Below are 57,671 nucleotides of genomic sequence, written 5' to 3' on the forward strand. Positions count from 1 at the left end.
TGGAAACGCAACCGTGGTTACGACGCCGGACAAGGGGTCGTGCAATGTGATGTGCCGGTAATCAGCGTGGGCAACTTGACCACCGGCGGAACCGGAAAGACACCGGTCGTTTGTTTCTTGGCAAAATGGTTTCGCAGCCAAGGCATCCGCGTAGGCATCGTCAGCCGCGGATATGGTCGCGGCGATGCCGATGCCAACGACGAGGCCCTTGAGCTGTATGCTCGGCTGCCGGATGTGCCTCACGTGCAAGATCCCGATCGTGTGGCCGCAGCAACGATCGCGGTCGACGAATTGGAAGTCCAACTGATTTTGATGGACGATGGGTTCCAGCACCGTCGCTTGCATCGCGATTTGGATTTGGTGGTGGTTGATGCGACGGAGCCGTTTGGGTTTGGGCATTTGTTGCCACGCGGTCTATTGCGAGAACCGATTTCGAGCCTCGCGCGTGCCGACCTCGTCATCCTCAGCCGCTGTGATGCCGTCGCTGAGGATCGGCTGCGGTCGATTGAGCAGCAAATCGAGCGGGCTAACGCAGGGCTAGCGGTCGTGCGAAGTGCACACGTCCCGACCGCGTTGTTGGAGTACCCCAGCCTAGAAGTTCCGATCGAGGCGTTAGAAGGGTGCAACATCGCCGTCGTCTCTGCGATCGGAAATCCCGATGCCTTTCGAGAAACGTTGGTGCGATGTGGAGCAACGATCGTCGACTCGCGTGATTTGCCTGATCACGATCCTTATGCTCCTGAGACCGTCGAGTCGTTGCGGACTTGGATTCGATCGTTGGGCGATTCGATTGCAATGGTCGTTTGCACTCACAAGGATCTAGTGAAGCTTTGCACCGATTCGCTTGGGGGCATTCGCTTAGCCGCATTGCTTGTCGAGCTCCGTTTGCAGCACCGCGATCAAGCTGATCTTGGCATAACGGAGGAGGACCCGAGGAGGAACCCGTTGACGGGGCTGCTTGAGAACATCGCGCAGCGGGTTCAACAAGACAGCGAAGGGGTCGAAGAGAAGGGATCTTGAACGTCTCTTCCGTGCGAAGAGACGTTCAGTTTGATCCGCAAAATCGAAGGAATCAATGCCTTCGCTTATTCAGTGGCAGGTGCTGCTTCTTCAGCTGCAGGGGTTTCAACAACCGCTGCTGGAGTTTCAGCAGCTGCAGTGGTGTTCGAATCAGCGGCATCTACTTCAACGGTTTCGTCGACGACGACTTCAGGTGGGGCAGGCGGCTTGCAGCCAACGGAGACAACCATCAATGCAGCAGCCAAAAAGGTGGGGACGATCATTCGGAGAGTGGGCACTGAAAAAATCCTCAGTCTAAGAAAGGGGGGAAAGCGTTCGCACGAAAAATACGGGATTCGCCATGCAATGGCTTTCGTGAGAACGCAAAGGCCGTCATCGACCTTTGTTCTTCTATAGTGGACTCAGTTTTCTTCAAATTTGAAGGGGATGAGCGCAATAATCCTCCAATTCCTCACTAAAAATCAGGGACTCGGGTCAGTTTTAACGGTGAGGCTGAATTCATTTACGGTGAAAATCCGATTCCCCAAGGGAGCCCTGCTCGGGTTCGTCCCCCCGTTTGAACCCTTGTTTTTGGTCGAAGCGATTCTTATGAATACTCGTCACCTGATTCCCCTTTCGCTCGCTATCGCCGCCATTTGGGGCGTGCTTTCCCAGCCGTCCTGGGCCCAGGAGGCTGAAACCCACGCGGAAGCCCAGGCCGAAGGTGAACACTCGTCACTCTTTGCGTCCACGGCGTCGCCCTCGGATTCCACCAGTCTCTCGCTGAGGCACGAGCGAACCCGGACGGCTGCGGAGATTCGGCAGGCTCGAGCACAGTATCGTTCCCAGCAGCGGATTGCTCGTATGGAGTACAATTTGTGGATCGGTCACGATCCGCTGCGACCAAATTGGAGTGCCACTCCAATGACCTCCAGCCGCTATGCGCCGCGACGCACTTATTACGTCCCTGTCTACGTTCATCACTAAGACGCCTCCGTTTTCTCCGAAAAACATCACCCGGCGCGTCCGCGACGGACCGCGTGAAGTCAGCATCGAGCGTCGTCCCCCCGCTAACGCTTCGATGCAGCAACGGCAGTGCGACGAAGTGCCACACATGCAGCGCATCTAAGTGATCGAATTTCTTTTCAGAATTCTCTTCAGTTTGCGCGAGGGATCGTCCGATGAGTGTATTGGGAGCGGAGTGACGATGTGCGGCACCGCCTGCGCCGAGATCTGTCGTGAAACTCGCTCCATCATTTTCTCTCCTGTTGATGCTCGTCACAGGACTGGGTTCGCTAGGCTGTTCGCTTGTACCGGATACTCGCCAGCGTGAATCGCTGCACAACCCGTTTCCACAGATGAAACGCGTCGCCGTGCTGCCGTTCTTTAACCAGAGCAATGAACCGACGCTCGACACGGGGTTGGTATCGGAAAGCTATTACGCGGCGTTGCAAGCGGTCCCTGGTTTTGAAGTCATGCCCATCGGCGTCACCCGAGCTCAGTGGCTGCAATATTCGGCAACTTACGGCGAGCCAACGACGGGGGCGGATTTCCAGCGGCTGGCCAAAAAGATGGGCGTAGAAGCGATTGTCGTCGGATCGGTCACCGATTTTCAGTCCTACTATCCGCCGCGGATGGCGATGACGGTTCACTGGTACGCGGCCAACGAAGGCTTCCATCCGGTCCCCGCTGGCTACGGATTGCCATGGGGAACCGACAAAGAAAAACAGATTCCGCGACGGATCGTTCGCGAAGCGGAATTTGAACTTGCCCGCAGCCAGCTGGAAACGCAATCGCCACTTGCCTCGGATGAGCCCGCTGCGGTTGCCGGGAACAAGCTGCACCGTGTCTCTGGGGAGCTGCCCATGGACGTGAACCAACTTCGTCCGCCAACAACGACGGAGCTCGGTTTGCCGCCGGACACGTACGCCGATGTCGGACCGCCAGGATTGGGCGAGGATCAATATGTAGAGAGTCAAAGCGGAGGACCGTCGTTGGCCGACGAGGTCGGATTGGGAGTGTTCCGCGACGCATCGCCGGAGGCCCCGCTACCGCAGAATTGGCCGGACCCGACGGACTTGATTCCCGATCCCCCCTCCCCTGTGCGGCCGACGACCTTGGTCAATCATGATCCCGTGCTCTCCCACACACGGATCTACCGAGGAGATGACTCTTATTTCACAAATCGACTCGCTGACTACGTTGAAACGGGCGATGATGCGCGTTCGGGAGGATGGCAGGGTTATTTAAAACGTAGCGATGATTTCATTCGTTTCTGTTGTCACGTCCACATATCCGAAATGCTCGAATCCCGGGGTGGAAGTGACACAAGGGACCTCATCTTGCGGTGGCCGCTCAGCCGATACTGAAGTCCAGGTAAGCCGGGTAAACCCGGCTGTTTGGCAACAGCGTTGTGACTAGCAAATGGACACTTGCATCAAATGGATCAGGAAATCAATGTTTTAGCGCTGGTCAAGGGCGAAGAGCGGTTCATCTTCTTGTTCGATGATGTCAACCGTGATGAGACGCTGCGTCAATTAGCGCGTTTCGCTGCCGACCCGGACCTCGAGTTTTCATGGTATGACGCGGCGATGCTGAGCCGCAAAATCCGTGATGCCGTGCCAACCGAAGATGACATGCTGGCTAGCGAAGAGTTTGACAGTTTGTCGATCGACGACTTCCACTAAGTCGCCGTCAACCGAGTCAAGCGTGATCATCCCTCGCGGACGCGTTGTGAAGTTGCGGACGCGTTGTGAAGTTGCGCCATTGCTGTTTTTTCCAGCAAATCATCACCCGAAGCGTAATCGAGGGACTGAACCAAGATCGATTTTCCCTCGCTTACGCTTTGGGTTGTGAAAACTCGCACCGTTCAAAACTAACGCCTCCGGTGAAGATGCATCCAGCGGACGCTGGCACGTTGCGGCTGGTGAAATCAACACACCACCAGTCGATTGGCTACGGCGTGTAAAGACGTTCGAAATACGCCGGACGGTTCCACGCCGTCCCGCAAAAATAGGCAGCACGACAGACCGCCAAATGTCACTGCGACTTTCGCTACGCTCGAGCCCCCACTGCACTCCATGCAAAGCGCGATCACTCAATTTTTGAAATACTTGGCGACCGAACGCAACGCGTCGGATCTGACCATCAAAGCCTATCGTGAAGATCTGTTCGCGATGATGGAGTGGTTTCGCGCCACGCGTGGGAAGGTTCCCAAGCCGGATGCGTTATCACCTCAAGAGTTGCGTACCTTTCAAGCGGCGCTGCAAGAAGCGGGGTACGCAAGGACCACGATCGCACGCAAGCTCGCGTCGCTGCGTAGCTTCTATCGCTTTGCGATGCGACAAGGGATCGCGACGCTCAATCCCGCCAAGCCACTTCGCAATCCGCGTCGGCAACGCAAGTTGCCTCTCGTGTTGAGCAATGAGGAAGTGGGCCGTTTGTTGCTGGCCCCTCCAAGTCATGATGTGGCGGGGCTTCGCGATCGAGCGATCTTGGAAACGATGTATTCCTCCGGCTTGCGTGTAAGCGAGTTGGTCGGACTGCGTGACCGTGATCTGGATTTCGATGAGCAAATTTTGCGTGTGCGCGGTAAAGGACGCAAGGAACGAATTAGTCCGCTGGGATCGTTTGCCATCAAGGCGATCAAGAAATACGAACAACGGCGGGTCCGTGACCCCAAGACGGAGCAGCTCGGCCGCGATGCTCCGGTGTTCGTCAATCGTTTTGGCAACATTCTAACCACACGCAGCGTGGGACGAATGCTCGACAAACATATTGCCGTGGTGGGACTCGATTCACGCGTGAGTCCTCATACCTTGCGTCACAGTTTCGCGACGCATCTACTTGATCGCGGCGCCGATATCCGTAGCGTACAAGAGTTGCTCGGACACAAAAGTCTTGCTACGACCCAAATCTATACGCACGTTAGCGCTGCGAATTTGTTGTCGGTCTACGAGAAAGCGCATCCGCGAGCAAGTTGAAACTGTGGATGAGACTCCCTGACATGTCAAAGAGTCGAGCGGGAGCTCTGCACAAGGGACGGGGATGTGGTTCGATTTTTAGCTCTCGTTCTAACCCCAAAAACGCGTCTAACGCCAGATGACCGCTGCCGAAGCCAGACCCAAATCGGGTTGGCTTTTCAAGCAATCGATCGCGTCCCGGCTGGAACCGTCGATGCCCTTCTGAGCAATACGCAACAAGCGTATCAACCTCCAAGTTATCAACGGTGCACCCCATCCCCTAAGCGGCGCGCAAACGCTTATTCACGCTTCGCGTTATACGCTTCAACCGAGCTATCGTACGTCGACGTATGCAAATCCCCAGCAGTCCCAAGTCTGGCTGCGAAGCATGCGACGCCATCAGACGTTTATTTCCGCCTTGAAAATGAAGCGAATGAAAACGGACCGCTTCATTGCCGTCTTTAAGTCGTCCATAGGGTAATGCATTCTTCCAATGAATTGACTTGCGGACGTCCCCTACAAAATCGCCCGTCACGTGCATGCCGGGGTCGATGATGCCACGCTCGTATGACTGATGCGAACTGGCAACTCGCTCAGGAAACTCGTGGGCGAAATACTCAAACGCTAACATATCGGAGATGCCTCCCAGTCCACCTTCTGATTGCCGCTGTTCGAAAAAGGCGTTTAACTTTGCATCGAGCGTTTCATCGGTGTACATGCGGAGCACGTAGTTGCAGAAATCTTCGAGTCCTTGCCGGTTCTGAACTAGTAGCGAGTGGCCACTTTTCGCACAAATAACTAAGTCGACATCACTATATTGTTCCGCCAACTCAGACATGTCACTGTAGATCATGACATCAGAATCGTGACACCAGCAACGTTCGATGCCTTGCTCTTTCATCCACTGAAGCAGCACGAACCAACGTTGAAAACAGAACAGCTCGAATTTAATTCCATTCGTGCTGCGATGCTTATAAACCTTCTCAAATTCTTTCGCAGAATCAAAATGGTCGGCGACATCATAGTGCTGCGTAACCCATTTTATCTTCCGGTTCTTTCGGTCGCCTAGCAACGCAATAGGCAAGTCAGGATTGGTCAATTGAGCTTGACGTGTTGCAATCCACAGGTGTTCGGCAAATCCAGTATGGATAAAGACGATCGGAAGCGACATTCGAATTGATCCTTCAAGATGTTTGGCCATGTAGAAAAATCGGTGGGGGAGGAATACAGGCTCTAAGCCTTTTAAAGGCTTGCAGGAGAAAAATGATCTCGTTGGGCATTCGGAAGTCTTATGTTCTACCGTGTTTTTGATTCGGAGCATCGAATCAGTGCAGATCAAAGCCAACATTATTTTGAAATGCCTTCGAGACTTATCGAGAGGCGTTCCGATTGTTTTTGGCGATCCACAGACGCTTCTAAGGATATCGTTTTTCTTTCCCATTCCAGCGATCTTTATCATCGCGGAGCAAGACGACTTTTTTGTCTGGATTCGTCATGCGTGCCGTTTCAAGAACCTAGGTCCGATGGCCGCTGCTACCGAAATGCGTGAAGATAATCGGCGGGTTGGACAACGAAAGATTCTGATGGTGACGTGGACGGCGGTGAGTACCTTTGGCATGCGCGTCTTAGCCCTCAAGCGGATGGCTCAGAAGTCCGTCCTGCGGGGACTAACAATACCGCTTGGCTAATTGCCGCGGCGAGGCTCCCAAGCGGTAGCGGCATTGCAGATTCCAATTCCGCAGCGTTTGACGGACGATGCCTCGTTCTTCCCAGCGACGGGCACTGATCGTGATCGGACCGGAAAGCAACACAGGTCTAGCGATCGCTCGCATGGTCCGTGAAAAAGCCACGTCTTCCATCAATTCGATCTCTTCAAAACCGCCGGCTTGTTTGTAGACGGCTCGGCGGACAAAAATGGCTTGGTCGCCAAACGCCATGCCGCGATAGCGAACTCGCGCCGCATTCCCTTTTTCGAGGATTCGGTAGGCACGCCGCGGGTGATCGATTCGTTGCTGAAACGCTCCCCACACGACATCGGGGATTTCGCAGATTTGGTTTAGACACGACGCATCGAGTTGATTGTCGGCGTGTAGGAACAGTACCATTTCGCGACTTGCGAAAACGGCACCTGCGTTCAATTGAATGCCACGTCCGGGAATCGAGCGAATGATTTTTGTGGCTCCCGCCGCGGTTGCGACGGAGACGGTTTCATCATCACTACCTCCGTCGCAAACGATCACTTCGGACGCCCCAGCCTGCAACGCCGAACGAATCGCATACGCGATCGACTGAGCTTCATTGATCGCGGGGATGACCACTGAAATATCCGCGGGTGTCATTCGTTTTGTACTTCTCGAAGTCGGACATAGGCTATCGGTCCCAGAATCAGCAGCGGCACCCAAGCGGACATCGCGGGTGACAATAAGTAGCCGCTGCCTCCCATCGCACCTGAGAGCGTTTTGATACCAAAAAAGAACATCACGGTGCCAATCGCAACGGCGATCATTAGAAATAGATTCCGTCCGCGTCGATTCACGACGATGGGCAACCCGAGTAACACCAAGGCGTAATCCAGTGTCGGCCGGACCATCCGTTCGTGCAACAGCACTTGGACACTCATGCTGCTATGGACCGCTGGGTTTTTAATTCGCGACGCCAGTTCGGAGATCGAGACCATGCGAGACGTTGATTGATCGGTTTGTAAGAATTCGGAATGGATGGTCGTTGCGATGAAACATTCATTGGGCTGTAGCCACGGATGATCGTGCCGAGTCAAAATGACAGGGCGATTTTGGGTTCCTACCGAGGGCAGCGAATCGATTTGCTCGGGCCGTTTGATCCCACGGACCCAATAGCCTTCGGCATGATCCGCGGTCGCTTCGGTCCACTGTGCGGTTCGAGCGGTGATCAAATCTCCGTAGCCCGCAAAATCACCGTCCAACCGAAAACTGGGGTAGTTGATGCGTTTGCTTTTGGCCAACAACGATGCCCCTTCGATCAAGATTTGGTTGGTCAAGTCGTAGCAAGGAAGGATCGGTTGTTCGGGTTCCTGTTCCATCGCTTTGGCTTTCATTGCCAGAGCATCACGGTAATGCGGCAACAAGAATTCTCGATTCACTAATTGAACCGCGATGATCAGAAAGGACGCGACGAGCATGGGACGCAGAATCCGGCCATGTGAAATGCCTGCCGAAAGCGTCGCCGTCATTTCACCGGTGCGTCGCAGCCATCCGACGGTAAATAGCAATGACATCAAGACAATGATGGCGCCGGTCCAGTCGAATAACAACAACATGTAGGGACCGTAGAACCGGATCATCACCCGCACCAATCCGCCGTCGGTTCGCGCTTGATGGACAAGGTCATCGAGGCTGGTGAAGGCGTGAAATACGATAAAAATGCCCGCAATCGAGCAAAAACATACCAACACCGTGCGGAGGAATAAAATCAGGATGTATCGATCAATCTTGGTCACGATCAATCCAGGTGGGGTCGAAGGGAGGAAATGAAGTGAAACGGCAAACGGGCTGCGTTTGCATCGTATCTAGGGTGGACTATCTAAATTCATGGCGGTTGAGACAAGACCAGTCGTGAAATCCGCCAATGGGAACACGCCGTTTTGACGTTGTTTGCGGCGTTCGACTCACCGGTCCAATAGGGGCGTTTCCAAATCGGTGACCAACTTGGGAAGGTTGGCGGCGCCCGTTGGGGTCGCGTCGGTTCGCTTGGGTTGTCGGTCTTTCGGGGTATACTCCAGTGATGAATGTGCCGTCGAGAGATATGCCGAAGCCCCCAATCGCTCCGACGATTGCGGGGGAAGATTCGTTGTTGGACAGCGTGATGGCGGATTACGTCGAGAGGCAGGAAAAAGGGCTCTCGCCCGACCCCAACCAATACCTGATCTCGTACCCCCAATTTGCCGATGAACTGAAAAGCTTTTTTCGCAATCATCATTGGCTCGCTGGCGATCCGAGCCCTGCGATCGTGCCGCCCACGTTGGTGGGAACCCGTATCGGGCCCTATCAAATCGAGTGCGAGATCGCTCGTGGAGGGATGGGGGTGGTGTACCGGGCCAACCAAGACAACCTCGGGCGACCGGTTGCTTTGAAGCTGATCAGCAGCGGGGTTTTGGCCTGTGAAGAAGAACGGCGCCGGTTTCGGATCGAAGCCGAAGCGGCTGCGGGACTGCATCACCCCGGCATCATTGCGATTCACGATATTGGATCGTGGGGCGGTTATGAGTACTTTTCGATGACGTTGGTCGAAGGCCCTACGCTTCAACAGAACGTCGATGACCGAAGTTTGGACAACCGGTGTTTTGATGATCCGGAGGCGGCTAAGATCGTTCGCGATGTCGCCTGTGCGGTTGCCTACGCCCACCGCGCCGGCATCGTGCATCGGGATCTGAAGCCCGAGAATATTCTGATCGCCGACGATGGCCGTCCGTTGGTGGCCGATTTTGGGTTAGCCAAATGGCATCGTGATGGAGCCCTCGTCACGCGGACGGGCCAAGTTTTAGGAACGCCTCATTACATGAGCCCCGAACAAGCGGCCGGAGTGCGTGACGTCAACGAAGCCGCAGATATCTATTCCCTCGGTGCGATTTTGTACGCATTGTTGACCGGCCATCCGCCTCACCAAGAACAATCGGCGGCCGAAATTCTTCGCGCGGTGCTGCACGACGATCCGATCTCGCCTCGATTGATTCGCCACACGATCCCTACGGATTTGGAGGCGATCTGTTTGAAAGCAATGCACTACGAAGCCGATTGTCGCTATCCGTCGGCCGAGGCGTTTGCCGATGATCTGGACCGCTATCTAGCGGGGGAGGAGGTTGCCGCGTGCAGCAGTGGGATCCTGGACCGAGTCGCGCGCGAAATCCGTCGCGACCAGCACCAGAACGATTTTGCCGCCTGGGGTAACACGTTGACCGGCATCGGGATGATCATCTTTGTCACCCACCTGGTGATCTTCACGATGGATCGACTTTTGTTTCCGACCTGGATTGCCTATTGGATTCCGCGAGTCATCATGCTGTCATTGATCTTCGCTTCGATCTATTGGGCCCGACGTGGTCAGATCTTGCCGCGGACGGTCGCCGAGCGTCCGGTTTGGTCGATTTGGCTCGGTTACTTAACGTGCCTGTTCACGATGAACCTGTTATTGCTGTTCGGAGAGCTTGATGGGCGGGTCTTATTTCCAATCGCATCGGCGCTGAGCGGGTTTGGGTTTATCGCGATGGGGGGACACGTGTGGGGCGGGACCGCAATCCTTGGACTGACTTTCTTGGTGGGCGCCGTGATCTCGATGGGATGGTTGCCGTACGCCTCGCTTGTGTTTGGATCGATTTGGTTGGTCAATTTGTTGGTGTTGGGGCGACACTACCGGTCGCGGCAGCGACCGGAAATCTAACAAAGCCCGCATCATCTGAATAATCGTCGCGTCAGTGAACGGTCGTCATGATCGATGCCGACTGCACAAGGTAGCGACGCAGTCTTGGTCGACAGAATCGGAACGTCGCTAGGATCCGCGATACCGTGAATGCGAAGGCGTGTTTCACGCTTGGATTGTTTCCCGGTGGATCGTTGTGTCGCTTCTGTGATTTTCACGCCCTTGATACCCGCTGCCCACGGCAATGCTATGTCACGATTTTTCTTGGCCATTACGATCGCGTGTCTCTCGGTTTCGGCAAACGCGCATCACCCCGATCGTGAAAACCAGCCGGTTCATCCGCGAATCGATGTGATCGGTCCGCTTGGCAATCGGTTACCTGAGTCCTATCGGCGCAAATTCAATCGACCGACGTACCTTGGCGGCAAAGTGGCTTACCACATCGCCCCGTCCAGCCAGGAGGCGATGGCATGGCACAAGGCCGAGCATCGTGGGGCGTATGCCAATAAGTCGTGTCGCTCGGTGACACATTACTTCTACCCGAAGCCGTGGGAGGCGATGCGGATCGGACCTCGCGTCTCGTCCGATTCGCAGGATGACGGCATTGTCCAAGCGGACGAGGACGCCACAGACCCTTCGCTACGACTAGACCCAAGAACTGATTATTGGGAGGCGGAGGCGGTCCCCTCGTCTGCCAGCGACGTTCCCACGGTGGGGCTAAAGCTAGCCGATCCGTTGGATTTGATCGGAGAGTAAGGCTGGGGATGGCAGTACCCGAGGCGTCAGGGGTCAAGTTGCGTTATTTAAGGTGTTCCGGGCTGAAAGCCCAGCAAGCTGAAGGCCCAGCAAGCTGAAGGCCCAGCAAGCTGAAAGCCCAGCAATTTGCCTAGGCTGGTCCAACCGAGCGAGATCTTCTTTGCGGATCTTCTTTGCGGATCGTCTTACCAGGGCTTTGCCCCTAAATCCAAAAGTGCAATTTCAACGCTGACGCGTCGGGTTTTGATTTTGATAGCGTGCGGTATTCAAAAGCCGTCCCGCGTCCATGCACCTTCAATCGCGACAACTTCAAGAAAATTCTCAGAAGCGTCAAAGTTTACCTAACCGGACTCCGATAACTACTCTCGGACGAGGAGGTCTCGAGTTGCTACGTGGCAATTTCGGGGCTTCACGGAGGGGGGCTTCCACACTCGGCCCGATCGGAATGCGCTCGTCGCCTATGGCGACATCGTTAAAGCGTGTTTCACGGCGGCACCGCCCAGGAAGCCTTGAGCATGAACCGCTCGCTGTTACGATTCACTGCGTATCTTCAGCTTGGGATGACCATCCTATTCGCGTGTGGGTGCGCACCGACACAACCGTTTTTTCTGAATGAGTCTCCGGACCTTCAGTTCTATCTCAACCAAGCGACGGCGATCGAGTATCCCGACGTTGAAGTGGAGCATTTGGCCGAGACCACCGGCGCGCTGCCTCCGTTGACGGTTGGGAATCACGATTACCAGTTCTGGAATTTGTCGTTGGAAGAGTGCGTGTCGATCGCACTTCAGAACTCGAAGTTCTTCATCACCACCAACGGCAACGCTGAATTCCGCCAAAACGTTGCGGCCCAATTCACCAGCGGGAATGCCGATCAATTTGGCAGCATCTACGACATCGCGGTTCAGCAATCGACCACGCAATCGGTTCCTTTGACCGTCGACGGCAGCGGTAACCGCGTCTTGCCACGAGGCGTGTTGCGTGCCAACCAAGTCGGTGGCGTGGAAGACGCGTTGGCCGAATTTGATGCTCAAGCGAGCGGTTTCATTAACTATGGGACCACCGATCGCACCCGTAACGTTGGTGCACTTAACAGCATCAATCCGCAACAATCGCAAGGGGTCGATACCACTCAGCAAGCCGCGATCAGCAAGCGAATGGCTACCGGCGGCGTCGCCACGCTTCGTCAACAAGTCATCTACTCGCATAGCAACGCCGAGATCAGTGCGGTTTCACGAGCCGTGCCAAGCGATTGGACTGCCGTGCTTGAAGCTCAAGTGCAACATCCATTGATGCGAAATCGTGGCACCTTGATCAATCGCATTCCGGTCGTGCTCGCCAGTCTCAATGAAGACCTGACCATTGCAGATTTCGAAGCTCAAACTCGTAACTTGGTTCGCGATGTCGAGGTCGCTTATTGGAACCTTTATGTTTCCTACCGCAACGTGGCGACCGCGATCATCGGTCGTAACAGTGCGATTGCAACGGCTCAATTCGCTCGTTTGAACTTGGAAAACGGGACAGGCACACGCCAAGAGTTAGCTCAAGCGGTCGAGCAATACTACCAATTCCGCGGCATCCTAGAATCGGCCATCGCTGGCTCGAATCTTCCCGGTTCGGATCGATTTGGCGTCTATGGTAACGAACGTGTGCTGCGTGAATTGATGGGCATCACCGCGACCGACGGGCGCTTGGTCCGTCCCATCGACGAGCCTTCGTTGGCCCGCGTCGAATTTGACTGGAACGAGTCGGTTGCACAAATGTTGTATCTCAGCCCAGAAGTTCGCCGTAACAAAACTCGGATCAAACAGAACGAGTTGGAATTGATGGCTGCGAAGAATCAAATTCTTCCCGAAGTCAACGTCTCGCTGCTGTACCGTTGGGTTGGCCAAGGCGACACGCTTGGACCTCCCAGTGGCAGTGACGTGGCCGGCCCGAACCCAGGTAGCAGTGCGTTGGGCGAATTGACCGGCGGCAATTATCAAGAAGGAGCAGTGCGTTTAGAGATCACGCCACCGGCCTTGGGGGCTCGACGTGAATTGACACGGATTCGTGGCGCCCAATTGCGGTTGTCTCGCGAAAAAGCCTTCTTGCAAGAACAAGAGCGGTTGTTGGTCAGCCAATTGAGTGACGCGACCGCCAAGGTTGCAACGCACTACCAATTGGTGCAAACCAATGCACAACGATGGCAAGCCGCCGAGCAAGAAGTGGAAGCACGATTGGCCGAATTCAAGGGTGGACGAAGTCCCGTGAACGTTGTGCTGCAAAGTCAACAGCGTCGTGCACAAGCACAAATCGATTATTACCGAGCACTCGGTGAATACAACAAATCAATCAATTACGTCGACTATATGAAGGGCACGCTGCTGGCGAACAGCAACATCACCTTGGCCGAAGGGCCTTGGAACAAGAAAGCGTACTGGGATGCCCTGGAACGAGCTCGTGAGCGAAGTGCGGGGAAACAAGTCAAGTACGGTGTGACGCGGCCCGGGGTTGTGCGAACCGGACCGGTACGCGATGCCAACGCCGCCGTCGACATGATGGATGGATCGACCACGTCGATGGGCCACACCATGGTGCCGGGCGAAGAGTTCCTCAACGATCCGTTGAACATGAATCTGGGGCCTTACCGTGATGCGATCGACGTGAACGATATTCCACTCGGCGAGATGGGGTCACCTCAGGAGATGTTTGATCCCGGCACATCGGTCGAGCAACTTCCACCTGGGATTCCGTCACCACGCGGGGTTCCCAGCGAAGCGGCTCCCGCGATGCCAAGCATCGATAGCCTGCCTGATGCGGGAACATTGCAACCCTTGGACATTCCGGTGGGAAGCTCCGTCGCTCCGATGAACTACGAAACGGAATCGGCTTCAGCAAGTATTTCGGATGTCGACATCCGCTACGCACCCACCCCAGTAGCACGTCGAGCACTACCGTCTCGTTAGACACGAGACGACACCAATTTTCCTTCGGGCGGAGGCATACGAGGGCTGCCCGCATTACGCGTCGGGAACGACAGCCCTCGTAAAACGAAAGTTCGAGCGCGCCGCAAGGCGCCTCGAACTTTTCGTCGTTGGTAGCTGGGATAGGCTTCCCAGCGTGTCCTCTTCATTGGAATCCGCTTCAAGTATCCCGCCGCATCAGGAATTTCCGCTAGGCGATCGATGGAGGGCCGGTTCCCACCGGCCACTCATGTGCGGCCGGTGCCCGGTAGGAACCGGCCCTACCCCCTCCCAGCGTAAAACTTCGTCGAAACGGCGTCGTTTCGGGCTTGGATTCTGCCCACAAGGAGCAGTGGGATACCAGGAATCGCTCGCCGAAATTATGTTGATCCTTGTGTTGCTGACGCTTAACAAATTGCCAAAACGCCGTTGGGCACTCCAGCAACCTGCAGAGGCAAACTAGATCAACCCTCTTTCGGGCCCCTTCGGAACATGTCCACAAGCACAAATCAGCCATCGCATTGCTCGTCCTCCGCTTCGAACGCTATCGATTTTGTCGATGGGTTTGCACGGCGTCACCTTGGATCTTCGGAAACCGAACTCGCTGCGATGTTGGATTTGCTCGGTTTCGATTCACTGGACGCGATTTCCGACGCCACCGTGCCAGCGGACATTCGTCTCGATGCCCCACTTGATATTCCCGATCCACGCGGCGAGCGGGAATGTTTGCAAGGCCTGAAGGCGATCGCCAGCAAGAACAAAATCTACCGCTCGTGCATCGGGATGGGGTACACCGGCACCGTCACGCCACCAGTGATTTTGCGGAATGTCTTAGAGAATCCAGGTTGGTACACCCAGTACACGCCCTACCAAGCCGAAATTTCGCAAGGGCGTCTCGAAGCGTTGCTGAACTTCCAAACCGTGATCGCCGATCTGACCGGATTGCCGTTGGCCGGGGCAAGTCTGCTGGACGAAGCGACCGCGGCCGCCGAAGCGATGGGGATGTGCATCGCGATTGCCAACCACAAGAAAACAGGCTTTTGGGCCTCCGACGATTGCCACCCACAAACGTTGGCGCTACTGAAAACACGGGCTGCCGGTTTAGGCGTCGATTTAAAGATTGGGCCGGTTAGCGAGATCGATTTTGATTTTGGCGATGGCGGTCTGTGTGGCGTGCTGGTTCAGTACCCAACCACCGATGGCCGGATCAACGATTACAGCGAATTGGCGGCACAAGCCAAAAGCCACAAGTGTTTGACAGTTGCGGCGGCGGATTTGTTGGCATTGACGCTGATCACGCCTCCGGGCCAATGGGGCGCCGACATTTGCATTGGCAGCGCTCAACGATTCGGAGTGCCGATGGGATTAGGCGGACCGCACGCTGCGTACATCTCGACTCGCGATGAGTATGCCCGCAAGCTTCCCGGGCGGATCATTGGCGTTTCCAAAGACTGCCATGGCAACCGTGCGCTTCGCATGGCGATTCAAACTCGCGAACAACATATTCGCCGTGACAAAGCGACCAGCAATATTTGCACCGCCCAAGCACTACTTGCGATCATCAATTCGTTTTACGCGGTCTATCATGGCCCCGAAGGATTGACGAGCATTGCCCGCCGAGTGCAGGGCTTCACCGCCGCACTCGCCAAAGGACTCGAGCGACTCGGTCACAAGGCGACTCATGATGGTCCCGTCTTTGACACGATTCGAATTCGCTTGGGCAAAGGACGCACGCATGCCGCCCGCCAGGTTGCCGATGCGGCACGCGAACGCCAAATCAACTTGCGTGAATACGATGACGGTTCTCTCGGGGTGACCCTCGATGAAACCAGCGACCGCGGATTGGTTGCGGATCTTTTGGCCGCGTTCAATTTTGGACATTACACCGGTTTCGATATCGATGAATTGCTCGCTGAGGCTGAAGCCGAAGGTCTATGCGATCTAACGGGGTTTGCCCGCACTAGCGATTTCTTAACTCATCCTGTGTTCCACACGTATCGCAGTGAAACCAAGTTGCTACGGTACATTTTCAAGTTGATGAGCCGCGATTTGTCGCTCGCTCACAGCATGATTCCGCTGGGTTCGTGCACGATGAAATTGAACGGCACGAGCGAAATGATCCCGGTGACATGGCCCGAGTTTGCCGAGATTCATCCGTTCTCGCCCGATACTCAGTGGCGTGGTTACACGCAAATGTTCCGCGAGCTGGAATCTTGGTTGTGCAGCGTGACAGGGTTTGCGGCGGTCAGCTTGCAGCCCAATGCGGGGGCGCAAGGCGAGTACGCCGGATTGCTTGTGATTCGCGCCTACCATGAACATCAAGCCGCCAAAGCAGGGCAAAAAAACGAACGCAATGTTTGTTTGATCCCGACCTCCGCGCACGGAACCAATCCCGCATCGGCAGTGATGGCGGGGATGAAAGTCGTACCGATCAAGTGCAACGATCGCGGCGATATCGACATGGACGATTTGAATGCGAAAGCTGTCCAGCACAGTGACAAACTTTCCTGCTTGATGATCACCTATCCGTCCACGCACGGCGTTTTTGAAAGCACCGTGCGACGCGTTTGTGACTTGATTCACGAGCATGGCGGGCAAGTTTACATGGACGGTGCGAACATGAACGCCCAAGTCGGATTGACCAGTCCTGGCAAAATTGGCGCAGACGTGTGTCACTTGAACTTGCACAAAACGTTCTGTATTCCTCACGGCGGTGGTGGTCCCGGAATGGGGCCGATCGGTGTGGCGCCACAACTCGCTCCGTTTTTACCCGAGCATCCGGTGGAGCGTCCTGATACTGCGGGCGAATTTGCGATCGGGCCTGTCTCGGCAGCACCCTATGGCAGCCCCAGCATTTTGACGATCAGCTACGTGTACATCGCCTTGATGGGGGCGTCGGGACTGAAACAGGCAACGCAAGTTGCGATTCTAAACGCGAACTACATGGCCAAGCGTTTGAGCGAGCACTTTGACATCCTATACACCGATGACAAAGGTTTCGTTGCCCACGAATTCATTGTCGATTGTCGCAAGTTCGAAAAGTCCGCAGGCGTAAAAATCGATGACATTGCCAAGCGTTTGATGGATTACGGTTTCCACAGTCCGACGATGTCTTTCCCCGTGCCCGGTACGTTGATGATCGAACCGACCGAAAGCGAGAGCAAAGATGAGCTTGATCGGTTCTGTGACGCGATGATTTCGATTCGCGCCGAGATTCAAAGCATCGAAGACGGCAAGATGGACGCAGAGGATAACCCGCTGAAGCACGCTCCGCACACGATGGGAGCGATCGGCAGCGACGATTGGCAGCATCCTTACACGCGAGAGCAAGCGGCTTGGCCGATGGCGTGGTTGCGAGACGCCAAGTTCTGGCCCACGGTAGGCCGCATCGATAGTGCCTACGGCGACCGCAACCTCGTTTGCAGTTGCCCGCCAATGGACGATTATTCGTAGGCGTATGATCGTCTAGCTTGGCGTTACCAGCTTGGAAAGCTGGACGACATTGATGTGGGATGTAGGGCCGGTTCTCGCCGGCCAATCACAGGGAGGGCCGTTTCCACCGGCCTTTCGCCTTATTTAAAAGTGCGCTAGCGACTGTTGGCGGCTACGCTCGCAGCGTTTTGCAGATTGCGTTCCGACGTTTCGCGGAACAGATCGGCAATCACATCCTCTAGCGGTGGATCCTCCACCGCGACGTCTTCGATCGGATTGTCTCGCAATGTTTCCGCTAACACGCGCGGTACGTCGGCGCGATTGACTCGCACTCGCACCTTGGGCCAATTCTCGTCCAAGACTTCGCCGAACGTCGACATTGATGGCCGATGCCCTTCGGCGAACTGGAGCGTGATGATCTTGGAGCCTGAGAATTTGTCGATGATTCCCGACAGCGATCCGTCGTACTCGATGCGACCATCGGCAACGATCACAACGCGTTTGCACAACGCCGCGATGTCTTTCATGTAATGGCTGGTCAACAGAATCGTGATCTTGCGTTTCTCTTGGTAGTACCGCAAAAACTTCTGGATGTTGTGCTGGGCGATCACGTCCAGACCGATCGTCGGTTCGTCCAAAAACAAGACTTCGGGACTGTGCAATAGTGCCGCGATCAACTCCATCTTCATCCGCTCGCCGAGAGATAATTCCCGCACCGGTTGGCTGAGCAGTCGCCCGACATCGAGCAAATCGGTCAGTTCGGAGAGCGTTGTTTTGAATTGGTCCGCGTCAATGCCGTAGATCTGCTGGTGCAGTCGATACGATTCTTGCGCGGGCAAATCCCACCAAAGCTGGTTTTTCTGGCCCATCACCAGGGCGAATCGGCGACGATAATCGTTTTTCCGCTGCCATGGGACATATCCCATCACCGATGCGGTGCCGCTGGTTGGATTGATCACCCCGCTGAGCAGTTTCAGCGTCGTCGTCTTGCCGGCACCGTTGGGGCCAAGAAAGGCCACAAATTCACCTTGCTGGACATCCAAATCGATCCCGCGAACCGCTTCCACCTCACTGTATTCACGATGGAACAGTCCCCGGATACTCTCGGAAAGCCCCTCGCGTTTCTTGTAGACACGGTACGACTTGGTTAATTGACGGACTTCGATAATGGACATGAATACGGCTGACTCGAGCTAAGGTCGGTACATCGCGCGGAGGCTACGGTCGGTTATTGTAGGGTGCGATGGCAAAGACTGTAGATCCCCCGTGCCAACATCCATTCCACCCCGTCCCCCTGTTTGCAATGCTTTTTACTGGGGAAGGTCCGCTAGCAAGTGGATGAGTATTTGGGGGAGGTTTTGTTTTCGTCCTCCGTTTTTTGTTGTCCCCCAGCAATCCCCTCTTTGGAGTTTCCCACATGAGCACACCGATTCCTGCGATTCGTATTGGACTGGGGTACGATTCCCACCGCCTTGGTAATGGGGGGCCGCTTCGGATCGGAGCGATGGAAATTCCGGCTGAAGTGCATGCGATCGGCCACAGCGATGCCGATGTTTTGCTGCATGCGATCACCGACGCGTTGTTGGGCTCGGTGGCCGAGCCTGATATTGGCCGCTTATTTCCGGACCATGCCGAAGAAAACCGAGACCGTGACAGTCGCGATTTCCTGCATGAAGCTCTTCGTCGGGTCCGCCATCACGGCATGGAAATCGTCAATCTCGACTGCGTTATCTTAGCGGAACGCCCCAAAATGGCACCCCATTTGGATTTGATGCGAGAAACGATCGCGGGGTTGTTAGATATCTCAGTTGATCGAATTGGTATCAAAGCAAAGACGGGCGAAGGGATTGGGGCGATCGGCGGTGCGACCGCGATCGCCGCTCGCGTTGTGGCGCTGGTTTACAGCACGCGGGAATCCTAAATCGCCCTCTACTTGATCGCCTTCTCTCTCTATAATTCCCCGATTCCCACGAAGTTCGATTCTGTGTCGGAATCGTTTGCATCCCTGAAAGTCTTTTTCCCAGAACAGTTTCGATGAGCACTGCTACCGCCTCCACCAGCGTCACGGGGACTTCGGAAACGAAGCCGCCGATCAAAATTTACAACACGCTGAGCAAAACCAAGGAAATCTTTCAGCCTATCGCGCCGCCCAAGGTCGGGATCTATTTGTGTGGTCCCACCGTTTACGCCGAGTCGCACATCGGGCATATGGTCGGCCCTGTGATTTTCGATACGGTCAAACGCTACCTTCGCTACAGCGGCTATGACGTCACTTGGGTGGTCAATATCACCGATGTCGACGACAAATTGATCGCGAAAAGCCGCGAGCGGGGGATTCCGATGAGCCAAATCGCGGTTGAAATGACCGCCGATTACTTGTCGAACCTGCGTGAGTTGGGGGTCAACCAAATTGACTATCTGCCGCGGGCAACCGACCACATGCCGCAAATCATTAGCTTTATCGAGGCGTTGATCGCCAAGGGGCACGCGTACGAAGTCGACGGCGATGTCTTTTTTGACGTGATGAAGGATCCCAACTACGGCCAACTTTCCAATCGCAGCGTCGATGCTCAACAGGGCGAAGGGGGCGAAGCGGCGGCCAAGAAAAAATCCTCAGGCGATTTCGCGCTTTGGAAAAATGCCAAAGGCCAATCGATCGCTTGGGATAGTCCCTGGGGCAAAGGGCGGCCGGGTTGGCATATCGAGTGCTCGGCGATGAGCCACGAAATCCTGGGTGATACGTTCGACATCCACGGCGGCGGCTTGGATTTGATGTTCCCACACCATGAGAACGAACGCGCTCAAAGCGGTTGCTGCCACGATGCACCGATGGTCAAGTATTGGATGCACAACGGGCTGATGCGTGCCGGTGAAAAAGGCAAAGTCGGTGGCAAAAGCGACCGCGAAGAGTCCAACGAAGAGGCCGCAGCAGGCAAGATCAGCCGCAGCAAGGGAGCGGGTGGATTGTCCGATTTGATTCGCCGACACACCGGCGAACGCATCCGGTTCTTCTTGCTCCGCACGCACTATCGATCGACCATCGTGTATGGCGAAGAAGGATTGCAAGAAGCGGGGACGTCGCTCGAAGCGTTCTACCGATTCTTCGATCGTTTCGCCGAGATCAGCGGCAAATCGGTTTACGATTTACAGCCCGCCGCATCGCGAACCGAAGGCGAATTTGATCCAGGTAAAGACGCGTTGCTGGTTGAGATGCACGGCGTTCGGCAAAAGTTCTTGGCCGCCATGGATGACGATTTCAACACTGGCGCAGCGATCAGTGTGTTGTTCGATACGCTGCGTTTGATGAATCGTTTCATGGACGAAAACAAGCTCGACGCCAGCAGCGACAAGGCCTCTGCGGCAGTCGCTTCGCTTGTCGCGGCTGCGACGATCATTCGTGAATTGACTGCGGTGCTTGGCATCTTTGTTAAAGCACCCCCGAAATCGAGTGGCGATGATGGCGACGCGGCGCTGTTGGACAGCGTGGTTCACTTGTTGATCAATTTGCGCAAAGAAGCACGTGAGCGAAAGGATTACGCCACCGGCGATGCGATCCGCGATCGACTGAGCGAGCTCGGCGTCGCACTACTGGATAAGAAAGAAGGCACCAGCTGGGAACGTAGCTCGTGATCAAAGGCGGCGTATCGGGACGGCGGATTCTGGGCATTGACCCCGGTTTGAATACAACCGGGTACGGGGTGATCGAGGTTCACGGTGCGACGATCAAGTTGTGCGAAGCCGGGATCATTCGCAGCCGTGCCAAGGATCCGCTAGAGATGCGTCTGCGAGAGCTCTACACTGGCGTCAAGGAAGTGATCGAGGCGTTGCAGCCCGAGATGATGGCGCTGGAACAGTTGTTTTCGCATTACGAGCGACCGCGAACGGCAATTTTGATGGGCCATGCGCGCGGCGTGATTTGTTTAGCTGCCGGTGAAGCGGAAATTCCGGTAGGGCACTTTGAGCCCACGCGAGTGAAGAAGGTGTTGACCGGGAACGGTCGAGCTCCCAAAAGCCAAATGCAATTGGCGGTGAAGTTGCAGCTGCGGTTAGCGAATCTGCCCGAGCCGGCGGACGTTGCCGATGCATTGGCAATCGCGTTGTGTGGCCATCACTTGGGGATCAACACGCCGCTGGACAAGTTGATGAAGTAAGGAACAAGCGGGAAGTGTCGTGGATCTTGCTAAAAATCCCCGAATCGGTGTAGTGGATCTTGCTAAAGATCCCGGCAGTTAGGGAGGTTTAGCAACCTCCACTACAGGTTCTATCCCACTTTTTAATAACACGTTTTTGTAGGATGCAATCCGTTGATCGTCACGATTACAGGAAAATTGGTTCGCGTTGGCGAGGCCTCGGTGGTGATTGAATCGGCCCCGTTTGAATACGAGGTGTTTGTTGCCGATTTCACACGTCGTCAAATGCAAGGCAAGATCGGTGACGAAGCGCGGCTGCATACGTTGCAGTACATCGAAGGTAACGCGGCTCAAGGCGGACGATTGACTCCGCGATTGATCGGCTTTTTGTCGGAGCCCGAACGCCAATTTTTTGATCTGTTTTGCAGCGTCGACGGCGTCGGCGTCAAGAAGGCGTTGCGCGCGATGGTACGTCCGGTCAAGGAATTGGCGGTGCTGATCGAACAACAAGACGCCAAGTCGCTCTCCGCACTTCCCGGCGTGGGGCCAGCCACGAGCGAGCGGATCATTGCCAAACTGCGTCGCAAGATGCCTCGCTTCGCCTTGATGGTCGATCCAGGGGCGATTGGCGAGACGCAAGAGGCGGGCAGCGAAGTGATCGGCGAGACGTTCGACGCCTTGATCACGTTGGGGCACACCGAAGCGGATGCACGGCGATTGATCGACGAAGCGATCGCAGGGAAGAAGAAGTTCAAGGACACCGAGTCGCTACTAACCGCGATCTACCAGCGTTCGAGTTAGGCTCGGCGTCGATAAAAAAGAGGGATAGGCTTCCGGCCTTGATTGCATCCGCGACAGACTCGAAGTCTATCCCACAAATAAACTCGGCAGTGCTGCGTCAAATTGGCCTCGCGTCATCACCGTGGGCACGCCAGCTTCGCGTGCCGCTTTGAGTTGGTTGATTTGAACGTGAGGCCCATAGGCAATCACTTTCGCAGTCGGACAGCGGGTAGCGATTTCAGCCACCACGTCGGGTATCAATTTGCTGCGTGTTGACAAATCGATGATCACGTAGGCCACCGAGTCGAGGTCCCCTGCGGGCAAATTTCCGCTGAACTTGAATTCCAGCTCGGCGTTTGCTGCGGCACCACGCACGCGTGATGCGAACATCAAATCACCAGACAAAAACAGCACGAGATCAGCGGATGCATTTGTCATCGGATTACTTACGCTTCTCGACTTCGTTCTTCATGAATTTTAAGCCTTCCGTGGCTAACGTAATTTCATCCTTGAACATGCGGCGCCAAATTTTGGTAGCGGCGGCGATCTCGGGAAGCGCTAGTCCAAACGCTTCGATGACCATCCAACCGTCGTAGCCCATTTCGGCAATCGCGTCAAAGTTTTCTTCCCAGCGAACATGTCCTTCGCCCGGGGTGCCGCGATCGTTCTCGCTGATGTGGACATGATAAAGTTTATCGCCACCGACTTTGACTGCGTCTTTGATCCCCTTCTCTTCGATGTTGCTGTGGAAAGTATCGTACATCATTCCGCAAGCGGGATGGTCGACTTCGCGAACAAAACGCGCCGAATCGGCATGACAATTGAGAAAATAACATTCGAAACGGTTCAGCGCCTCGACGCCGAGCTTCACTCCGACGTTACCGGCATGTTCGGCGACCGCTCGCATGCTTTGGACGCCCCATTTCCATTCGTCTTCGGTGGGCCCCGCGCCGCTGAACACGCCGATCGCTGAGTGGTAGGGACCGACCAAGGTTTCGACGCCTGCGGCTGCACAGCAATCCAAGGTCCTCTTCGTCAATTCAATTCCCTTGGCGCGAACGCTTGCGTCGGGGGAAATCGGATTGTCCTCTTCCCCACGAATCGTGACGGCGGTGCGGGCCAACCCGATGTCGTCGAGCTTCTTACCGATCGCTGAGTAGTCGAGGTCAATGTTGAACATCGGCAACTCGACTCCATCGTAGCCAGCCGATTTGAGCTGCTCGCAAACGGGCAGCAGTTCGTCGGTGACTTCGCCAGACCAGAGGAGGAGGTTCATGCCGTATTTCATTGTTCGCCTGTCAATGGTTTGGAAACAAGGGAGGAAAAAGGAGATTCACCGGAGGGGGGCGTGAGCAGTTCGATCCGCCGTGATTCCACTAGCGTAGAGGCTTGCGGAATCCAGTCGCCAATGTGCGGTGGCAAGGCGGCAAGGCCGACACGGCTCATCACTTGATTGAGTCGAAATAAGAGTTTGTCATTGTCGACGTAGTCGTACAAGAACCGTATTTCGATAAATCGATCGATCGTCTTGGCAAGGTTTTGGGTTGGCTTGCCAGTGATTTTGTTGACACAGGCCTGTATTTTCTCGGACGACAGATCGCTCAGCAAGCCGTAGTAGCGGTCCGCAACCGAGGAATCTTCGCGAATCCAGAAGGCATCGAGCAAGATTTCGATCAGAATGTGCCCGACAAACGTCGGCCGAAATCCGGCGTCCCCGGGCAATTGCTCTCGCAGTTGTACCGCCAACGTCAGGTTCGTTTCGACAAACGCCTGGGTCGCATGAAACCATTGGTCATCGTCGACATGTTGAATGATCCCGCTGGCAACGTCGCGGACATGGGGATCTTCGTCGTTGGCCAACAAGAGTGCATGGCGTCGACGAGCTCGGATTTTTCGATCCACGACGCTCAACCAATCTGGCACTGCCGTTCCCGCCGCTTTAAACGGTTGGTCGAAATAGGGTAATGCGTGGCTCAGAAAATTCATGTCGACTAGCCTACCAAGAATCACGAGCGGGTGGCAGGATAGTTCAGTGCGGCGACGAAAACGGTCTCTCTGCGTCACGCAGCGGTGTCGCCAACCACATTCTCATGGTCGGCTACGTCGGTTCCGGCAACGCGCGCCTCCATTTAGCAGCGACCAGCGACATTCCCTCGCCTATCCATGATTTCAGCGGAGGACTCATGGGGATCACCATCAATACGCTCGCGAGTGCGATGGCCGGGCCAAGCAGCAAACTTGCTGGCAGGATGCTGATCAAGAGCATCGGGAAATCGAGCGGGAAGCCATGACGATTCATGGCGAACCAAATGCCAATCATGACGACACCATGAGCCGACAAGGTCGCGATAACAGCGCCTTGTAATCCCAGCATCGGAAGCAAGGCGGCATTCAAAACGAGATTGATGACCAAGCCAACGGCAATGGCAACGCCGACCCACTTGCCACGCTCGGCTACCCACAAATAGTCTTGCCCGATCATGACCAGCGACGCCCAGATGTAAAAAACAAACGCCATTGGCATTAACGACAAACCATCGGAATAACGATTTTGAAGCAAATTGGCAAACAACCATGGTGCGATCAACAAGGTCGCAGCACTTCCCGTGGTGAACACGATCGAAAGCGCGGCCAACACTTTTCGGAGACGCTCGATTACCGCTTCGCGTCGATCGGATTCCCAGTCTGCGGCGAGATAAGGCATCAAGACGCCCGCGATCATGCTGGCCAAACTGATCAACAACACCGGGAAAATCCGACCACTGTGGTATTGTCCCACTGCGGCTTGCCCCATTTGTTCGCCCCCCTGGGTGAAGTGCAAAATCATGTAGCGGTCCGACATCTCGAACAAATTGCTGAGCAAATTCATCGTCCAAAGTGCGATCGCGTAGGGCAGTAAACGTCGCCACATCGATGGAGCATGGAAACGGGAATCGCTGCGTGGCAGCCCCTGCCATCCGTTGGCGAGCGTCCATGCACCCGGCAGAATCGCAATCAAGGACGCAATCGCAAAGCTGAGGATCAAGCCGGTTAAGCCCCCTCCCTGCATCAACCACGCCACTCCAACGATCGTGAACACGACGCTTTGGACGAACTGCATCATCGACGCGACTCGAACTTGACGCAGCGACGAGACCAATTGGTGAACGAAATTAAAGGCGATGATCGCCAACACGCCTGCCGCGACGCTGTAGGTCAACGAGCGGTTATCGGATTCCAGGAAAATTAGCCACCCAAACCAGTCGGGTGCCACCGCTAAACCGGTCATGAAGACAGCGGCACAGCTCACCGTCGCGAGCAGTAAACGCATGACAAGCGCACGGAGGTGCCCTTGTTGCCGATACGTTTCCACGTACCGCGGCAACGATCCTGGCATGCCAAAGAGCATCACGGGAGTTGCCATCGTGATGAAGTCAAACGCCATCGCCCATTGCCCGACCACCGAGTCGTCCATCAAACGACAAAACCAAACACTCCGAAAGAATCCGAGTGATCGTTGCACAATTGTCATCGCCAGGACAACAAGCATGCCGATGGCTAATGAATCGGCTGCGAAGCTCGATTGCGTTTCAGTCTTAGTCGAATTCACAGCAGTGAGATGATGAGGTGTTGGCAGCGTCGTCGTGGATGAGCGTTGTTCCGCGCGAGATGGGGAGGCAACAAACGTCGAGCGATAATGGATCGATGAAACCTGGGATGTTTCCAGCGTCAGGAGGCTGAAAACTTGACCAACGGCCTCGAATCACCATTAAGGTTTACGGATGGCTTTGGATGTAGCGGTTGGTTGGGTTCGAAGTGATTTCACGGTTATGCCGAGCGGGCCCGTTGCGCCGAGCGGACCTGTTGCGCCGAGCGGGCCCGTTGCGAGGAGCGGGCCAGTCGTGCCGAGCGGGCCCGTTATGAGGAGCCGGAGTCAACGGTGGGATTGCAACGAGAGCAATGGTTCGATGGGTTTGTCATCCAGCCGATTTAGGCATGACGCTGGATCTCATCGCGTTGGACGGGGCGACCGGGCGAAAGCTCGAGGTTGGGGGGGATGTTTGTCAGGCTGGCTCGCGTCCGGATTGCGGTCGTCAATTTGGGGGGGCGGGTCTAGGCGTCGTTCGGTTGCGGCGTGAGAAAGCAGGAAGTCACCGGCTTTTGTTTGGCTTGAGCCATTTTCCTAACCTATGTTTCAACTCGCAGCGATACTGTTCTCCCGACCCTACGGTTTCTCCGAATGAACCAGACCTCCTCTTCTTCCCCAGCCGATTCGCTTGGAACCGTTACTGCTCCTGTGGCGGGGGGGGGACCGGCAGATTTTATTGAGAAGAACCTGCAATTGGAAAAGTTGCTCGCGGCGTTGCAGGCGGCGGCGCCGTTGCCTGAGGATCGCTGTTTGACTGCGACCGCCGAGGTCAAGTTTGAGAATCAATTGGCGATGGTGCGTCTTGGCATTGCCACCTCGCTTTTCTTGGCACTACGTGCGAAGCATGTTGCCACCGCAGCGCATTCGTTGCGAGTGGCATTGTCGTGTTCCGCTTGGGCTCATCGACTCGGGCTCGACGAAACGCAGCGAGATCGTATTGAGGTTGCTGCGCTGCTGCACGATCTAGGCAAAATTGGGATTCCTGATCGTGTGCTGCGAAAGCCTGGGAAGTTAACCGTCGAAGAACAATTGACGATGGATTGTTGTTCGCGATTAGGCGTGCAAATCCTAAGTGGTTGCACCAGCGACACCGAATTACTTGACATCGTGATGTACGCAAATTCATGGTATGACGGTCGTCGGCATGACGATGGTCCGCGCGGAGATGCGTTGCCATTGGGAGCTCGGATGCTAGCGATCGCTGATGCGTTCGACGCAATGACGACCGACCATGTGTACCGAAGTGCGATGAGTCGCGAGCGCGCGATTCAAAAGTTAGCCAAGGGTAGCAATTCCCAATTCGATCCTGAGCTGGTGAATGATTTCAGCCGGATGTTGGAAGACCGTCCTGAGATTCTACAAGGCGTGGTCGTGGATCGATGGCTCAAGCAATTGCAGAGCGATTCCGAATTACCCGTTTGGAATGCCGATTTGGACCAAAAGTATGCCGGAGTATCGCTAGAAAATTATCAGGAAGGGGTGTTTCTCAACTCGCTTGTTAGCAAATTGAAAGACGCTGTGGTGTTCACCGACAGCGAAGGGACGGTCACGCGTTGGAACGACGCGATGCAGCGTCTAACCGGCATCTCCAGCGACGCAATGCAGGGCAAGGCATGGAGCAGCGAAGCCATCCGGCTTCGTGAAAAGGATTCGTCGCGTCATGAGGGAGCTTGCATTGTCGCGCAGTGCCTTCGCTCGGCCAGTTCTATCCAACGCAACATGGTCATCGAACAACCCGGCGGCGAGATGACGCCGGTGCATATGCAGGTAACTCCTGTAGCGGGGAGTCGACCCGGATGTTTGGGAACGGTCGTGGTGATTCGCGATGTTTCCGATGAAGCCGATATGCTCGAGAAGCTCGATACGCTCCATCAACAAGTCACTCGCGATCCTCTCACCGGAATTGCGAATCGAGCTTACTTTGATGAGCAACTTGCCTTGTTGACGGAGCGTGCGAAAGCCGGAGGGGCAACCTTTAGTTTGATTATCTGTGACATCGACCACTTCAAACGGGTCAATGATGTGCATGGTCATCCCGCGGGCGATGAAGCCTTGATTCGTTTCGCTGCAATTTTGGAAAACCATAGTCGTGATGGCGATCTGGTCGCTCGTTATGGCGGCGAAGAGTTCTTGTTGATCGCGAATAATTGTGACAATGCGACCACCACGAAACGTGCTGAAGTGATCCGTATGGCGCTCGAACGAACTCCCCTCCCCAGCCTCGGCAACGAAACCGTAACGGCGAGTTTTGGTGTCACCGAGTTCCAAGCCGGAGATTCGGCCGAAACGATCCTGGCTCGATCCGATCGCGCCCTTTTGAAAGCGAAGGACAACGGTCGCAATCGTGTCATTCAACTTGGCTCGGGCAATCCTCCAAGCGACGCTGCCGAGACGCCCAAGCGAGGATGGTTTGCTTGGTTTGACGGCGCCGACCTGCAGAAGAAAAGTGAATTCGATATTTTGACGCCGGTACCCGCGGCGATTGTGATCGAAAAGCTGAGAGGCTTTATTGCCGACCATGATGCCGAAGTGATCCATGTGACCGAAAATCAGGTGTCATTGAAGGTCAATTCGGTGTGCAGCACCGGAGGGCGTCGGCGGGTCGATCATCAAATTGTGCTCAATGCACAGTTGACCCTTAGCGAACAAAAAAACGGTGATCCGTCGCTCCCTGCGACCCGGAATTGGGCCAGCACCAAGGTTCACGTCGTGGTGCGTCCCATCCGAAATCGAGATCGTCGAAACCGGGCGCTGAATCCTTGTGTGGTTCAACTCGTGTCGAGTTTGAGGAGCTACTTGATGGGCGAGATTGTCGCCGATCCCGAGAGCTAAGCAGGTAGGCAGGAATGATTGGGAGAAATCCCATTAGCCGCTTGGGCGTTATCCCCGGTTGAACGTGGGAACCGTGGCTAACGCCAAAATGGCTAATCTACGGAAAGACTCCTGCCTAGCTGCTTAGAGCCGCAGCCAAGGGCGAAATCCTGTAGCCGTAGGGGCGATTCAGCCAAGCGGCTTCACACGCGGCTTCACGCGAAGCAATGCAAGGGGTGATTTCATTCCAATGGTCGGGGCGTTATCGTTCTAGGTTGACGAGAACCTCATATCTTCACCCTAAAACGGAGCGAATTCGGCCATGGCTTACACTTTGCCTGAACTGCCTTACGCGTACGATGCACTGACCCCTCATATCGACGCAAAGACGATGGAGATCCATCACTCCAAGCATCACCAGGCCTACATCACGAAGGTCAACGATGCGATCGCGGGAACCGATTTGGAAAGCAAGTCGATCGAAGATCTGATTTCCGATCTGTCCGCAGTCCCCGAGGCCAAGCGAGGCGCGGTTCGCAACAATGGTGGCGGACACGCCAATCACTCCTTGTTCTGGACCGTGATGGGACCAAGCAAGGGTGGCAATCCCGCGGGCGATTTGGCCGCTGCGATCGACAAGGCGTTTGGTTCTTTCGACGCGATGAAAGAACAGTTTGCCAATGCTGCGGCAACCCGTTTCGGTAGCGGCTGGGCTTGGCTATACGTCGAAGGCGGCGAGCTGAAGATCGGCAGCACTGCGAACCAAGACAACCCATTGATGGGCCAAGCGGTTGCTGGGATCAGCGGCACGCCGATTCTTGGTTTAGACGTTTGGGAGCACGCTTACTACCTGAACTACCAAAACCGCCGTCCCGACTACATTTCCGCTTTCTGGAGCGTCGTCGATTGGGACGCAGTTGCCGACCGCTTTGCAGCGGCAAAGTAGTTTGATGTAACGGGAACGGATCCGGCGCGCTAGCCCAAGCCAGGATGTAGGGCCGGTTCCTACCGGCCGATGACAGGCCGGCCAATGACAAGCCGGCCGGTGGGAACCGGCCCTACGACATCGATCAAGATGTTCTAGCCGCAGGTAAGTTTCAAAAGTGAATGAAGCGAAAAGGCGTTGCCACGGAGTGGCAACGCCTTTTTTCGTTTGTTCATGGACCTAGTGTCGATTGGCGCAAAAAAAAACGGCGGACTCGAAAGTCCGCCGCGTGGTTTGCTCAATCGTAAGCGGTTGAGATCTTACTCGTCGCTGCTAGGTGGGAAGAGAGGACCGGCACTGCCCAGACCGCCCTTGAGTTCGCCTTCGACGGACGACGCAGGGACTTGGTTTTCGGCAGCTTCGGCAGCTGCTGCAGCACGTTCTTGCTCTTCGCCCCACTCGACTCGCTTGAGGGATAGGCCGATCTTGCGTTCGTCGGTATCGACTCGCAAGACCTTGACTTCGATGTCGTCGCCGACCTTGACCACTTCTTCGGGATCTTCGACCTTTTGCTCAGCCAATTCGCTGATGTGCAACAGGCCTTCGAGTCCGTCTTCCAAGCTGATGAAGACACCGAAGTTGGTGATCTTGGTGACCTTGCCCTTGACCAATTGGCCGGGTTGATACTTGTCAGGAATGTCGCCATCCCATGGGTCGTTATCGAGTTGCTTCAGTCCCAGTGCGATGCGGCGACGCTCTTCGTCGACGCTCAAGACGCGGCAAGCAAGCTCTTGGCCCTTTTCGAGCATTTCGCTCGGGTGACCGATCTTGCGAGTCCACGACATGTCGCTGACATGAAGCAGTCCGTCGATGCCTTCTTCCAATTCGATGAACGCACCGTAGTTGGTTAGGTTTCGCACCTTGCCGGTAACATCGGTTCCCTCAGGATAACGCTCGAGCACTTCGTCCCAAGGATTCTTCTGAGTTTGCTTCATGCCGAGCGAAAGCTGTTGACCGGCGGGGTCGACACCAAGAATCTTGACATCGATTTGGTCGCCGATGTTGACCAATTCGCTTGGATGGTTGACTCGCTTGGTCCAGCTCATTTCGCTGATGTGAACTAGGCCTTCGATGCCTGGTTCGAGCTTGACGAACGCACCGTAGCTCATCACGTTGACGACTTCGCCCTTGTGATCGCTGTTGACCGGGTACTTCTCTTCGATGTTTTCCCACGGGTTGCGGTCCTTCTGCTTCAAACCGAGAGCAATCTTTTGCTTTTCGCGGTCGATGTGCAGCACCTTGACTTCGATTTCTTGATCGATCGAAACCATTTCGGTGGGGTGACCAATTCGCTCCCAAGCCATGTCGGTGATGTGGAGCAAACCATCGATACCGCCGAGGTCGACGAACGCACCGAAGTCGGCGATGTTCTTGACAACCCCTTTGCGGATCTGGCCGACTTCGAGTTCTTTCATCAAGTACGCGCGATCTTCTTCGCGTTGACGTTCGATCAACGAACGACGGCTGATCACGATGTTGCGACGCATGTCGTCGATCTTCAGCACTTCGGCTTGGATCACGCGACCAATGAAGTCGCCGATGTCGCCGGGACGTCGAATGTCGACTTGGCTGCCTGGCAAGAAGACGTGGATCACGCCCAACTCGACCAGCAAACCACCCTTGATCTTGCGAACAACGGTACCGGTGACCACCTGGCCCTCGGCAACCTTGTCCATCATGTCTTCCCACTCGATGATCTTTTCCGCTTTGCGCTTGCTCAGCGAGATCATGCCGTAAGGGTCGTCGGCCGCCCCCAGCTCATCCTCCATCTCTTCGATGAGCACTTTGACGGTATCGCCCACCTTGGGTGGGTTTTCGTCGCCGCCCCACTCGTCGAGACTGACGGTGCCTTCACTCTTGAAGCCGACGTCGATTAGGGCCCATTCATCGTTGATTTCAACGATTCGGCCATCGACGAGTTTTCCCTGAGCATAATCTTGCTGTTCCGCTGCCAGGGCTTCGAAAAGGAGCTCTTCGGCCTGGTCCGCAGGGACCAGCAGAGCCAATTCGGCTAGAATATCGTCGTCTTCGAGATTGCGGATGAGGTTACGGTTGACCATGGAAATTGATACCAAGTGAGCTTTGAACCTTCGGTGCGAGACGTGCAGCCGGTTCAAGCTCGGAGGGGGTTAGAGTGCTTGTTTGTCTCTTCAGCTCGACACATCGTCGAGCGCCTAGTGGGGTAACCTAACAAAGGGGCAAAAACGTCACAACAGCTTTACCGCTAGTTTCACGACGAAAAAGCCGATCCGTTGCCATTTTGCGACCAGATCGGTATCAAATGGCCTATCCCGTGTCCGTAGTTGCTCGTTCCGAGCTCGACCCATTCGAAAAGCCCATGTCTGAATCACTCCCACTGCGAGTCGCCATCGGTGGCGATCACGCCGGTTTTCCGCTGAAAAAGATGATCGTCGAGCGTTTTGGCGACCAGGTTAACGCGATGATTGATTGCGGCGCCCACAGTGAAGCGAGCTGTGATTACCCCGATTTTGCGGTCGCAGTAGCAAAAGAAATCCTAGAAGGACGAGCCGACAAGGGAATTATGGTTTGCGGCAGCGGGGTGGGCGTCAGCGTGGCGGCCAACAAAATCCACGGGATTCGGGCCTCGATCTGTCACGACACCTATTCAGCCCACCAAGGCGTCGAGCACGATGACATGAACGTGCTCTGCATCGGCGGGCGGATCATCGGCTCCGAATTGGCATTTGAGATCGTCCAGACATTCCTCGGTGCACAATACGAACCCGAGGATCGACATGCTCGGCGATTGGCCAAAGTTTTGGAAATCGAAAAAAACGGGATTTAATTCGCGTTTGCTTACTTTGCGTAGCCGTTGGGATGGGCTTGATGCCACTTCCAAGCGGTTTCGACGATCGATTTGACGTCCATGTATTTGGGTTGCCATCCGAGCCGCTGCTGGGCCATGCGGGCGTCAGCGATCAATTCCGAAGGGTCACCGGCGCGGCGCGGCCCCATTTTTTCTGGAATGGGGTGCCCCGTGACTTCGCGGCACGCTTCGATGATCTCGCGGACACTGGTGCCGCGACCTGTACCTAGGTTCACGCACAAGCCTTTGCCAGGCTCGATTTTGTCGAGCGCCAGCAAATGAGCGGCGCCAAGATCGTCAACGTGGATGTAGTCACGGACACAGGTGCCATCTTCGGTCGCGTAGTCGTCACCAAAGATGGTGATCGCGTCGCGTTGTCCGAGTGCGACTTGTAACACGATGGGAATCAGGTGCGTTTCAGGGTCGTGATCTTCGCCGATCGATCCGTCCGGGCGTGCACCGGCTGCGTTAAAGTAGCGAAGCGCCGCGTAGCCAAAACCGTACGCCGCGGCATAGTCGGCCAAGGCATGTTCAAACACCATTTTGGTGAATCCATACGGATTGATCGGATTCTGGGGGGTCGTTTCTGGGATCGGAATCGTGTCGGGTTCCCCGTACGTGGCCGTGGTGCTGCTAAACACAATTTTCTTTACGTCGGCTTCACGCATTGCGTCGAGCAGTTCGACTGCATCGATCACGTTGTTGCGATAGTAAAGAGCCGGATCGTTGACGGATTCGTTCACCAAGGCGAAGGCGGCGAAGTGCATCACGGCATCAATTTTTTTGTCGCGAAGCGTTCGCACGACTTTGGCTCGGTCGGACAATTCGCCTTGAACCAGCATGCCATCGGGGACCGATGCGGCGTGGCCTCGCGAGAGATTGTCATAAACGGTGACCGAGTGTCCGGCGTCTAGTAGCAATCGAACCGCGTGAGAACCGATATATCCCGCGCCACCTACCACTAGAACATTCATGGCAATCGTACTTTCTAAAACAGTTGGAATGGTCGGACGTACAAAAAGACAAAACCAAGTGGGAACGCCATCTCTGTCCAAGGGCGACCGTGTCGTTTGTCGAATCAGCAGATAAGGGTAGTTTCATGATTCCGCCAATGCCATAGCAGTGCTACGTGACGTCCACATGCCTAGCATCCTGTGCTGCGTGATGAAGACAGGCTGGAAACCTATCCCACATTTTCAATCTCGCAGGGGGATGCCTTGGCAAAACGACCCACCAAGCTCGAATTGCTTCAGAAGGCGGGGCCGCCGCCCAAGTCGAGTCGTGCGACCGAAACGGTTTGCAACGAGTTCCTCGACTATTTGCGTAGTGAATGCCACTTAGCGGCCAACACGATCGCCGCCTATGGTCGCGACATGCGCCGCTTCACGACTTGGCTCGGCACCGGGGCGCTAAACCAAATCTCGATTAGTGATTTGTCATCCTATGTTGGTGAGCTTAACGAAGCGGAGTTGGCCCCGGCATCGATCGCGCGAAACGTGGTCGCGGTTCGCACGTTCTTCAAGTATTTACAGCTTGAAGGGATCGTCGAAAGCAATCCCGCCGAGCTGATTGCCACTCAGAAAATGTGGGAGCGTGTGCCGGGCGTTTTGTCGACTCGGCAAGTCGAAGGGTTTCTCGCTTCCCCACGAAAATCAGATGTGTATTGGCAGCGTGATGTGGCCATGTTGGAGGTGTTGTACGCGACCGGATGCCGTGCCTCGGAAGTTTGCTCGATCCGCGTGCGGGACATGTCGCTAAGCGAAAAGTTTTTGAAGTGCGAAGGCAAAGGGGGCAAGCAGCGCATGGTGCCGATCGGTTCGCGAGCGATCGCTGCGATCGTTCGTTATTGTGAAGAGTTGCGAGGTAAATTGGCGGAAAAGAGCCCCCATCCCCCCGAGGAACTGTTCTTGTCACGCAGCGGTCGTGCTCTGGATCGCATTCATTTGTGGCGACTGGTGAAGTTCTATGCCAAACGCGTTGGAATCGACCCGTCGATTAGCCCCCATAGTTTGCGGCATAGTTTTGCAACGCATTTATTGGCCGGTGGCGCCGATTTGCGATTGGTGCAGGAGATGCTGGGACACGCGAGCATTCAGACAACGCAAATCTATACCCATGTGGAGCACTCGCGGCTCAAGAAGGTGCATCAACGTTTTCATCCCCGCGCGTGATACGCGGGTGGACGATCGTTTGCACAGCGTCAATCGTTTGCATGGTGGCAATCGCTTGCGCTGGGGCCGATGCGGTGCAGCGGTTGTTTGGTAGCGGTTGTTTGGCAGCCGAGTCTCGGGGGCGTTCCGGCGCGCGGGATCAATTGGGCCAGTCGGGGTCCGCGATTTTGCGGCCCATGGCGGACAATCGTGATTGGGCATCGAGCAGTCGTTGCCAAGCGGAGAAGGAGAGTACGACCTCGTCGCTGCCTTCGTTGGTCTTTGCCGTTTCGATCAATTTGTGCAAACGTGCTTGAAGGTAATCAAGGATCTCACAAAGTTGCGCCTTCTGGCCTGGCGAGAGTCCATCGGGAATCGATGGAGTGTCGACGATTTGGATCAGTTCGGAGGGGTAAGGGGACTTCGATTCTTGGTTCAGTTCCAGCGCAATCGAGCTTTCTGCGGATGACATGTCGCGGCTGAGCGTCGGGTTGTCACTTCCCATCGCGGCCAGTCGTGCGGCGATTTGCTCTTCTGAGCCGACCAAAATCAAGCTGCGACCCAGGGCGATTAAATCGCCATGGCGCAGGATCTTCAGCTGGCACTCGGTGCCGTTGACTTTTGTGCCATTGGTGCTGTCCAAATCCGTCAGCACGAGACGTTCATTGTCACGCTGGACTTTGAAGTGACAGCGACTGACACGCTCGTCATTAAGCTGGATGTCATTGCCTTCTTCGCGACCGACGGTCAGCGGTGGCTGCAGGTCTTCATAAACCTTGCCGCGATCAGCGCCATGGAGGATCTTGAGGGTCACGCCCGACATGGGGCTCTCCGCATGGAAAGGAAAAGGAGGACATTGGGTCTAGGTCGAGGGGGCCAAGTATAAACGCTATTGACGGTCGAGTCACCGCAGACCCCGTTGTTAATAGGGATCTTTCTGTTCTTTCACAATCCGCTTGGCCCCCAGGGGGCTGGGGGCACCGAAACAAATGCTTGCGAAAAAAACGCGAAATTTCTACTGAACTTCAGCAATGATACATTTTAAATAGTCGCTTTCGGGACAGGAAATGGCGACGGGGTGATCCGGGGACGGTCCTCGATTCTCCAACACGATCAAATCACGACGTTTTCGGCGTCCAACATCAAGCAGCATATTCAAGAACTCCGATCGCGAAACACGTCCGCTGCAGCTACAGGTGACAAGAACGCCGCCGGGGGGAATCAATTCGACGGCGAGCGAATTGAGTCGTCGATAGGCTCGCAACGCAGTATCGACTTGATGACGGCTGCCGGCAAATCGAGGTGGATCGAGCACGACGGCATCAAAACGTTGCCCTTCGTCGCCGAGTCGCTTCAGTTCATCAAAGCAATCCCCCTGCGAAAATTCGATGTCGCCATACGCCTCGGTGTCCAAAGCGTTGCGCGTGACCGCTTCTTGAGCATGCTCGAGTGCCGCTTGACTCGAATCGATGCCGAGGACGGACTTCGCTCCTTTTTTGAGTGCTAGCAAACCGAAGCCCCCATTGTAGCAGCAGACGTCGAGCACCCGACGGCCGTTGAAATAATGGGACGCGGCGAGGTGATTGAGGCGTTGATCGAGGTACCCCCCCGTTTTTTGTCCGCCATGAAGATCGACGGCTAATTTCAGCTCATTTTGCTGATACAGCACCGGTTCGGTTTGTCCACGCCCATCGAACCATTCGTTTTGAGCTTCAATTCCTTCATGTTTCGCGGTTTTTTCATCGATTCGCACCATCATCACGCGGGCCGCCAGCGTGGTTTGGAGGTGTTCGAGAATCGGCCGCTGCCAACGCAGCAATGCGCCGGCGGTGAATTGAACCCCCAAACAATCGGCGTAGCGGTCAACGATCAAGCCGCTCAAGAGGTCCGATTCGCTGAACACAATTCGCTCGGCGGCCTCAGGATCGAGCGGGCCACTGAGCCGCCGGCGGGCGATGGCGGCATCGATTTTCGATCGCCAATAGTGCTCGTTGATTTCGGTATTGGCATCGAAGGCGTACAGCCGAATTCGCAGTCGGCTGTGGGGGTTGATCACGCCGCGAGCGACCCAATTTCCATCAAAATCGAGTAAATCAACGACTTGGCCGCATTCCAATTGATGGCCGGTTTCCGACAAAGCGTGGGCGTGAACCCAAGGGTGACGGGCAAGGAACGGGAATTGTCGGGAAGGTTTTAAGCGAAGAGGAACAGGAGTTTCAGAAAATGCCACGCGTCGTTGGTCCTAGTGGAAATGGCCTATGATGGGTTGGGGACTCGGCAATGATGATCATCGTAATCGGTCGAAGCCCGATTCACGGTCGCAAAGCCCACTTTTCGATTCGATTGAATGAGCCGATAGGATGATCGATTCGAGAGGTTTTCAAAATGCCCGCTCGCCTTCGGGAACCAAACTGCGCACAATGGGGTCGGTTAAGGTGGAGCGACTGGGTTGTCCGGTCGATAAACTGAAGACGAGTCGACACGCGGATGGTGCGTGACGATCGTACGCGAATTTGCTTCAAAGAAAGGTCATCTGCTATGACACATGTTGTTTGCGAGCCATGCTCAGGATGCAAATACACTGATTGTGTTGTTGTTTGTCCAGTAGAGTGCTTCTACGAGGGCGATCAAATGTTGTATATCCACCCAGAAGAATGCATCGACTGTGAAGCGTGCGTTCCTGAATGTCCCGTTGAAGCAATCTTCCACGAAGACAATGTTCCTGAGGAATGGAAGAGCTACATCGAACTCAACGCCGAGAAAGCCGAATCGGATGAGTGCGACGTGATTACCGAAAAGAAAGAGCCGTTGGCCGACAAGTAGTCGCTTCGCGTACCTTGTACGGAAAGCGTCTGCGGGCACCGAAATCGAAAAACCCTCCATGAGAATGCTCACGGAGGGTTTTTTATGGGGCGGGGGCGAGTGCCAATGGCCTTCGATTCCGTCTGCGGCTAGCACCGTCGGCTCACATCGCATTGCCAAGCTTACGAGTTCTCAACTTGATTCACCTCCGGTAGGAAGGTTTTCCAGCAATGGTAGCGTGGATCTTCCATCGATTGGGTTAACATCGGATTGAAACGTGGTTTCACCGGTCGATTCAACAATTGCATGCGCGCCTGTTGTGGGGTTCGCCCCCCTTTGCGACCGTTGCATTTCAAGCAGCAGCAAACGATGTTTTCCCACGTGGTCGGTCCGCCATGGGATCGCGGGATGACGTGGTCCAGGCTCAGTTTGTGGATCGGTTCGATGCGACCACAGTACTGACATTGATTGTCGTCACGGGCGAACAGATTTCGGCGATTGAAACGAACCGATTGCACGGGCATGCGATCGAATCGCGTCAGGCGAACAATCCGTGGCACTCGAAGTTCAAAGTTCACGGCGCGGATATAGTCCTCGCCCGGTTGTTTCTCAAGTGACGTTAACTGGCTCAGTTCGCACCAGCTTTCAAAGTCATAACTGACGTATTGATCGTCGTCATGGCAGATCACTTCGGCACATTCACGGTACAGCAACGTGAACGTTCGCCGTACGTTGACCACGCGGATCGCCATGTAAAAACGATTAAGCACTAACACATTTGTGTCGAGAACACTTTGCGACATAAGCAATTCGATCCTTCCGTTAGTCTCTGGATTTAGGAACTTCGTGGGACGAATCCGTCCAGCCGGTGTGGTAGCGCACCGACGGAAGACCCACTTTCGCAGCGAGGTGGATTGCCAATCCATTCACTCTCAGCGGGCACAGCGGTAGACTGCTCTTTGACACCCAAAAGCCAGATCGGGGTTCGCAACTGTTTTGCGTTGTTTCTTACCCGTAATTGTAGGGTGTATGGGCTTGCTAGCCATCCAAATCTGACCGTGGTTTATCGCAATTTCACCCAAGTTTCATGCCTGATTGCTTGCGGTTTGACTCGAGTTTTCGGCCGCCCCCCCTGCCCTTGATGACTCAATGCTTGCATTTCCTTCCCACGTTTTGATCTTGGCCTTTGCGTTTGATACCGAACGATGGTTGGGTTGGCTGGGGCCAGCCGGGTCGATAATTGCCGCGGTTTTGCTGGTCGTTGTCTGTATTGCGGCGTGGGGTTTGAACCTGGTGACGTTGCCTGGGAACTGGATTTCCGTCGCCGCGATGGCATTGTATGCATGGTTGGGCCCAAGTGAGGGGCGATTGGCGATTGGAACGGCCTCGCTTGGGGTGGCGTTTTTATTTGCACTGCTCGGGGAAATCGTGGAATTTGCCGCAGGAGCACTCGGAGCTCAGAAAGCGGGGGCAAGTCGCCGTTCGACGTTGTATGCGGTCGCCGGTTCGATGGCCGGAGCGTTGATCGGGGCGTTCGTCGGGATTCCCGTTCCCATTTTGGGGCCGATTTTGGCCGCTATTTTGTTTGGCGGCGTGGGCGCGACCGCCGGGGCGATTTATGGCGAATGGACCGATGGCCGGTCTTGGCGAGAAAGCTGGACCGTGGGACACGCTGCGTTTTGGGGCCGGACGTTTGGAACTCTGGGAAAATTCATTTTCGGTTTGGCCGTCGTGCTCACCGCATTGATCGGCGTGTTGGTGTAAGCCCTCCCTCCCTACCCTGCCCTACCCTACCCTGGCCTGGCCTCGTTTGGATCGGTCTGGTTGTTCAACCTGATTGGGCTCCTCGTTCACCGCCAATTTCGCTTACGCGTCACTCGCCAATCACCCAGGGATCGATTGACTTTGGGAGGCCAGATTTCCTAGGCTCCTCGGCGGAAGGCTTCATTTTTTTCAATACGGCCCAGAATACGGCCCAGGTTGCATGTCCCACGCGCGGCGCACGAACGACCGTCGGCGGCGAGTTCTTTATTCGACTCAGCAAGCCGACCTCACCACTTCGACGGCCGCCAGTCGTCGAGCGGCGGAGCAGCTGCGCGAAGCGAGGCGACCGACGGCGGCTTATGCGGCGCGGGTTCACCGACGACTTCGCGGTCGTTGGTTTTCACTTGTCCCGGTTAAACGACGAACATTGGTCTGCGTGGCTGGCATGCTGTGGGGCATCGCGATTTTGCTCTGTGGTGCCCACTACGCGTCGGTCGCTTGGCCAGCGATCGTGAACCAGCCCGAGATTGCCAGACCGCTGCGTTTAGATCGTCCCGACAGTTTTGGGCGTTGGGTTACGTGCGTCATGTTGGCGGCTTGCGCCGGCGCCTCGCTACTGATCTACCAAGTTCGCCGCTATCGAGTGGATGATTACACGGGCCAATATCGGCTGTGGCGACTGGTGCTGATTGTGATGTTCGTGGCCAGCATCAATTCGCTTGTTTCGGTCGTTGATTGGGCAGGCGCGATGTTAGACGTGGCTTTCGGGAAACGGGTCGCGCTATCGGGAAATGATTGGCTTGGGATCGTGATTTCGATCGGTGGCGCAGTGCTTGCCATTCGTTTGGTCGCTGAAGTGCGTCGTTCGCGTTGGGCGCTTCTGACGATGATTGCAGCATGGTTAATCATGGCGATTGCTCCCGCTGCGAAGTGGCACTTCTTCGCCGTCGAATCGATTGGCAGGTGGTCGATCGTGACCAGCGCCCCGCTGTTAGCCTGTACGACATTGTTCATTTCGCTTGGTGGCTATTTGCGAATGTTGTTTCGAGAGGTTCGCAATCTTGACGAGAATGACTCCCTCGCCGAACGCTTCGAGGAGCTGAAGGTTCGCTTCTACGCGAGGCGTGGCGAAGCGGAGGTCACCGGCAGCCGCGAAAAGGATGCCGCCCCAAGTGAACAAGAGGCCCCCAAGCGAAAGCCGAAACCAAAGCCACGACGAGAAGTCGCATCGGATCAAGGCGATGCGGACGACGAAGCTCATGAAGCAGCGGCTGAAGCCGAAACGGGGAAACGCCGTTGGTGGTCCCTTCGCCGCGGCAAAAAGGCGAGCGATTCGGTGGCTGAGGACGATGACCAAGCTGACGATGGCGACGACGCAAGCCAAGAAGAATCAAACTCAGCGGAGTCGGAAACGGGCAAGCGTCGTTGGTGGTCACGTCGCCGTACTAAAACGACGCTCGAGAGTGCGGTGGAGGAAGATCAGCGTGACGATCAAGACAATGATTTGTCGCACGAATCCGATGGCGACGATGAATCGCAGCCTCGCCAAAAACGGCGTTGGTTTGGCTTGAGAGCCGCCAAGGCCGAGTTGCCTGAATCCAACGATGAGGGGGACGCGGCCGAAGAGGATCCGGACGAAACGCAAACGCCCAAGAAACGAGGTCGTTTCTCGATGGGATTCGGTCGTCGTGCGAAGGCTGATGCCGGCCCCGAGGAACCCGCCGATGGAAACCGAGCCGAGGGAGACGAGGATGGCGAAGACGTCGTCGCCCAAAATGATCCGCCGGCCAAGAAGCGAGGACTTGGCGGTTGGCTGAGCCGCGGAGCCAAAGCGACGTCGGAAGCCGACGAACGCTGTGAGGACGATGCGGACGATCGTTCGGTCCAGGCGGGCGGCAATCAAGATGACAGCGATGCCGACAGTCAAGAATGGGTGGATCCAGACGACATCGACTGGGATTCATTGAACAAAACCGAGCGTCGGAAGCTGCGCAAGCAGCTCAAACGCCAAGATCGAGCCGCCTAAAAGTCACGCCGTCTAGAAGTTGGGGCATCCCGGGCTGAGCGGCACGCCGAAAAGCTGATGTGGGGTCGCTTTGGCGGTCCTTCGTTGAGCTTTGATTTTGGGCTTCTATGACCCGAACCCCTTCATCGGGTATCTTCATCAAAGCGTGTTAGTTGTTCGCGACTCCCTTTTTTGAACCCTCCATCGATCCCGCTTCCATGATTCGAACTCGATTTGCTCCCAGCCCGACAGGTTACCTTCACATTGGTGGTGTCCGCACCGCTCTGTTTAATTGGTTGATTGCACGCAAATCGGGTGGTCAATTTATCCTCCGCATCGATGATACCGATGCGGGCCGGAACGTGAACGAAGCGATCCAGCCCATTTTGGATGGATTTCGCTGGCTTGGAATGACCTGGGACGAGGGCCCCGAAGTGGGCGGGCCTCACGAGCCATATTTTCAGTCTCAGCGTGCCGATCGGCATCGCGAAGCGGCCCAGGCGTTGCTGGAAAGTGGGCACGCTTATCGCGATTATTCACGCCCCGAGGAGTTCACGGCGCTGCGTGAAGAAGCGCAGAAATCGGGCAAACAATTCATCTACGACCGTCGCTGGATGGCCGCCGATGATGCCGCCGCCGCTGCGTTCGAAGCCGAGGGACGAACGGCGGTCGTGCGTTTAAAGATGCCACGGGAAGGCGAGTGCGTGATCTCGGACCTCGTGCGTGACGAGGTTCGTGTGGCCTGGGCTTCCGAGCAAGATCATGTGATCCAACGCGCCGACGGCAGCTGTTTGTATCACCTTGCCAGTGTGGTCGATGACCATGACTATGCGATCACGCATGTCGTGCGATCCGAAGAGCATTTGTCGAACACGCCACGCCAAATTTTTATCCTCGAATCGCTTGGATACGAGCGACCGATTTACGCCCACTTGCCGTACGTTGCCGAACCCGGCGGGCACGCAAAACTGAGCAAGCGAAAATTGGCCAAGTACGAAAAGAACAAGGACTTTGCCGAACTGCTCGCGCGGGGACGCCGGATTGCCGATCGCTGTGGGATCGCCACCGAAGCGGATACGTTTAACCCGGTGATTGTCGACTTTTATCGTGAGATTGGTTTCTCCGTCGATGCGATTTTGAACTATTTGTTGCTGCTCGGGTGGGCCCTCGACGGCGAGCGCGAGAAGTTCACGATCGCCGAAATGACGGAGTTGTTTTCGCTCCAACGCGTGACCAAGTCGCCCGCTTCGTTTGACCCTCAAAAGTTGCTCTCCTTCCAAGGCGATGCCTTTGCCGCCTTGCCGCTTGAAGAACGGATCACGCGAGTCAGGCCGTTCGCACAGCGCGCGGGATTGTTGCAGGGAGCGGATGCCGAAGCGAAATTGAGTCAAGTGGTTAGCGGCGCGGGCGACCGGCTCAAGATTGCCGGCGATATCCTCGATTTCGATTACTGTTTTATTGATGAGTTTCCCGTCGATGCCAAAGCGTATGCAAAGCGAATTACGGGAGACCCGGCAGCGAAAGCGTTGCTGAGCAAGCTGCGTGACCGGTTTGCCGAGGCCCAAGAGTTCACGATCGAGTCGAGCGAAACACTGGTCAAACAGTTTTGCGAGACCGAGCAAATCAAACTCGGCAATATCATTCATGCCCTGCGTGTGGCCACCACGGGAACGGCGGCTGGGTTTGGCATGTTTGAAACCCTTGCCGTGATCGGTCAAGAGAAGGTGGTTGCGCGAATCGACCGTGTTTTGCAGTCGTAGGTGTTTCGCTGTCGTCGACGCATCAACCGTTCCAAACCGCGACAATCTGTGCCCATGCAGAGCATGGTTTGTTTCGGGTAAACTGTAAGCTGAAGTTTCCTTACCGAGTTTTGATCCATTGCGAGTGTTAGCCATGCAACGTTTCCGTTTCTCACCCCATGTCGCAATGATGGTTTGCGCGGTTGTTTGCGTTTCGGTCGCGGGGTGTCGTGAAGAGATTCCGGTCACTTTTGAGCCCAACTTTGTCCATGCGATGAAGTATCAAATTAAAGACAACGTCTCGATGGACCAAGCGTCCGAGGATGCGGTGTGGGTCGTGACAAAAATGTTTGGGACGCCCAACGAGCCGAAGTTGCCCGACTTCGTGAGCGAGGAAGAGGACTTTGCCGATTGGCTGGATCTCGATCGGCTCGTTCGTGCTTCCGGGCCGGCCGATGCCGAGGGGCGTGGTTTGTATCGCAAGCACTGTGCGTTGTGTCACGGGGTGACTGGGAATGGACGCGGCACCACCGCAGCGATCTTGAATCCCTATCCTCGCGACTATCGCATGGGGGTGTTCAAGTTCAAGTCGACACCGCTGAGCTACAAGCCCACGCGTGAAGACCTAGCCCGAGTGATTCGTGACGGGATTGCGGGAACGGCCATGGTCAAAATCCCTGAGCTATCCGAAGAAGACGTTCAAGCGTTGACCGATTACGTGATCTACTTGTCGTGGCGTGGCGAGACCGAGCGCGCTTTGATTGACGACGCGGTGATGGAGGGCGTTGATTTCGAAGGAGGCGAACGCATCATCAATCCGGAACTAGCGAACAGTCCCGACGAAGAAAAGAAAGAAGAATTTACAGAGGCATGGGAGATTTCGGAGGAGATCGCGATGGGCGTCGCCGAAAGTTGGCTCGAAGCGGACGACGAAGTGCTCGAAGTCCCTGAACCTCCTGCCGATTTTCCGGTTGCGAATTCGCACAAGGATTTCATCAAGCTAAGCCAAGGCGATCAAGCGGAAGCGTTGGCAAAGTCGGTTGCTCGAGGCAATGAGTTGTTCCTAGGCAAAGTGGCATCTTGCAGCAAATGCCACGGCGAGAAGGGACTCGGCAACGGCCAGACGACCGACTACGACGAATGGACAAAGGATTGGACGGCGCGAATCGGAATCAAACCCGAAGACCGCGAGTCGTTGATCCCGTTGCTTGCTCGAGGCGCGTTGCCACCGATCAATGCGATTCCACGAAACTTCGCCGAAGGCTTGTTTCACGGAGGTTCGGATTCCAGCGATCTGTATCGCCGAATTACGCAAGGGATTGATGGAAGTCCGATGCCCGCAGCCACCTTTGTCGAAGGTCAATTCGAAGAGCAGGATGTTTGGCATCTGATCAACTTCATTCGTTCGTTGCAAACGGCCGATGCGGGGGACACGAATGCGACGCCCAGTGAATCGGTCGGTGAATCGCCCAGCCAATCGGTCGGTGCCGAGCCCAAAGCAAGCCCCGCGATTTAGCGTCGTTCGCTACGGGGCCGCTACGGCGTCGCACATCGGTGTTCGGGGTAGCGCGACTCGCCAAGTGTTTCGCACTGGAGTGGTGTGCTCGAAAAGTCTTGGTGACTTTCGCGACCCAAAATGCGATTCGCTCTGACTGAAGTTGCCCCTTTCCTTTTCAAAAATTTAATTAGTCAAAGCAATTATGAGCGAGCAAGAAGCGAAACGCGAAAGCAAACACTTTATTCAACAGGCGATTGATGCCGACCTGGCTGCCGGTCGCGCGTCAGGCGTGTTCACGCGGTTTCCGCCCGAGCCCAACGGCTACCTGCACATCGGTCATGCCAAAAGCATTTGCTTGAACTTTGGATTGGCGAAGGAATATGGCGGGACTTGCAACCTTCGTTTCGATGATACCAATCCGGCGAAAGAAGAAACCGAGTACGTCGAATCGATTCAAGAAGACATCCGTTGGTTGGGCTTTGATTGGGACAGTTTGCATTTCGCTAGCGATTATTTTGATCAGCTTTATGAATGGGCCGAGCGGTTGATCAGCGAGGGGGACGCCTATGTTTGCGATCTGACCGCCGAGCAAACTCGCGAGTATCGAGGGACGTTGACTGAACCGGGACGCAACAGCCCGTTTCGAGATCGGAGTGTTGAAGAGAATCTTGATCTATTTCGCAAGATGCGTGCGGGTGAGTTCGCCGATGGCTCGCGAGTGTTACGAGCGAAGATTGACATGGCCTCGCCGAACATGAATCTGCGAGACCCCGTGATGTACCGTATCTTGCGAGCGACGCATCATCGCACCGGGGATAAATGGTGCATCTATCCGACTTACGATTGGACGCATGGACAAAGTGATTCGATCGAAGGGATTACGTTTTCGATCTGTACCTTGGAATTTGAGAATCATCGCCCGCTCTATGACTGGTACTGCGAAAAACTTGGCATCCATCATCCGCGGCAGATTGAGTTTGCCAAGCTGAAGCTCAGCACGCTGTTGATGGGGAAACGTCACATGCTACGGATGGTCAAAGAGGGCTACGTCAGCGGTTGGGACGATCCTCGCATGCCGACGATCTCGGGGTATCGCCGCCGAGGCTACACGCCCGAGTCGCTCCGCAACTTTTGTGCGGATGCGGGGATCGCGAAATTCAACAGCACGATCGATATCATTCGGCTCGAAAACGCCGTTCGTGAACATCTCAATGCCGTCGCTCTCAGGCGAATGGCGGTGTTAGATCCTATCAAGCTAACGATCACGAATTGGCCTGAGGGCAAGGTCGAGATGACCGAGGCGATCAACAATCCCGAAGATCCTGCGGCGGGCAAACGCGAGATTCCTTTCTCCGGAAGCCTATGGATTGAGCAAGACGATTTCCGCGAAGAAGCTCCACGCAAATTCTTTCGTTTGAAGAAAGGCGGCGCGGTTCGTCTGCGTGCGGGATACATCGTCGATTGCCACGATGTGGTCAAAGACGCTGATGGCAACGTGATCGAGATCCTTTGTACCTATGACCCCGAAACCAAAAGTGGCTCCGATTCATCGGGACGTAAAGTCAAAGGAACCATTCATTGGGTTAGCGCTCAACACGCGGTCGAGGCGGAAGTCCGCTTGTATGACCGACTGTTTACCGTGGAAAACCCAGGCGACCCCGAGGAAGGCAAAACCTTTGTCGATTACCTGAACCCCGATTCGCTCAAAGTGATCACGGGGTACCTTGAACCTGCACTGGCGGAAGCCAAAGCGGGGGATCGTGTGCAGTTCGAGCGATTGGGGTACTACGTGGTCGACCCTGATACAACGCAGCAGAAGATGGTGTTCAATCGGATCGTTTCGCTTCGTGACACCTGGGGCAAAATGGAAGCCAAAGGCAAAGCGAATTAAGACGGAGTGTTTTCTTAACCACCCCGTGCGGTTTGTTTTGAGCAAGTCGCCCACGTGTGAGCGACCGGGGCGTCACGCGTTACCCGGCGCGTTGCCAGAGCGTTTGGCTTAGTAAACGTTTGGCTTAGTAAACGTCGTTTTCGCCGCTGCCGGGCAATCGCGATCCTAACCCGACGCGTGCGTTTTGGAGTTGCGTTATTTGAAGTCCTTTGTTGACGCTTTGGGTTACGGCTTGCCGAAGCCGGTCGCTCTCAAAAAAAACAGGCCACGGTAAACCGTGGCCTGTTCATTGTTGAGTTTCGATTCTGCGGAATGGAGCTAGCTGTTGTTCACGTTCGCGACTTCCGCTTTTTCGCTGGAATCGTCCGCTTCTTCGCCTTCTTCGACCGGTGCCGCGTACCCTCCGGCGGCGAGGACTTGTTGTTTGATCTCATTGGCGACATCGGTGTTTTCGATCAAGAAGTTACGCGCCTTCTCTTTGCCTTGCCCCAGATACGTTTCACCGTATTTGAACCATGCACCGCTGCGGTTGACGATATTGTGCGTCGTGCCGAGATCCAACAAGTCTCCTTCGTAGCTGATCCCGTTGCTGTGCATCATATCGAACTCGGCGATGCGGAATGGCGGGGCGACCTTGTTTTTAACGATCTTCGCTTTAACGCGTTGGCCGACTTGCTCTTCGCCGTCTTTCAGGGCTCCGATACGACGGACGTCGATACGGCACGAAGCGTAGAACTTCAGAGCTCGACCCCCTGGGGTCGTTTCAGGGCTGCCGAACATCACGCCGACCTTTTCACGGATCTGGTTGATGAAGATCACACAGCACTTGCTCTTGGCGATCGCTCCAGTCAACTTTCGCATCGATTGGCTCATCAAACGGGCTTGTAGACCCACATGGCTGTCGCCGATCTCGCCTTCGAGTTCTTTCTTAGGGACCAATGCGGCGACCGAGTCGATGATGATCACATCGACGGCGTTGCTCTTGACCAGCATTTCGCAGATTTGCATCGCTTCTTCACCGCTGCTGGGTTGGCTGACCAGTAGCGTGTCGAGTTCGACGCCAAGTTTTTTGGCCCAACTAGGATCAAAGGCATGTTCCGCGTCGATGATCGCAGCGATGCCGCCGAGTTTCTGTGCTTCGGCACCGATGTGCAGTGCCAGCGTGGTTTTACCGCTTGATTCCGGACCGTAGACTTCGATGATCCGTCCCCGAGGCACTCCGAATCCTCCGAGCGCCATGTCCAAGCCAAGGCTACCCGTCGGGATGCCGTCAATCTTGAATTTCTGGTTCGCTCCGAGCGGCATGATCGCCCCTTCGCCGAAGCTCTTTTCGATTTGCTGAAGGGTGGTCTTTAATCCAGGCTCACGGGAAAGGATTTCCTTCAAGTTTGGATCGACTTTTGCGCCTTTGGATGCCGCTGATTTTGCTGCTTTCTTAGCCACTGTGTTATTCCCTTTCAGAAAATCCCCATGAAAGTTCCCGGACCTCTGAGGTGAAAACTTTCAGGGTCGTGAACGTCTTAATCGTACCGGTGTAAAGCGAGAATGCCAAGCATTGCGTTTGTTTTCGCGGTGACTTGCTTGATGAAACTTGCGTTGCCGTCCGCTTTACTTGCCACACCCTAAGTATCAGAGGTGGGGCTGACACGTCTGGTCAACGACCCAATGTTTTCTGGAATATTCTCGCCGTCCCCCCGCCAGCGAGAAGAGCGGCGTGACAATCGGTATTGCTTGCAACCCTTGCCTCACCGCGAGCGCTCGGCCAGTGCGAAGCACATGCAAATCGCACACCGGCGATGCCGCTGTCTCTAAAAGTCGGTTCGAGAAAAGTAGACGCAGCTGATCGTCAACATTACTGCGATGAAGATCGCACAGTTCAGCACGGGGGCAAGGATCTTGTAGCGGACGAGTTCCACGGGGCCCGCTTCGTCGCGATCGCGTTCAAAAGTGGATTCTCCGCTCACGATCGCAGCGATGGTGCCGCCAAGTTCGCTCGTCTGTGGCGTGAGGAGGCGAAGGGGGCCGATCAGGTAGCGGTCGATTTGACGCCAATTGGAAAGATGCGGACGCAGCGCGAGTCGAGACTGCAGTGTATCTGCGTCGAGCAAGTCGACTTGGTCGATGTGGTGAGCCACCATCAGCGTTGCGGATGGCGTGTCAAATTCGATGGCTTCGATGTTGGACAGTTCCAATGATGGGCTGACCGTCCAGGCTTGATCGGCGACGCGACGCGAGACGATGCGGCATCGCTGGTCACTTGTCAAAACGGCAAACCGTTGAGCGTCCCCCAACGCCACCGACGAAACCACCGTCAAACGATCCGGTAATGGGAGGGTTGCTGTCGTTTGCAGCGTTTGTCGATCGAGAACTTGAAGTGGCCCTTCTCCGCAGGTCAATAGCACCGCTTCGCCACTGATCGCGAGGGATGCAAAGCGTGGCAATTCAATATCGAGGGTTCGTGTTACTGCGACGGAACCCAGTCCGGTCGGAGGCGTCGTGGAGCGGTCATTCTTGCTAAGTTCGATTCGAGTTACTTCCTTGCCGCTCAAGAGAAGCAGCGTGTCGCCTGCGGAATTGATGCCAACGCTCCGCGGCGGCGACAGCAGAACGCCCTGGGGGAGAATGTCTTGGAATCCGTCGGTGGCGGCACCCATCATGCTGGCAAGTTTGTCGAACCAGTTGTTGGACTTGGCCTCCGAGTCTTGTGGCGGTGTGTTGTCGCCGTTTGCCGACGTTTGCCCCCACGCATCGCGAATCTCCTGCTTGTTTGTGATCGAGATTCCGCTGGAGTTAATCGCGAACAAACCGTTGTCGGCATTGATCAATCGCACCGTTGCAGTGGGGAGTCGCAAACTAGGGGTTCCGCGCCACTGGTTTGATTTGCTTAGCACCAACAGGTCGAATCCTCCCAATCCAAACGGATTGAAGCGACCTCCACGGACCACTGCGGTAACCACGGTTGCGTCATCGATGGCCACGGGGGCTAAGACACGGTTGCGTCCGATTGCATCGGATTCATAGATGGCGTCCCAGTGATTGGCCGTCGAGTCCCAGCGCTGTAGGCCTTCGCCACGCGTTGTCGCAAACACCTCGTCGCCCGCGATCGTGATGTGATCGATCGTGTCCGGTCGGGTAACGAATCCGTCAAAGAAACCGCCGATCAAGCCGACCACGACTAGATAGGCACCGAACATGCATGTGATTCCAATGGCCAGGATTGGAGATCGAAAGCGAAGGCCTGCGAGCGTCGAGACGCTGTAGAAAACCGCAAACACGAATACGGAAACCGGGATACAGAGCAGTAGTCTGGGGTTCCAGACATCCAAGCGAAGGCCTGCGATGAAATACAGTCCGACAATCAACTGGATGACGCAGAGGAAAACGAAGGCACATCCGCCAGCGAATTTGCTGAGTAGCAGCAGCCACCGCGAAATCGGTTTGCTAAGTAGCAAATGGAGTGATCCGGGCAGCAGCATGTCGGGGATGATCGAGGCGGTGACGAGAATGCCGAGAAAGACGAGGATGAAGCCGAGTAGCCAATTGATGATCGTGGGAACGACAAATTGATTTAGCAGGATCAAAAATTGGGTTTTGTCGACCGCAAACCGCGCTGGGAAATCCATTCCTAAATAGGTCAGCATGATCGATCGCGCTGATCGCGACTCGAACACTCCGGGGATCGCCGCTTCGATGCGCAAGCGAACGCGGCGTTTGCGGAGCGGTTCGTCGATCTCGGCGGCATCAAGGTCGTCAAGTTCGCGAAGCTCACGTAATCTTGGGGTCGATTTCCAGAGCTCGGCATCGTACCACGACTCGTCATCGAACAGCGTGTTCAGCGCATCGGACAACGTGGTGAAATAGAACCGCACATCCTCGCCCTTGCCCACTTGGCGCAGTTCTCGTTTGACGTCTTCGGGTAACGCGTTGGCAATTTTCCCAGCGGGAGTGTTGGCTTGGCTTGGGTCCGCAATTCCCCCTGCGAGCAGCGCCTTCAAACGCCCTCCGTTATCGATGTCGCGATCGCGGAACGTGGTCGTGAAGTCTTCGCGATATCCAATCGGTGACAATGCACCCAGCAGTAACCAGATCGCGATAAACGCCACCCACAAGATCCGTGAGGCCAACGCCGCGTGAAAGGAGTCGCGGATGACCGTAAGGTAGGGCCACCAACGTTTCATGTGGATTCCTCAGAGCGAGAGACTTCGCGCATAAACGTTTCCTCGAATGATTCACGTTTTCGCGTGATCTCTCGTATCGATACGCCCTGTTGTCGCAAACGATCGACTACCTGATCGACTTCCGCTTGAGAGGACAGCGGTAATGTGAACCGCAACGGGGACTCCGAAACGCGATTCGGTTTCGAACGATGGTAGTCGTTTTCCGGGGCCAACTTTATCGCCGGGAACATTTGGGTGAGCTCCGCAGTCGCTTCGTGCTCGGAGGATTCGGCAAAGTGAGTCACCACTTCGAACGCCACTTCTTCGCAGCGATCAAATTGAGTCAGTTCATCGATCCGTCCGGCAACGCGAATCTTGCCATGGGACATGATCGCGACACGCGAGCAAATCTGTTCGACTTCTTGCAAGATATGGCTGTTCAAGAAAATCGTTTTTCCCGATTCTCGCAAACGGTCAATCACCTTGCGGACTTCGTTGCGACCCACCGGATCAAGTCCGTCGGTCGGTTCGTCCAGCACGAGTAAATCGGGATCATGCATTAACGCTTGAGCGAGCCCGAGGCGCTGGTACATCCCCTTGCTAAATTGTGGGACCAGCTCTCGATCGCGTCCTCGCAAGCCAACCAGTTCTAACAGTTCGTCACTTCGTCGCTCGATTTCAGCGCCGGACATCTGGCTCATGCGTGCGTAGTAACGCAGTGCCGATCTCGCCGAATGGTGTCGGTCGACGCGCAATGATTCGGGTAGGTACCCCACACGCATTCGCGCGGCAATGCTTCCCGCGGGGGAACCAAACAGCGATGCGGATCCTGAGCTGCTGCGAACGACGCCGAGTAGAATTTTGATCAGCGTCGTTTTGCCGGCACCATTTGGGCCAAGCAATCCAAAGACCTCACCGGCGCGAACCTGTAGCGTGGCGCCGCGCAGTGCCTCGACCACCCTGCGCCCGCGAAACGACCAAGTCGTATACTTCTTTTTCAGATCCGCGATGTGGATGACGACCGGATTCGATGAGTCCTGGCCAGACTCGCCATCGACGACGCATGCCTGCGAACTCATTTCAAGATCGTGATCGTTGCGAGCCGTGGTGTCCAATCTCTAGGCCGACAAAATGCGGAGCAAGAGATACGACAACCAGATAAGCGTTACCGCGACCAAACCAATCGCCAACCACCGGTGAGCGGGTTGTCGCCACGATGGGGGATGGACTTCGCGTTCATAGAGGTGGCGGAATCGCTCGCGTTGCGGTTCGGATTCAAAAACGCCGTCGTCGACCAATTCGTGCAGTCCGAATTGGACGGAATACTCGACCACTCCGAATACATTGTGCCGGAGACGGTCGTCGTCGATGCCGATGCTTTCAAAATACCAGAGCTGGTTTCCGAAAGCTTGTTCGGATTCGCAGGATTCATCCACGCAGCGCAACTGAATAATGTCGCTTTGATCAGGACAAAAGCGTGCACGAGTCATGGCGCGGTTACAATCCAAACGTACCTGCCGAATCGTTCGTTCAGAAAAACGCCGTGTTCTTGTTTCAGCACCCATCGGCCTGCTCCAGTGTACGCCGCTAAGGAGGATCTCAACGCCTCATTACCATCATTATTGCCAATTTATACATTAGCGTCACTGGCAGAATCAAAGAATTTCCAAAGTCCAGTGCGAAGTGCCCACTTTATTTTCCGTAAACCGAATCTCTTGTCAGCTGGGCTGATGCATATTCTACCCTTTGTTGGGGGGGATGTGTTCGGTTGGCTGTTTTTTTCCTCTTGATGACTCGCTGTGTAGTTCTCTATGGCCTCAAGTATGTTTGAACGTCGTTCCTTGACGGCTCCCATCACATTGGGAGTGGTGATGATCGTCATCGTCGTTGTGTTAGCGGCCGTTTGGGTGATCGCCAGCTGGTTGAGCGCCCAGGGAGGGCAGGCTTCGAAGCCCGTTTTTTGGGTGATTCTTGCCACCGGAGCGATCCTGCTTGCCGGAATGCTGGCCGGTTCGATCGCCTATCTTACTTTGACGGTCAAGGCGGTGAATTTGAATCGACGGCAATCGAACTTTATTGATTCGGTTACCCACGAGCTGAAAAGCCCGATCGCTTCATTAAAGCTCTATTTGCAAACCTTGACTCGGCGAAGCGTTGGCGAAGAGCAGCAGAAGGATTTTCATCGTTTCATGCTTGAAGATGTTGAGCGACTCGATGCCTTGATCAATCACCTGCTCGATGCCGCTCGGATCGAACGAGGAACCGAGCCGAGTGAGAGCGAGCGTGTCCGTTTGGATCAGTTGTTGATCCAATGCAGTTCCGCAGCCTGCTTGCAGTATCGAGTTCCGCAGGACACGATCACGGTCGATAGCCCCCCAATCACGCTGCGTAGCCAACCGGTGCAGTTGGAAATCTTGTTTCGAAATCTCATTGATAACGCGGTAAAGTATGGCGGGACACCCTCGCGGGTAGCGGTAACGGTTCGGGTTACCGGCGACCAGCAAGTCGTGGTGTCGATCATCGATAACGGAAATGGCATTCCGGCAAACCAGAAACGTAAAGTGTTTGGACGGTTCGTGCGGTTGGGTAACGAGTTGGAGCGTAGTCAGCCGGGCACCGGGCTGGGGCTTCATCTGGTTCGCAATGTGACCAAAACGGTGGGAGGAACCGTGCGGATCTTGGATCGCACCGACCAACCGGGAACGGAATTTCAAGTCACCCTTGGTGGGCTGGTCGCCAGCCCCGAAACGAGTTCACCGTAGGTCCAAGGCGCAGACCGACGAGGACAATCGCGAAAGGCATTAAATAAGCAGTCATCATGAGCGCTCATATTCTAGTTGTTGAAGACGAAAAGCATCTCGGGGTTGGCATCAAGTACAACCTCGAAGCGGAGGGGTATCGGGTGTCGTTGGTCGAGGACGGGCCGACGGCTTTGCGTTTGATCGAGTCCAGTACCGTTTCGATCGATTTGATGGTGCTCGATTTGATGCTGCCCGGAATGAGTGGCTATTCGGTATGCGAGTCGATACGCGAAAGTGGCTCGATGATTCCGGTGTTGATGTTATCAGCCAGGACGCTTGCGGAAGACCGAACACGCGGATTTGATGTCGGTGCAAATCAATACATGAGTAAGCCGTTTGAGCTGGATGAGCTGCTCAGTCGGATCAAAAACTTGCTGCAAATTTCCGGGGGTGAGCGCAGTAAGCCCGCGGCCAAGAAGCAGCGGGCCACGGTGGATAAGATCCAATTTGGATCGGTGAACGTTGATTTTGAAACGCACGAAGTGCTGGTCGCTGGCAAGTCCGTGCGGATGACGCCCAAGGAGCTGCGGCTGCTTCGTTACTTCGTCGAAAATCCCAACCGAGTGATTCGTCGCGACGAACTGTTGAGCGAAGTCTGGGGGATGTCGGGAAATCTGCAGACCCGTGCGGTCGACCAATTCATCGCGCGGCTGCGAAAGATCATTGAGCCGGATAGCTCGGTCCCGGTTCATCTTTTGACGATTCGTGACGCCGGCTACCGATTTGTCTTGGAGCCCAACCCAAGCGAACGCGATGGGAGCTAGCCCGTGTCATGCGCAATGCGACGCGTCTGTTTTGAAGTCGCGCTGTTCGATGGGGCCGGGCCGAAGGCTCCCCGATTTGCCAGGAGCAATGTGGCAAATGGCGTAGGGTTCAGGCCGTAACGGCGTTCGCCAGAGCAGGGGCGAGCGTCGGGGATTGCTCACGACATCAAGTGTAAAAATGCGACCGCAAGGGACGACCGCAAGAGATAGGGCCAATCTCGCTCGTTCTTGCCCCCCGATGAAGCCAGGCCACGAAAAAAGCCAACCTGCTTGTACAGCAGATTGGCTTTTAGTGGATTTGAACCGCATATTTGCGGATCCGATATTTTGATTACTCGTTGCTGGAAGCAGCGACGGTTTCGCTTTCTTGTGCTGGCGCTTCGGACTCAAACGCAGGGCGTTCGGCTTTGCGCTTCACGCGGTCGTTTTTGCCAACCAGTTCGAGGATTGCTCGGGTGCCGGCATCGCCGAGTCGTGGCTTGGCCAAACGCAGGATGCGTGTGTATCCACCTGGGCGTTCGACGAAGCGTTCCGCGATGGTGTCGAACAGGATGCTGGTAGCTTGGCGATCGCCAATCAGTTGCACCACGCGTCGTTGAGCGGCAACGACGGGGGCACGAGCGGCAGCCCATTTCTTCCAGTCATCGCTGGTTCGCCATTTCTTGTATGCGTCGCTGCCACGTTCGGCAGGAGCAGCGTACTTGCGAGCTTCTTCAGCCGCAGGAATGGACTTTTTCGCGATCGTGATGCACTTTTCAACCAAGGGGCGAACCTCTTTGGCTTTGTGCAGGGTCGTGATGATACGGCCTGTCACCTTCGGCGCGTTGTCGTCGAGGGATGCATCGCGTTCAGTAAGGAATAGAGCACTGGCCAAGTTCTTCAGCAGCGCCTTGCGGTGGCTAGGACTTCGTCCAAGCACGCGGCCTTTTCGTCGATGTCGCATGGCGGAATATCCGTCAAAAGTTTCTAAGGGAATTTGTAAGGGGGTCGTTGATGGCTGGGGGCCATCTTAGAACAAAGGTTGGTTTGGCACTCGCATGCCAAGATGCAAACCGTACTGTGAGAGTTTCTCGCGTACTTCGTTTAGCGTTGTGTCGCCAAAGTTGCGAACTTCAAGCAGTGCGTCTTCGGAGCGTTGCACCAAGTCGCGAACGGTCATGATGTTTTCGCTTTCCAAGCAATTGTTTGCTCGGACCGACAATCGCAGATCGCCCAGCGTCATGTTGAGCTTCGCTTCGAGTTGTGCCTCGGGCGATCCCGTTCCCCCGCGTGCTGCCGAGAAGATACTCGGGCCGAGTTCGCGGTATTGAACGAATGGGTTGAGGTGCTTGCGGAGAATCTTCGCCGATTCCACCAACGCCAACTCAGGGCTCACGCTGCCATCGCTCCAAACTTCCAGCATCAGGCGGTCGAAGTTAGTCTTTTGACCAACACGAGTTTCCTCGACTTCGTAACGCACACGCGTGATCGGGCTGAAGACCGCATCGATTGGAATGATTCCAATCTCGTGGTCCACGCTGCTGTGTTCAGTGCTCGGGACGTAACCACGACCGTTTTCAACGACCATTTCCATCATGAATGGAACGTCGTCTGTGAGGGTCGCAATGACGTGATTTTTGTTGATGATCTCAACGTCGGCATCGGTTTGGATGTCGGCGCCGGTGATCGGTCCCGCTTTATCGCGTTCGACCGTGATCACGCGAGTGGCTTCGGTGTGATTGCGGACGACGAGGCTTTTCACGTTCAACACGATCTCAGTCATGTCTTCCATCACCCCAGGAATGGTGGTGAATTCATGCTGAGCGCCGCGGATTTTGATTTGCGTGACCGCACTGCCCATCAAGCTGCTCAGCAGCACGCGTCGCAGGCTATTGCCCACGCTTGCACCAAAGCCACGCTCGAAAGGTTCAGCCGAAAATTTTCCGTAGGTCGATGTGAGGGTATCGCGATCGACTTCGAGCGAGCTTGGAAGTTCCATGCCACGCCATCGAATGTGCATCGTCATAAAGCCTCAATATGTGGTTTGAGTGTGTTGGGATGGTAGCGGCTGCGAGCATAGCGGGGCTTACAGCCGCAGCCGAGTTGCAAACGCGGAAGGGGAAGCCGCAGGTTACACGCGTCGCTTTTTGCGAGGACGGCAACCGTTATGAGGGATCGGAGTCACTTCTTCGATCAACTTCACATTCAAACCTGCTGCTTGAAGCGAGGTAATCGCACTCTCGCGACCTGAGCCTGGGCCCTTCACGCGGACTTCAACGTCACGCATGCCGAACTTGGTGGCCTTCTCGGCAGCTTGCTGTGCCGCACATTGGCCGGCGAACGGAGTGCTTTTACGGCTTCCTTTGAAGCCACTGGTTCCGGCACTCGCCCAGCACAACGTGTCACCCTTGGGATCGGTGATGGTGACGGTGGTGTTGTTGAACGTTGCGTGGATGTGCGCAATGCCGCTGGTGACGTTACGGCGAACTCGCTTCTTTTTATTTGTCTTTGCCACTGCAAAGTCTCTATCAGTGAAGGTTGTTGAGGTGGTGGAAGTTGACGCTGAAGGTGGGAGGCATGGCGAGCAGGTTGGCGGTGCCAACTCGCTCGGCCATCAGACTTGCTAGCGCAAATCCTTGACGCCCTTCTTGCCTGCAACGGTCTTGCGTGGGCCTTTACGGGTCCGAGCGTTCGTTTTGGTTCGCTGGCCACGGACAGGCAAACTGACGCGATGTCGGATGCCGCGATAGCAGCGGACTTCGCGAAGTCGGTTGATGTTTTGAGTGATTTGACGACGAAGGGGGCCTTCGACGGTGTAGTCACGCTCGAGTAATGCGGTGATTCGGCTGAGTTCATCCTCAGCTAGGTCGTTTGCGATTCGAGTCGGCTCAATCCCAAGCTTTTCGCACACCTCACGGGCCGTATGCAGACCGATCCCAAATAAATAGGTCAGCGAATATTGGATTTGCTTGTCGTTTGGCACATCGACGCCCATCAGACGGGGCATAGCTTAACTCCTGAAGTATCGATCAGATGGTCGGCAAAATACGACGAACACGTTGGGACATCATCGGGATGTAGACGGTGCATCGGCCAAGAATTCCGGACTATACCGTCTGGCCCCCTTTTTGCTCAATGGGGACGTGGGATGATTTTTCTAAGAATTTCTGCGAACCATGCGGAGGAACTCCGTGGGAACACTGTTTTTCGCAGAGGCGGGGAGTCGAGTTTGTTCGATTTGAAGGAAATTAGAGAGGTCGATCTGCAGAATCGTGTCGCCCGAAACCGTTGACCAGACACGAGTTAGCCACACTTCGTCACACTCCGGTATCAACTGGTGGTAGACCTCCGCTCCGCCTACGACAAACACGTCTCGATTGACAAGTGCCCCATTAGGGGTGGCGGAAGTTTCCGTCAGAGCGGTGGCGGATTGTTCGGCTAGTTTTAGCGATTCCGCAGGGTTTTCCGCTCGTAGTAC

Annotated in this window: 49 protein-coding genes (2 of these 49 running past the window's edge); 26 read left to right on the forward strand and 23 right to left on the reverse strand. The window is 55.4% G+C overall.

The genetic code is table 11. From position 1 onward, the window contains the following. Nucleotides 1-1,020: the 3' portion of a tetraacyldisaccharide 4'-kinase gene (gene lpxK, locus Pla52o_RS03150; RefSeq protein ID WP_231612052.1), read on the forward strand. Its footprint begins 84 nt before the window's first position; the window shows 1,020 of its 1,104 coding nt (coding positions 85-1,104); the start codon falls outside the window, past its left edge; its stop codon occupies nt 1,018-1,020. Between the two features lie 65 nt (nt 1,021-1,085). Here lpxK and Pla52o_RS27305 read toward each other — a convergent pair whose 3' ends face one another. Then, nucleotides 1,086-1,298, reverse strand: a complete 213-nt coding sequence (locus Pla52o_RS27305) for a hypothetical protein (RefSeq protein WP_146593098.1) — start codon at nt 1,296-1,298, stop codon at nt 1,086-1,088. 229 nt (nt 1,299-1,527) lie between these two features. Here Pla52o_RS27305 and Pla52o_RS03160 point away from each other — a divergent pair, with 229 nt between their 5' ends. The 4 genes from Pla52o_RS03160 (at nt 1,528) to xerC (ending at nt 4,982) form a co-directional block, all read left to right on the forward strand. Further along, the gene (locus Pla52o_RS03160) at nt 1,528-1,986 is read left to right on the forward strand and encodes a hypothetical protein (RefSeq protein ID WP_197168967.1); all 459 of its coding nucleotides are present in this window, start codon (nt 1,528-1,530) and stop codon (nt 1,984-1,986) included. 284 nt (nt 1,987-2,270) lie between these two features. After that, nucleotides 2,271-3,368: a hypothetical protein gene (locus Pla52o_RS03165; RefSeq protein ID WP_231612105.1), complete on the forward strand. Its 1,098-nt coding sequence runs from the start codon at nt 2,271-2,273 to the stop codon at nt 3,366-3,368. Between the two features lie 72 nt (nt 3,369-3,440). Then, complete coding sequence (locus Pla52o_RS03170; RefSeq protein WP_146593101.1) at nt 3,441-3,686, forward strand: hypothetical protein; 246 nt, start codon at nt 3,441-3,443, stop codon at nt 3,684-3,686. A gap of 393 nt (nt 3,687-4,079) precedes the next feature. Further along, entirely contained in the window at nt 4,080-4,982 is a 903-nt protein-coding gene (gene xerC / locus Pla52o_RS03175) for a tyrosine recombinase XerC (RefSeq protein ID WP_146593102.1), read from the forward strand. Between the two features lie 259 nt (nt 4,983-5,241). Here the strand turns inward: xerC and Pla52o_RS03180 are convergent, their stop codons facing one another. Next, complete coding sequence (locus tag Pla52o_RS03180; RefSeq protein WP_146593103.1) at nt 5,242-6,132, reverse strand: hypothetical protein; 891 nt, start codon at nt 6,130-6,132, stop codon at nt 5,242-5,244. Between the two features lie 157 nt (nt 6,133-6,289). Between Pla52o_RS03180 and Pla52o_RS03185 the strand changes: the two genes are divergently transcribed. Continuing rightward, entirely contained in the window at nt 6,290-6,649 is a 360-nt protein-coding gene (locus Pla52o_RS03185; RefSeq protein WP_146593104.1) for a hypothetical protein, read from the forward strand. On the opposite strand, the gene Pla52o_RS03190 is transcribed toward Pla52o_RS03185, so the two are convergent. Next, entirely contained in the window at nt 6,629-7,300 is a 672-nt protein-coding gene (locus Pla52o_RS03190) for a TIGR04283 family arsenosugar biosynthesis glycosyltransferase (protein WP_146593105.1), read from the reverse strand. The two genes, Pla52o_RS03185 and Pla52o_RS03190, sit on opposite strands and share 21 nt — an antisense overlap. Beyond that, on the reverse strand, nt 7,297-8,436 hold the full coding sequence (locus Pla52o_RS03195; protein ID WP_146593106.1) for an LptF/LptG family permease: 1,140 nt from the start codon (nt 8,434-8,436) through the stop codon (nt 7,297-7,299). Before Pla52o_RS03195 ends, Pla52o_RS03190 begins: the two co-directional genes overlap by 4 nt. Before the next feature lie 305 nt (nt 8,437-8,741). On the opposite strand from Pla52o_RS03195, the gene Pla52o_RS03200 reads away from it, so the two are divergent. The 4 genes from Pla52o_RS03200 to gcvP all read left to right on the forward strand — a co-directional run bounded on the left by Pla52o_RS03200 (nt 8,742) and on the right by gcvP (nt 17,503). After that, nucleotides 8,742-10,373, forward strand: a complete 1,632-nt coding sequence (locus tag Pla52o_RS03200) for a serine/threonine protein kinase (RefSeq protein WP_197168968.1) — start codon at nt 8,742-8,744, stop codon at nt 10,371-10,373. 228 nt (nt 10,374-10,601) lie between these two features. Continuing rightward, nucleotides 10,602-11,108 carry a hypothetical protein gene (locus tag Pla52o_RS03205; protein WP_146593108.1) on the forward strand — a complete coding sequence of 169 codons (507 nt, stop codon included), beginning with the start codon at nt 10,602-10,604 and terminating at the stop codon, nt 11,106-11,108. Nucleotides 11,109-11,623: 515 nt separating this feature from the next. Next, nucleotides 11,624-14,053 (forward strand): TolC family protein, encoded by a 2,430-nt coding sequence (locus Pla52o_RS03210; RefSeq protein ID WP_146593109.1) that lies wholly within the window; start codon nt 11,624-11,626, stop codon nt 14,051-14,053. A gap of 489 nt (nt 14,054-14,542) precedes the next feature. Then, nucleotides 14,543-17,503 carry an aminomethyl-transferring glycine dehydrogenase gene (gene gcvP, locus Pla52o_RS03215; RefSeq protein ID WP_146593110.1) on the forward strand — a complete coding sequence of 987 codons (2,961 nt, stop codon included), beginning with the start codon at nt 14,543-14,545 and terminating at the stop codon, nt 17,501-17,503. A gap of 134 nt (nt 17,504-17,637) precedes the next feature. On the opposite strand, the gene Pla52o_RS03220 is transcribed toward gcvP, so the two are convergent. Continuing rightward, a complete protein-coding gene (locus Pla52o_RS03220) occupies nt 17,638-18,657 on the reverse strand; it encodes an ABC transporter ATP-binding protein (protein ID WP_146593111.1) in 1,020 nt (339 codons plus the stop codon). A 242-nt stretch (nt 18,658-18,899) separates the two neighbouring features. On the opposite strand from Pla52o_RS03220, the gene ispF reads away from it, so the two are divergent. The 4 genes from ispF (at nt 18,900) to ruvA (ending at nt 22,413) form a co-directional block, all read left to right on the forward strand. After that, entirely contained in the window at nt 18,900-19,403 is a 504-nt protein-coding gene (ispF, locus tag Pla52o_RS03225; protein WP_146593112.1) for a 2-C-methyl-D-erythritol 2,4-cyclodiphosphate synthase, read from the forward strand. Between the two features lie 113 nt (nt 19,404-19,516). Beyond that, nucleotides 19,517-21,112 (forward strand): cysteine--tRNA ligase, encoded by a 1,596-nt coding sequence (cysS, locus tag Pla52o_RS03230; protein WP_146593113.1) that lies wholly within the window; start codon nt 19,517-19,519, stop codon nt 21,110-21,112. Nucleotides 21,113-21,141: 29 nt separating this feature from the next. Beyond that, nucleotides 21,142-21,633 (forward strand): crossover junction endodeoxyribonuclease RuvC, encoded by a 492-nt coding sequence (gene ruvC, locus Pla52o_RS03235; RefSeq protein ID WP_146593537.1) that lies wholly within the window; start codon nt 21,142-21,144, stop codon nt 21,631-21,633. Between the two features lie 153 nt (nt 21,634-21,786). Next, nucleotides 21,787-22,413 (forward strand): Holliday junction branch migration protein RuvA, encoded by a 627-nt coding sequence (ruvA, locus tag Pla52o_RS03240; protein ID WP_146593114.1) that lies wholly within the window; start codon nt 21,787-21,789, stop codon nt 22,411-22,413. Between the two features lie 66 nt (nt 22,414-22,479). Here the strand turns inward: ruvA and Pla52o_RS03245 are convergent, their stop codons facing one another. The 4 genes from Pla52o_RS03245 to Pla52o_RS03260 all read right to left on the reverse strand — a co-directional run bounded on the left by Pla52o_RS03245 (nt 22,480) and on the right by Pla52o_RS03260 (nt 25,981). Next, on the reverse strand, nt 22,480-22,830 hold the full coding sequence (locus Pla52o_RS03245) for a histidine kinase (RefSeq protein ID WP_146593115.1): 351 nt from the start codon (nt 22,828-22,830) through the stop codon (nt 22,480-22,482). A 4-nt stretch (nt 22,831-22,834) separates the two neighbouring features. Continuing rightward, on the reverse strand, nt 22,835-23,680 hold the full coding sequence (locus Pla52o_RS03250) for a sugar phosphate isomerase/epimerase family protein (protein ID WP_146593116.1): 846 nt from the start codon (nt 23,678-23,680) through the stop codon (nt 22,835-22,837). After that, nucleotides 23,677-24,378 carry a hypothetical protein gene (locus Pla52o_RS03255; protein ID WP_146593117.1) on the reverse strand — a complete coding sequence of 234 codons (702 nt, stop codon included), beginning with the start codon at nt 24,376-24,378 and terminating at the stop codon, nt 23,677-23,679. The genes Pla52o_RS03250 and Pla52o_RS03255 overlap by 4 nt, the downstream gene beginning before the upstream one ends. A gap of 112 nt (nt 24,379-24,490) precedes the next feature. Further along, nucleotides 24,491-25,981 carry a lipopolysaccharide biosynthesis protein gene (locus Pla52o_RS03260; RefSeq protein ID WP_146593118.1) on the reverse strand — a complete coding sequence of 497 codons (1,491 nt, stop codon included), beginning with the start codon at nt 25,979-25,981 and terminating at the stop codon, nt 24,491-24,493. Between the two features lie 630 nt (nt 25,982-26,611). On the opposite strand from Pla52o_RS03260, the gene Pla52o_RS03270 reads away from it, so the two are divergent. Together Pla52o_RS03270 and Pla52o_RS03275 are read left to right on the forward strand one after the other, a co-directional pair. After that, nucleotides 26,612-28,852, forward strand: a complete 2,241-nt coding sequence (locus tag Pla52o_RS03270; protein WP_146593119.1) for a sensor domain-containing diguanylate cyclase/phosphohydrolase — start codon at nt 26,612-26,614, stop codon at nt 28,850-28,852. A gap of 301 nt (nt 28,853-29,153) precedes the next feature. Beyond that, nucleotides 29,154-29,777, forward strand: coding sequence for a superoxide dismutase (locus tag Pla52o_RS03275; RefSeq protein ID WP_146593120.1), 624 nt, complete (start codon nt 29,154-29,156; stop codon nt 29,775-29,777). Between the two features lie 299 nt (nt 29,778-30,076). Here Pla52o_RS03275 and Pla52o_RS03280 read toward each other — a convergent pair whose 3' ends face one another. Beyond that, entirely contained in the window at nt 30,077-31,876 is a 1,800-nt protein-coding gene (locus Pla52o_RS03280; RefSeq protein WP_146593121.1) for a 30S ribosomal protein S1, read from the reverse strand. A gap of 278 nt (nt 31,877-32,154) precedes the next feature. Here Pla52o_RS03280 and rpiB point away from each other — a divergent pair, with 278 nt between their 5' ends. Next, on the forward strand, nt 32,155-32,622 hold the full coding sequence (gene rpiB / locus Pla52o_RS03285) for a ribose 5-phosphate isomerase B (RefSeq protein WP_146593122.1): 468 nt from the start codon (nt 32,155-32,157) through the stop codon (nt 32,620-32,622). Between the two features lie 11 nt (nt 32,623-32,633). On the opposite strand, the gene galE is transcribed toward rpiB, so the two are convergent. Continuing rightward, the gene (gene galE / locus Pla52o_RS03290; RefSeq protein WP_146593123.1) at nt 32,634-33,617 is read right to left on the reverse strand and encodes a UDP-glucose 4-epimerase GalE; all 984 of its coding nucleotides are present in this window, start codon (nt 33,615-33,617) and stop codon (nt 32,634-32,636) included. Nucleotides 33,618-33,860: 243 nt separating this feature from the next. Here galE and xerD point away from each other — a divergent pair, with 243 nt between their 5' ends. Beyond that, nucleotides 33,861-34,814 (forward strand): site-specific tyrosine recombinase XerD, encoded by a 954-nt coding sequence (gene xerD, locus Pla52o_RS03295; RefSeq protein WP_146593124.1) that lies wholly within the window; start codon nt 33,861-33,863, stop codon nt 34,812-34,814. 139 nt (nt 34,815-34,953) lie between these two features. Here xerD and Pla52o_RS03300 read toward each other — a convergent pair whose 3' ends face one another. Further along, nucleotides 34,954-35,616: an FHA domain-containing protein gene (locus Pla52o_RS03300; RefSeq protein ID WP_146593125.1), complete on the reverse strand. Its 663-nt coding sequence runs from the start codon at nt 35,614-35,616 to the stop codon at nt 34,954-34,956. Between the two features lie 192 nt (nt 35,617-35,808). Then, nucleotides 35,809-37,023 carry a class I SAM-dependent rRNA methyltransferase gene (locus Pla52o_RS03305; protein WP_146593126.1) on the reverse strand — a complete coding sequence of 405 codons (1,215 nt, stop codon included), beginning with the start codon at nt 37,021-37,023 and terminating at the stop codon, nt 35,809-35,811. A gap of 308 nt (nt 37,024-37,331) precedes the next feature. Here Pla52o_RS03305 and Pla52o_RS03310 point away from each other — a divergent pair, with 308 nt between their 5' ends. Next, a complete protein-coding gene (locus Pla52o_RS03310; protein ID WP_146593127.1) occupies nt 37,332-37,616 on the forward strand; it encodes a ferredoxin family protein in 285 nt (94 codons plus the stop codon). Nucleotides 37,617-37,777: 161 nt separating this feature from the next. On the opposite strand, the gene Pla52o_RS03315 is transcribed toward Pla52o_RS03310, so the two are convergent. Then, nucleotides 37,778-38,398 (reverse strand): HNH endonuclease, encoded by a 621-nt coding sequence (locus Pla52o_RS03315; protein ID WP_146593128.1) that lies wholly within the window; start codon nt 38,396-38,398, stop codon nt 37,778-37,780. Nucleotides 38,399-38,744: 346 nt separating this feature from the next. Here Pla52o_RS03315 and Pla52o_RS03320 point away from each other — a divergent pair, with 346 nt between their 5' ends. From Pla52o_RS03320 to Pla52o_RS03340, 5 genes are all read left to right on the forward strand, one after another. Further along, nucleotides 38,745-39,359 carry a DUF456 domain-containing protein gene (locus Pla52o_RS03320; protein WP_146593129.1) on the forward strand — a complete coding sequence of 205 codons (615 nt, stop codon included), beginning with the start codon at nt 38,745-38,747 and terminating at the stop codon, nt 39,357-39,359. Between the two features lie 220 nt (nt 39,360-39,579). Then, nucleotides 39,580-41,385 (forward strand): hypothetical protein, encoded by a 1,806-nt coding sequence (locus Pla52o_RS03325; RefSeq protein ID WP_146593130.1) that lies wholly within the window; start codon nt 39,580-39,582, stop codon nt 41,383-41,385. Nucleotides 41,386-41,582: 197 nt separating this feature from the next. Further along, nucleotides 41,583-43,124 carry a glutamate--tRNA ligase gene (gene gltX / locus Pla52o_RS03330; protein ID WP_146593131.1) on the forward strand — a complete coding sequence of 514 codons (1,542 nt, stop codon included), beginning with the start codon at nt 41,583-41,585 and terminating at the stop codon, nt 43,122-43,124. A 133-nt stretch (nt 43,125-43,257) separates the two neighbouring features. Continuing rightward, on the forward strand, nt 43,258-44,619 hold the full coding sequence (locus tag Pla52o_RS03335; protein ID WP_146593132.1) for a c-type cytochrome: 1,362 nt from the start codon (nt 43,258-43,260) through the stop codon (nt 44,617-44,619). Between the two features lie 184 nt (nt 44,620-44,803). Further along, nucleotides 44,804-46,492, forward strand: coding sequence for a glutamine--tRNA ligase/YqeY domain fusion protein (locus tag Pla52o_RS03340; RefSeq protein WP_146593133.1), 1,689 nt, complete (start codon nt 44,804-44,806; stop codon nt 46,490-46,492). Nucleotides 46,493-46,810: 318 nt separating this feature from the next. Here Pla52o_RS03340 and recA read toward each other — a convergent pair whose 3' ends face one another. The 4 genes from recA to Pla52o_RS03360 form a co-directional block, all read right to left on the reverse strand. Then, the gene (recA, locus tag Pla52o_RS03345) at nt 46,811-47,935 is read right to left on the reverse strand and encodes a recombinase RecA (RefSeq protein WP_146593134.1); all 1,125 of its coding nucleotides are present in this window, start codon (nt 47,933-47,935) and stop codon (nt 46,811-46,813) included. 365 nt (nt 47,936-48,300) lie between these two features. Further along, nucleotides 48,301-50,670 (reverse strand): ABC transporter permease, encoded by a 2,370-nt coding sequence (locus Pla52o_RS03350; protein WP_146593135.1) that lies wholly within the window; start codon nt 50,668-50,670, stop codon nt 48,301-48,303. Then, nucleotides 50,667-51,728: an ABC transporter ATP-binding protein gene (locus Pla52o_RS03355; protein WP_146593136.1), complete on the reverse strand. Its 1,062-nt coding sequence runs from the start codon at nt 51,726-51,728 to the stop codon at nt 50,667-50,669. Before Pla52o_RS03355 ends, Pla52o_RS03350 begins: the two co-directional genes overlap by 4 nt. A 39-nt stretch (nt 51,729-51,767) precedes the next feature. After that, nucleotides 51,768-52,085, reverse strand: coding sequence for a hypothetical protein (locus tag Pla52o_RS03360; protein ID WP_231612053.1), 318 nt, complete (start codon nt 52,083-52,085; stop codon nt 51,768-51,770). A 387-nt stretch (nt 52,086-52,472) separates the two neighbouring features. Between Pla52o_RS03360 and Pla52o_RS03365 the strand changes: the two genes are divergently transcribed. Both Pla52o_RS03365 and Pla52o_RS03370 read left to right on the forward strand, forming a co-directional pair. Further along, the gene (locus tag Pla52o_RS03365) at nt 52,473-53,411 is read left to right on the forward strand and encodes a sensor histidine kinase (RefSeq protein WP_231612054.1); all 939 of its coding nucleotides are present in this window, start codon (nt 52,473-52,475) and stop codon (nt 53,409-53,411) included. A 56-nt stretch (nt 53,412-53,467) separates the two neighbouring features. Next, the gene (locus tag Pla52o_RS03370) at nt 53,468-54,214 is read left to right on the forward strand and encodes a response regulator transcription factor (protein ID WP_146593139.1); all 747 of its coding nucleotides are present in this window, start codon (nt 53,468-53,470) and stop codon (nt 54,212-54,214) included. A gap of 331 nt (nt 54,215-54,545) precedes the next feature. Here Pla52o_RS03370 and Pla52o_RS03375 read toward each other — a convergent pair whose 3' ends face one another. From Pla52o_RS03375 to Pla52o_RS03395, 5 genes are all read right to left on the reverse strand, one after another. Beyond that, nucleotides 54,546-55,157 (reverse strand): bL17 family ribosomal protein, encoded by a 612-nt coding sequence (locus tag Pla52o_RS03375; RefSeq protein ID WP_146593140.1) that lies wholly within the window; start codon nt 55,155-55,157, stop codon nt 54,546-54,548. A 66-nt stretch (nt 55,158-55,223) separates the two neighbouring features. Then, the gene (locus Pla52o_RS03380; RefSeq protein WP_146593141.1) at nt 55,224-56,219 is read right to left on the reverse strand and encodes a DNA-directed RNA polymerase subunit alpha; all 996 of its coding nucleotides are present in this window, start codon (nt 56,217-56,219) and stop codon (nt 55,224-55,226) included. A gap of 105 nt (nt 56,220-56,324) precedes the next feature. Further along, nucleotides 56,325-56,708 (reverse strand): 30S ribosomal protein S11, encoded by a 384-nt coding sequence (gene rpsK / locus Pla52o_RS03385; protein ID WP_008696448.1) that lies wholly within the window; start codon nt 56,706-56,708, stop codon nt 56,325-56,327. A 108-nt stretch (nt 56,709-56,816) separates the two neighbouring features. Then, nucleotides 56,817-57,188, reverse strand: coding sequence for a 30S ribosomal protein S13 (gene rpsM / locus Pla52o_RS03390; RefSeq protein WP_146593538.1), 372 nt, complete (start codon nt 57,186-57,188; stop codon nt 56,817-56,819). Between the two features lie 162 nt (nt 57,189-57,350). Then, nucleotides 57,351-57,671 carry the 3' portion of a dihydrofolate reductase gene (locus tag Pla52o_RS03395; RefSeq protein WP_146593142.1) on the reverse strand. Its footprint extends 294 nt past the window's final position, so 321 of the gene's 615 nt are visible here — the last part of the coding sequence; its start codon lies beyond the right edge, outside the window; the stop codon is at nt 57,351-57,353.

This window comes from Novipirellula galeiformis, from assembly GCF_007860095.1.
In the GTDB taxonomy this organism is placed as follows: domain Bacteria; phylum Planctomycetota; class Planctomycetia; order Pirellulales; family Pirellulaceae; genus Novipirellula; species Novipirellula galeiformis.

Bases quoted from the DNA above. Each gene is read 5' to 3' on its own strand.
- Pla52o_RS03350 (WP_146593135.1), bottom strand. From the start codon at position 50,670: ATGAAACGTTGGTGGCCCTACCTTACGGTCATCCGCGACTCCTTTCAC.
- Pla52o_RS03180 (WP_146593103.1), bottom strand. From the start codon at position 6,132: ATGTCGCTTCCGATCGTCTTTATCCATACTGGATTTGCCGAACACCTG.
- galE (WP_146593123.1), bottom strand. From the start codon at position 33,617: ATGAATGTTCTAGTGGTAGGTGGCGCGGGATATATCGGTTCTCACGCG.
- xerC (WP_146593102.1), top strand. From the start codon at position 4,080: ATGCAAAGCGCGATCACTCAATTTTTGAAATACTTGGCGACCGAACGC.
- Pla52o_RS03190 (WP_146593105.1), bottom strand. From the start codon at position 7,300: ATGACACCCGCGGATATTTCAGTGGTCATCCCCGCGATCAATGAAGCT.
- Pla52o_RS03275 (WP_146593120.1), top strand. From the start codon at position 29,154: ATGGCTTACACTTTGCCTGAACTGCCTTACGCGTACGATGCACTGACC.
- Pla52o_RS03315 (WP_146593128.1), bottom strand. From the start codon at position 38,398: ATGTCGCAAAGTGTTCTCGACACAAATGTGTTAGTGCTTAATCGTTTT.
- Pla52o_RS03165 (WP_231612105.1), top strand. From the start codon at position 2,271: ATGCTCGTCACAGGACTGGGTTCGCTAGGCTGTTCGCTTGTACCGGAT.
- cysS (WP_146593113.1), top strand. From the start codon at position 19,517: ATGAGCACTGCTACCGCCTCCACCAGCGTCACGGGGACTTCGGAAACG.
- Pla52o_RS03220 (WP_146593111.1), bottom strand. From the start codon at position 18,657: ATGTCCATTATCGAAGTCCGTCAATTAACCAAGTCGTACCGTGTCTAC.
- rpsM (WP_146593538.1), bottom strand. From the start codon at position 57,188: ATGGGCGTCGATGTGCCAAACGACAAGCAAATCCAATATTCGCTGACC.
- Pla52o_RS03255 (WP_146593117.1), bottom strand. From the start codon at position 24,378: ATGAATTTTCTGAGCCACGCATTACCCTATTTCGACCAACCGTTTAAA.
- Pla52o_RS03245 (WP_146593115.1), bottom strand. From the start codon at position 22,830: ATGACAAATGCATCCGCTGATCTCGTGCTGTTTTTGTCTGGTGATTTG.
- Pla52o_RS03250 (WP_146593116.1), bottom strand. From the start codon at position 23,680: ATGAAATACGGCATGAACCTCCTCCTCTGGTCTGGCGAAGTCACCGAC.
- Pla52o_RS03370 (WP_146593139.1), top strand. From the start codon at position 53,468: ATGAGCGCTCATATTCTAGTTGTTGAAGACGAAAAGCATCTCGGGGTT.
- Pla52o_RS03320 (WP_146593129.1), top strand. From the start codon at position 38,745: ATGCTTGCATTTCCTTCCCACGTTTTGATCTTGGCCTTTGCGTTTGAT.
- gltX (WP_146593131.1), top strand. From the start codon at position 41,583: ATGATTCGAACTCGATTTGCTCCCAGCCCGACAGGTTACCTTCACATT.
- Pla52o_RS03200 (WP_197168968.1), top strand. From the start codon at position 8,742: ATGCCGAAGCCCCCAATCGCTCCGACGATTGCGGGGGAAGATTCGTTG.
- Pla52o_RS03365 (WP_231612054.1), top strand. From the start codon at position 52,473: ATGTTTGAACGTCGTTCCTTGACGGCTCCCATCACATTGGGAGTGGTG.
- ispF (WP_146593112.1), top strand. From the start codon at position 18,900: ATGAGCACACCGATTCCTGCGATTCGTATTGGACTGGGGTACGATTCC.
- Pla52o_RS03210 (WP_146593109.1), top strand. From the start codon at position 11,624: ATGAACCGCTCGCTGTTACGATTCACTGCGTATCTTCAGCTTGGGATG.
- Pla52o_RS03205 (WP_146593108.1), top strand. From the start codon at position 10,602: ATGTCACGATTTTTCTTGGCCATTACGATCGCGTGTCTCTCGGTTTCG.
- Pla52o_RS03355 (WP_146593136.1), bottom strand. From the start codon at position 51,728: ATGAGTTCGCAGGCATGCGTCGTCGATGGCGAGTCTGGCCAGGACTCA.
- Pla52o_RS03340 (WP_146593133.1), top strand. From the start codon at position 44,804: ATGAGCGAGCAAGAAGCGAAACGCGAAAGCAAACACTTTATTCAACAG.
- Pla52o_RS03170 (WP_146593101.1), top strand. From the start codon at position 3,441: ATGGATCAGGAAATCAATGTTTTAGCGCTGGTCAAGGGCGAAGAGCGG.
- Pla52o_RS03270 (WP_146593119.1), top strand. From the start codon at position 26,612: ATGAACCAGACCTCCTCTTCTTCCCCAGCCGATTCGCTTGGAACCGTT.
- Pla52o_RS03280 (WP_146593121.1), bottom strand. From the start codon at position 31,876: ATGGTCAACCGTAACCTCATCCGCAATCTCGAAGACGACGATATTCTA.
- Pla52o_RS03380 (WP_146593141.1), bottom strand. From the start codon at position 56,219: ATGACGATGCACATTCGATGGCGTGGCATGGAACTTCCAAGCTCGCTC.
- Pla52o_RS03375 (WP_146593140.1), bottom strand. From the start codon at position 55,157: ATGCGACATCGACGAAAAGGCCGCGTGCTTGGACGAAGTCCTAGCCAC.
- Pla52o_RS03325 (WP_146593130.1), top strand. From the start codon at position 39,580: ATGTCCCACGCGCGGCGCACGAACGACCGTCGGCGGCGAGTTCTTTAT.
- Pla52o_RS03335 (WP_146593132.1), top strand. From the start codon at position 43,258: ATGCAACGTTTCCGTTTCTCACCCCATGTCGCAATGATGGTTTGCGCG.
- Pla52o_RS03310 (WP_146593127.1), top strand. From the start codon at position 37,332: ATGACACATGTTGTTTGCGAGCCATGCTCAGGATGCAAATACACTGAT.
- rpiB (WP_146593122.1), top strand. From the start codon at position 32,155: ATGTCTGAATCACTCCCACTGCGAGTCGCCATCGGTGGCGATCACGCC.
- gcvP (WP_146593110.1), top strand. From the start codon at position 14,543: ATGTCCACAAGCACAAATCAGCCATCGCATTGCTCGTCCTCCGCTTCG.
- Pla52o_RS03300 (WP_146593125.1), bottom strand. From the start codon at position 35,616: ATGTCGGGCGTGACCCTCAAGATCCTCCATGGCGCTGATCGCGGCAAG.